General features: G+C 33.8%; 37 protein-coding genes and 3 tRNA genes (1 of these 40 running past the window's edge). 24 read left to right on the plus strand and 16 right to left on the minus strand.

Annotated elements, in window-relative coordinates; translation table 11 throughout:
- Positions 1 to 1,125: 1,125 nt before the first annotated feature.
- Entirely contained in the window at positions 1,126 to 1,686 is a 561-nt protein-coding gene (locus ACP6PL_RS13380) for a DUF3611 family protein (protein ID WP_426545758.1), read from the minus strand.
- Between the two features lie 146 nt (positions 1,687 to 1,832).
- Here ACP6PL_RS13380 and ACP6PL_RS13385 point away from each other — a divergent pair, with 146 nt between their 5' ends.
- From ACP6PL_RS13385 to ACP6PL_RS13395, 3 genes are all read left to right on the plus strand, one after another.
- Entirely contained in the window at positions 1,833 to 2,003 is a 171-nt protein-coding gene (locus tag ACP6PL_RS13385; protein WP_426545759.1) for a hypothetical protein, read from the plus strand.
- 890 nt (positions 2,004 to 2,893) lie between these two features.
- Positions 2,894 to 3,184 (plus strand): hypothetical protein, encoded by a 291-nt coding sequence (locus ACP6PL_RS13390; RefSeq protein ID WP_426545793.1) that lies wholly within the window; start codon positions 2,894 to 2,896, stop codon positions 3,182 to 3,184.
- A gap of 21 nt (positions 3,185 to 3,205) precedes the next feature.
- Entirely contained in the window at positions 3,206 to 3,670 is a 465-nt protein-coding gene (locus ACP6PL_RS13395) for a heavy metal-responsive transcriptional regulator (protein WP_426545760.1), read from the plus strand.
- A gap of 316 nt (positions 3,671 to 3,986) precedes the next feature.
- Here ACP6PL_RS13395 and ACP6PL_RS13400 read toward each other — a convergent pair.
- The 3 genes from ACP6PL_RS13400 to murA all read right to left on the minus strand — a co-directional run bounded on the left by ACP6PL_RS13400 (position 3,987) and on the right by murA (position 8,587).
- Positions 3,987 to 4,068, minus strand: a tRNA-Leu gene (locus ACP6PL_RS13400).
- Positions 4,047 to 4,919: a M48 family metallopeptidase gene (locus tag ACP6PL_RS13405; RefSeq protein WP_426545761.1), complete on the minus strand. Its 873-nt coding sequence runs from the start codon at positions 4,917 to 4,919 to the stop codon at positions 4,047 to 4,049. Before ACP6PL_RS13405 ends, ACP6PL_RS13400 begins: the two co-directional genes overlap by 22 nt.
- 2,309 nt (positions 4,920 to 7,228) lie before the next feature.
- A complete protein-coding gene (gene murA / locus ACP6PL_RS13410; protein WP_426545794.1) occupies positions 7,229 to 8,587 on the minus strand; it encodes a UDP-N-acetylglucosamine 1-carboxyvinyltransferase in 1,359 nt (452 codons plus the stop codon).
- A 402-nt stretch (positions 8,588 to 8,989) separates the two neighbouring features.
- Between murA and ald the strand changes: the two genes are divergently transcribed.
- From ald to ACP6PL_RS13430, 4 genes are all read left to right on the plus strand, one after another.
- The gene (ald, locus tag ACP6PL_RS13415; protein WP_426545762.1) at positions 8,990 to 10,090 is read left to right on the plus strand and encodes an alanine dehydrogenase; all 1,101 of its coding nucleotides are present in this window, start codon (positions 8,990 to 8,992) and stop codon (positions 10,088 to 10,090) included.
- Positions 10,091 to 11,616: 1,526 nt separating this feature from the next.
- Positions 11,617 to 11,700 (plus strand) — tRNA-Leu (locus tag ACP6PL_RS13420).
- A gap of 430 nt (positions 11,701 to 12,130) precedes the next feature.
- Positions 12,131 to 12,343 carry a helix-turn-helix domain-containing protein gene (locus ACP6PL_RS13425; protein ID WP_426545763.1) on the plus strand — a complete coding sequence of 71 codons (213 nt, stop codon included), beginning with the start codon at positions 12,131 to 12,133 and terminating at the stop codon, positions 12,341 to 12,343.
- 648 nt (positions 12,344 to 12,991) lie between these two features.
- Positions 12,992 to 13,768, plus strand: a complete 777-nt coding sequence (locus ACP6PL_RS13430) for a TrmH family RNA methyltransferase (RefSeq protein WP_426545764.1) — start codon at positions 12,992 to 12,994, stop codon at positions 13,766 to 13,768.
- A 24-nt stretch (positions 13,769 to 13,792) separates the two neighbouring features.
- On the opposite strand, the gene ACP6PL_RS13435 is transcribed toward ACP6PL_RS13430, so the two are convergent.
- On the minus strand, positions 13,793 to 14,044 hold the full coding sequence (locus ACP6PL_RS13435) for a hypothetical protein (protein ID WP_426545765.1): 252 nt from the start codon (positions 14,042 to 14,044) through the stop codon (positions 13,793 to 13,795).
- 902 nt (positions 14,045 to 14,946) lie between these two features.
- On the opposite strand from ACP6PL_RS13435, the gene lpdA reads away from it, so the two are divergent.
- The 4 genes from lpdA to ACP6PL_RS13455 all read left to right on the plus strand — a co-directional run bounded on the left by lpdA (position 14,947) and on the right by ACP6PL_RS13455 (position 21,512).
- Positions 14,947 to 16,374, plus strand: coding sequence for a dihydrolipoyl dehydrogenase (gene lpdA / locus ACP6PL_RS13440; protein ID WP_426545766.1), 1,428 nt, complete (start codon positions 14,947 to 14,949; stop codon positions 16,372 to 16,374).
- 908 nt (positions 16,375 to 17,282) lie between these two features.
- Positions 17,283 to 18,176, plus strand: coding sequence for an indole-3-glycerol phosphate synthase TrpC (trpC, locus tag ACP6PL_RS13445; RefSeq protein ID WP_426545767.1), 894 nt, complete (start codon positions 17,283 to 17,285; stop codon positions 18,174 to 18,176).
- A gap of 721 nt (positions 18,177 to 18,897) precedes the next feature.
- Positions 18,898 to 19,134 (plus strand): DUF5340 domain-containing protein, encoded by a 237-nt coding sequence (locus ACP6PL_RS13450; protein ID WP_426545768.1) that lies wholly within the window; start codon positions 18,898 to 18,900, stop codon positions 19,132 to 19,134.
- A 1,220-nt stretch (positions 19,135 to 20,354) separates the two neighbouring features.
- The gene (locus tag ACP6PL_RS13455; protein ID WP_426545769.1) at positions 20,355 to 21,512 is read left to right on the plus strand and encodes a pyridoxal-phosphate-dependent aminotransferase family protein; all 1,158 of its coding nucleotides are present in this window, start codon (positions 20,355 to 20,357) and stop codon (positions 21,510 to 21,512) included.
- Between the two features lie 183 nt (positions 21,513 to 21,695).
- On the opposite strand, the gene ACP6PL_RS13460 is transcribed toward ACP6PL_RS13455, so the two are convergent.
- From ACP6PL_RS13460 to petM, 7 genes are all read right to left on the minus strand, one after another.
- Positions 21,696 to 21,923, minus strand: coding sequence for a DUF2949 domain-containing protein (locus ACP6PL_RS13460; RefSeq protein ID WP_426545770.1), 228 nt, complete (start codon positions 21,921 to 21,923; stop codon positions 21,696 to 21,698).
- Between the two features lie 269 nt (positions 21,924 to 22,192).
- A complete protein-coding gene (locus ACP6PL_RS13465) occupies positions 22,193 to 22,384 on the minus strand; it encodes a hypothetical protein (protein ID WP_426545771.1) in 192 nt (63 codons plus the stop codon).
- A gap of 1,376 nt (positions 22,385 to 23,760) precedes the next feature.
- Positions 23,761 to 24,288, minus strand: coding sequence for a DUF192 domain-containing protein (locus tag ACP6PL_RS13470; protein ID WP_426545772.1), 528 nt, complete (start codon positions 24,286 to 24,288; stop codon positions 23,761 to 23,763).
- Between the two features lie 193 nt (positions 24,289 to 24,481).
- Positions 24,482 to 25,177 (minus strand): response regulator transcription factor NblR, encoded by a 696-nt coding sequence (gene nblR / locus ACP6PL_RS13475; RefSeq protein WP_426545773.1) that lies wholly within the window; start codon positions 25,175 to 25,177, stop codon positions 24,482 to 24,484.
- 312 nt (positions 25,178 to 25,489) lie between these two features.
- A complete protein-coding gene (locus ACP6PL_RS13480) occupies positions 25,490 to 26,407 on the minus strand; it encodes an NAD(+) kinase (protein ID WP_426545774.1) in 918 nt (305 codons plus the stop codon).
- A 586-nt stretch (positions 26,408 to 26,993) separates the two neighbouring features.
- The gene (locus ACP6PL_RS13485; RefSeq protein ID WP_426545775.1) at positions 26,994 to 27,971 is read right to left on the minus strand and encodes an SDR family oxidoreductase; all 978 of its coding nucleotides are present in this window, start codon (positions 27,969 to 27,971) and stop codon (positions 26,994 to 26,996) included.
- A gap of 456 nt (positions 27,972 to 28,427) precedes the next feature.
- Entirely contained in the window at positions 28,428 to 28,529 is a 102-nt protein-coding gene (petM, locus tag ACP6PL_RS13490) for a cytochrome b6-f complex subunit PetM (protein WP_063823346.1), read from the minus strand.
- A gap of 46 nt (positions 28,530 to 28,575) precedes the next feature.
- Between petM and pdxA the strand changes: the two genes are divergently transcribed.
- From pdxA to ACP6PL_RS13510, 4 genes are all read left to right on the plus strand, one after another.
- The gene (gene pdxA, locus ACP6PL_RS13495) at positions 28,576 to 29,634 is read left to right on the plus strand and encodes a 4-hydroxythreonine-4-phosphate dehydrogenase PdxA (RefSeq protein WP_426545795.1); all 1,059 of its coding nucleotides are present in this window, start codon (positions 28,576 to 28,578) and stop codon (positions 29,632 to 29,634) included.
- 1,059 nt (positions 29,635 to 30,693) lie between these two features.
- A complete protein-coding gene (locus ACP6PL_RS13500) occupies positions 30,694 to 31,464 on the plus strand; it encodes a hypothetical protein (RefSeq protein ID WP_426545776.1) in 771 nt (256 codons plus the stop codon).
- A gap of 466 nt (positions 31,465 to 31,930) precedes the next feature.
- Positions 31,931 to 32,947: a hypothetical protein gene (locus tag ACP6PL_RS13505; protein ID WP_426545777.1), complete on the plus strand. Its 1,017-nt coding sequence runs from the start codon at positions 31,931 to 31,933 to the stop codon at positions 32,945 to 32,947.
- Between the two features lie 60 nt (positions 32,948 to 33,007).
- Positions 33,008 to 35,119, plus strand: coding sequence for a prolyl oligopeptidase family serine peptidase (locus ACP6PL_RS13510; protein ID WP_426545778.1), 2,112 nt, complete (start codon positions 33,008 to 33,010; stop codon positions 35,117 to 35,119).
- Positions 35,120 to 36,381: 1,262 nt separating this feature from the next.
- Here ACP6PL_RS13510 and ACP6PL_RS13515 read toward each other — a convergent pair.
- Both ACP6PL_RS13515 and ACP6PL_RS13520 read right to left on the minus strand, forming a co-directional pair.
- Positions 36,382 to 36,825, minus strand: coding sequence for a hypothetical protein (locus ACP6PL_RS13515; RefSeq protein WP_426545779.1), 444 nt, complete (start codon positions 36,823 to 36,825; stop codon positions 36,382 to 36,384).
- A gap of 214 nt (positions 36,826 to 37,039) precedes the next feature.
- Positions 37,040 to 37,780, minus strand: a complete 741-nt coding sequence (locus ACP6PL_RS13520) for a GNAT family N-acetyltransferase (RefSeq protein WP_426545780.1) — start codon at positions 37,778 to 37,780, stop codon at positions 37,040 to 37,042.
- Between the two features lie 1,680 nt (positions 37,781 to 39,460).
- Here ACP6PL_RS13520 and ACP6PL_RS13525 point away from each other — a divergent pair.
- Together ACP6PL_RS13525 and ACP6PL_RS13530 are read left to right on the plus strand one after the other, a co-directional pair.
- On the plus strand, positions 39,461 to 42,973 hold the full coding sequence (locus tag ACP6PL_RS13525) for a response regulator (protein ID WP_426545781.1): 3,513 nt from the start codon (positions 39,461 to 39,463) through the stop codon (positions 42,971 to 42,973).
- 75 nt (positions 42,974 to 43,048) lie between these two features.
- Positions 43,049 to 43,119 (plus strand) — tRNA-Gly (locus tag ACP6PL_RS13530).
- Positions 43,120 to 43,640: 521 nt separating this feature from the next.
- Here the strand turns inward: ACP6PL_RS13530 and ACP6PL_RS13535 are convergent.
- Together ACP6PL_RS13535 and ACP6PL_RS13540 are read right to left on the minus strand one after the other, a co-directional pair.
- Positions 43,641 to 45,122 (minus strand): DASH family cryptochrome, encoded by a 1,482-nt coding sequence (locus ACP6PL_RS13535; RefSeq protein WP_426545782.1) that lies wholly within the window; start codon positions 45,120 to 45,122, stop codon positions 43,641 to 43,643.
- A gap of 619 nt (positions 45,123 to 45,741) precedes the next feature.
- Entirely contained in the window at positions 45,742 to 45,969 is a 228-nt protein-coding gene (locus ACP6PL_RS13540) for a hypothetical protein (RefSeq protein WP_426545783.1), read from the minus strand.
- A 1,227-nt stretch (positions 45,970 to 47,196) separates the two neighbouring features.
- Here ACP6PL_RS13540 and ACP6PL_RS13545 point away from each other — a divergent pair.
- From ACP6PL_RS13545 to ACP6PL_RS13575, 7 genes are all read left to right on the plus strand, one after another.
- Positions 47,197 to 49,275, plus strand: a complete 2,079-nt coding sequence (locus ACP6PL_RS13545) for an elongation factor G (protein ID WP_426545784.1) — start codon at positions 47,197 to 47,199, stop codon at positions 49,273 to 49,275.
- A 687-nt stretch (positions 49,276 to 49,962) separates the two neighbouring features.
- Positions 49,963 to 50,283, plus strand: a complete 321-nt coding sequence (locus tag ACP6PL_RS13550) for a 2Fe-2S iron-sulfur cluster-binding protein (protein ID WP_426545785.1) — start codon at positions 49,963 to 49,965, stop codon at positions 50,281 to 50,283.
- A 366-nt stretch (positions 50,284 to 50,649) separates the two neighbouring features.
- Positions 50,650 to 50,844 (plus strand): hypothetical protein, encoded by a 195-nt coding sequence (locus tag ACP6PL_RS13555; protein ID WP_426545786.1) that lies wholly within the window; start codon positions 50,650 to 50,652, stop codon positions 50,842 to 50,844.
- A 169-nt stretch (positions 50,845 to 51,013) separates the two neighbouring features.
- A complete protein-coding gene (locus ACP6PL_RS13560) occupies positions 51,014 to 52,087 on the plus strand; it encodes a DUF3326 domain-containing protein (RefSeq protein ID WP_426545787.1) in 1,074 nt (357 codons plus the stop codon).
- A gap of 237 nt (positions 52,088 to 52,324) precedes the next feature.
- Complete coding sequence (locus tag ACP6PL_RS13565) at positions 52,325 to 52,903, plus strand: CPBP family intramembrane glutamic endopeptidase (RefSeq protein ID WP_426545788.1); 579 nt, start codon at positions 52,325 to 52,327, stop codon at positions 52,901 to 52,903.
- A gap of 1,611 nt (positions 52,904 to 54,514) precedes the next feature.
- Complete coding sequence (locus ACP6PL_RS13570) at positions 54,515 to 56,620, plus strand: PAS domain-containing sensor histidine kinase (RefSeq protein WP_426545789.1); 2,106 nt, start codon at positions 54,515 to 54,517, stop codon at positions 56,618 to 56,620.
- Positions 56,621 to 57,121: 501 nt separating this feature from the next.
- Positions 57,122 to 57,671, plus strand: partial view of a hypothetical protein gene (locus tag ACP6PL_RS13575; RefSeq protein WP_426545790.1) — the 5' portion only. Its footprint extends 239 nt past the window's final position; the window shows 550 of its 789 coding nt (coding positions 1-550); it begins with the start codon at positions 57,122 to 57,124; the stop codon falls past the right edge of the window.

Raw genomic sequence — 57,671 nt, forward strand, 5'->3', positions numbered from 1 at the left:
GTTTTAACCAGAGGTAATTATCAATTATCCATTATCAATTATCAATTAATGAATAACCTACAGTTTTTTTATACTACTTTTAATGTTACGACTTGACGTGCGGAATGTGGGATAAAATACAACCTATTCCCAAACAAATACTTTAGGAACTTCACAAAGGGGTTATAGATTGTTTGCAGATATCTAACCCACATTCTGTATGTCAATTTGTAGGATTAAAAGTAGTACAAAAAACGAAAATATCTAGAACCTGCTAATTAACTCTCAAAAGATTTACATATAAAGGCTTTAGCCTTTTTAAAGGGAAAAACTAGGAATTTTTTCGCTTCCTTAAGCTCAAAATCACTACATTTTGAGGAAAAATCAAGGTGCAATTTTTCCTATTACCTGCTCTGTAATTCCTATTTATCCTGACTTGTGACTTTTGACTTAGAAACTCCCATCTCTACCAGTAAGACTTTTTCAGCAAACCCTATATAAAGTGTTTATACTCTGTAAATCATATTTATTGGCCTTGCTCAAAGTTAAATCATCAGGAAAACATGAATTATAAATACTTAATTGATTTCAACAATTGAGAACTAAAATTTCCTCGTGACTAGTAAGCTTTTTATACGACCCTTTGAAATACTGTTATCCTGATCATGTAATGGTTTTTCAGTAAAATGGGATGATGGAGTGATGGGGTTAAGGGGATAGGAATAATTTTTCGGATTTCCTTTATACTCTAGTTTGTTTAAGTCAAACAAGATATTAATACATCTAAGTACTTCTGGAGTTTTTTTCTACAAAGACTGTGAAAAAAATCCTCCTACTCCACCTCCTTCTACCATTACTATGCACCACCACCGAAATACTAAATGTAAGATCCTATTTTTTCTTAATATGTTGCGCAATAGTTTTACCTATAATTCGAGTTTAAAGCTCTTTCTTTCTAGAACAGCTTTTATGGAATATTTTTTTTCACTAATAGTTGTATCTACTAATTAGCAAAGCGGTAGTAGTGCATTTTCATTATTCTTACTTTATTGAGAATGGAAATTCATACCCAAGTGGTAGGCATTGCTAGTCCCCTTCTACCATTATTAAGTAAAACTAGCAAAACTTTTTGCACTGTCAAGTTGACTACTTGTGAACCCGGTCAAGCAAAAATAATCCTACTACAATTCCGACAAAATGAGCCACAATTATATGAGTATTGCCTAATACTATAAAAATATCTACTGTAAATTCTTCTAGTTCTGTAGGATTAAACATAAACGATCCACTAACCAATGATTTGCCTAATAAAATACCTCCAATTGCTTCTGCTGCTAATAAAGCTAGGGTCATCCCAACCAAGTTAGTAATTAAAGTCCTTTTCACTTGTTGAGTTGTATCTACCCTGCTTGGTCTCAAAGCAGGTGTTGGTGAGCCCAATTGCCTTGCCAAGCGAGTGTAACGAAATGACAAGAAGATGCTGAATCCTAGTACCAAAAGTCCACAAACTGCAAAAAATAATCCTCCTCCTGTACCTGCTTGAGTTTTCTGACCTAGTAAACCTACAGCAAAAAGAAAAATTATACCTGAAACTATCCCTAGCACAAGTTGTACCCAAAAGCAAATCCACCCGCCTAATCGGAGGGCTTTAGCTACCTGTTTAACTGTGGGTGGCAATGAAGAAGGCGAGTCTGATGAATTTGACATATTTCTTGCGCTTGTATATTGTCACTTGTATAAAATTTTTGCACAAATATGGTTGACGTTGAGTCAACTCCTTCTAGAATATATTTAAGAATTGTAAAGAAACAACTCTATCTAAAAAACACTATTAAATTTGAGGCCAATTTATTATGACACAACTACAACCTACTACTACACCTAATTTGGACGAGCCAAAGTTTGGATTCAACCAATACTCAGAACGTCTGAATGGTAGAGCTGCAATGATTGGCTTTGTCTTGACTTTAGCAATTGAATACTTTACTGGAGAAGGCTTATTATCTTGGTTGGGCCTCAATTAGAATTTGAGATATAATTACTTATTTGAGATAAATATTCTAATAGAATAGAGATTAAACCAAGAGTCTATCTCGAATATTTTAGAGAATTGTTGTTGGTCAGCCATAGTATTTTAATAAAGTCTACCAACAACTTTTATAGAACTTAACAAAATGTTAGTCATCATAATCCGCAATATTTATAACAATCAAGAATTAATTATTACAGATAATTTCGTGGCAGTCTGAAAGACCTTACATTTTAACAGAGAGACGAAACATAACATCAGGTTAGTTTAATTAAGTTTGACAATCTTATCAAGAGATAGACGTAAATTGCAATAATTAAAGTAGTTTCAATCCTTCCAATGGTCTTTAAGTAGGTTAGTTTAGTTATCAGTAAAATAGTGATAGAAATTTAAAAAGCTAAAAAAATCATAAAGTATGAGGATGAGGATATAGAGACAATGTTTAATACCTTGATAATTTAAGGATATTTTAGACTAAATTCCTATACTTATGAACCACTGCTAGTGAAGACATAGCCCATATTCTTGAGGAGCATTATCTCAATAATTCCATTATATGGACAAAAAAGTATTAATGTGAAGATAATAACTCATCCCGTTTAGTTAATAAATTAATGCTTTTTAAATTTAAAATATCTTCATGTCAAACCCTAGGATTGATTGATATTTGCAGATTATGCTACTTTTGCTAGAGAAGGCAGGTCTTAAAATAATCTTTAGATAAAATCAAAACTAATTTACGGATTTCAAGTTTAAGATTGCAGTATAGTTTATAAGTTAACATAATAAAAATTAAGGGAGTGAGATGCTTAACTTAGTTCCATTCCCTTGATTAGAGCTAAATATACTTAAAGTCTAAATGACATTAAATAAATTAAACTTATGATGAATGCTTTATGGCCAAGAATTCTGAAAACAGCTTATCGAAAAGATCCTGTAATAAGCTTTGTAGTCACAGTAGGAGCTGTTGATGCTGTAATTGGTGGTATTGGCTCAAGTTTGTCTTTATTTGGTCTAGGGATGGGAACAGTAGGAATAGGAATTATACTGCGCTTCTGCTTGCTCAAGCGTTCTCATTTTGAGCAAGCTACTTCTGTTCCAGAATACTATCTGCCTCCCAATTCATCTCGTCCACAACTACCAATTCTAAATAGAAATAAAAAGCATCTTCCATAACTGAGAAATAATTTATCCTTTATGAAAATAGGTCAAGTTGCTACTTTTAGTGGTTTGTCAATTAAGACTATCCGCTACTATGAGGATATTGGTTTACTGGAACCTTATGTAGAACGTTCTAAATCTGGTTATCGCTTGTTTGAAGAGTCGGTACTTAGCAGGCTGACCTTTATTAAGCGAGCTAAGTCTTTAGGCTTAAGTTTACGCGAAATTAGAGAAATTTTGTCAATCCGAGACCAAGGTGAACTGCCTTGTCGAGACGTTAAGCAGAAATTGAATAATAAAGTGCAAGAAATAACTTCTCAGATAGAAGCATTAGAAAACTTAAAGGTGGAGTTACAAGAAATTCTTCAGCATTGGCAGGAACACCCATCAATTAATCATATAAATCAGACTGTTTGTCCTAATATACAAAATCAGAAATATAACAGAAGATATAAAGACTATTCAGGAGTTACCTGCCCTGGATTGAAGGTTATAGTCTAATGTTGGAAAAATGGCTTGAAAAGTGAAGCACGAAATTGATTTTTTGTGGCTCCTTATGTCAAGTTTAACTTAAGATAAGTATATTATGGGCTTCTCAAAAAGTGCTATTGGAGAACATTAGTCAATATCAGACCAAATTAGTTAGTTCATGCATAAAAAAAAAGAATTAACAGTTCTTGTTTCTTGATCGCCTAATTCTTTTCTCAGCATTTTTTGTTGCTTTATTATCCGTCTTAATTTTGTAGATACCCCTATTCCTTGAATATTTCTCCCTTTTTGATGGGCAGATTCCTATATTTATCATAAATCATAACTATGGGCGGAGAGAGACTCGAACTCTCACGACCGAAGTCGCCACATTTTGAGTGTGGTGCGTCTACCAATTTCGCCACCCGCCCTTACTTTTATTATTGTACACATCTTTTGCAAAACTTTGCAAAAGATCCTGATATTTTTTGCTACTAGCCCATTTATCAATTTCTTTGGCCCTCAATACAGGCAACGGATGAGTAAGTTGGGCTGTTTGGACTTCCCTTAATACTTCACCCAATTCTGTATTAGCAAATTCATTGTAAGCTCTTGCCTGGGCTAAAAAAGCATCAACATTAAGTTGAGGTGATATGCTTGGAGAACCACCAGCCAACTTCATCAAAACTGATACAACTACTTTAGGATCTTGTGTAGCTAGTAGAGCTGCGCGATCGCAACTAAATTCGGCACACCTTAACCATTCTAGTATTTGACTTTGTAAGCTTTGAGTTATTATACCACCCCATGTCGAAATTTGTCCAGCAGCAAGTACAATTAAATTACCTAAGGTGAGATATACTCCATGATCACATTTTAGATGTCCTAATTCGTGACCTAATACTGCTTGGATTTCCTCTAAGTTGAGCAACTCTATCAAAGATGTATGAACAACAATAAAAGGTTGCTTCCCTCGCATAGCAAAAGTATAAGCATTAGGCACAGGATGTTGACGAATGTATAATTGGGGAGGTTCTAGGTCAAGTGCTTGACAAGCATCTAATAGTATTTTGTGTAAATTTGGCAGTTGTCTTTCACTAACTAAAACACTAGATGCTATATTTTCCATGTAGAAAAATTGTTCACCCAATGAACCTAATAACTGTCTAACTAATAAGTCTATACCAGGCAGTTGCCTCAAAGCATTTGTGGCCTCTAAATCCAAGGGATGCCGAAAATAATTTGCCTTTAAACCAATTAGTTGTGTTGTTGTCAAAGCCATATTTGTTTTAATTTAAGCTTATCAATAATATACTAGCATAATCAAATATAAAAATATTTTGCGTCTTATTGTTCAGCTCAAGTATTGTTGTTTCAGTTATTAATAAGTCCGGCTGAAGACAGATATTTGAAATACTGAAGTTAATTTTTTTCATATCTGTAAAAAGTGAGGCTATTGACCTGATTTTTTTTGTTAAGTATAGAGACACCAAAAATTATATTTAAAAAATTACATTTCAAAAATAATCTTGATTTTTGCTTTTATTATAGTCATTTCAAATAAGGATGAAACACTTTTTTGGCTGAAACCCTTTCAAGAAAAGAAACACTCGTCCCAGTCTTATTCAGACTGACTATAATTAACTATCCAGGTTCGGTTTTCTATTCAACGAATCAAAGAGACTATTTTTCAAGAATTTTTACTCTCTTAGGAAAATCTTTTAATGTGATTAACTTCTGGACAATAGGGAGGTTGAAATAGTAAAACAATATTATTAGGCATAGACAAATCATTCCCTGGATGTCCACGATCGTTATCCAGCTGAATAATGTGTATTTTACCAGCATAACTTTGAGAAAAAATTTTTGTAAATTTTTCAAAGCAAGCAGTATCTAAATGACTAAATCCATAGAAAAAATAAGAAACTGTTTGGGGTTAAACTAAACCATAAGCCGTAAATATTCAAATAACCATTGATATAAACTAATCGGTTTAACTCTACAAGCAGTAATAATTTTACTTCTGATAATTTTTAATTCAATTCTTGTTTTCCTACGAAATGTTTCACAAACATATTAAAAGCAATAGCGAAGTGAAAATTGCTTTTAATAATATTTATTAATCAATTTAAGTTGCTATTATATATAGCAATGAACGCTCAGGTATTTACAATTTCCAGCTCAAAGTGCAGTAAGCGAAAAGGTGTCAAAAAATAATGTGTAAATATGCGAGTGCACATTGCTATAATATATGAGATTTTTTTCAAATTTTCTCTAGTTTCTTTCTTTTATTTTATATAAAGAATAAGTTGGCAAGGTAAGTTTTTTCAAGTTACAGACAACAGCTATATGTATACTATTGAGTTATAAAAAATTGTCTATCAACGAATTAAACTCAATATTTAGAGTTAATATAAAAATTATATAGCAATCAGGAATCAGATGTGAGAATTGAGGTTTCCCTTAAAAGGATAGAATATAGCAGTTATCATATTCATTTTTTCCTTCTTCTGTGTTCCCTAAAAGTATCCAATATCTCAAAACTCAAATCATATTGCTATATATAATTGGTTAACTAGATAGGAAGAGCAACAAATAAAAGGAATCTACAATCAAAAATTTAGGGAAAGATTTAATTTTTACTTTTGCAAGAGATCCAATATTTACCTAACCATTTTTGTACTGTTACACGCAGATTATTCTAACATTATTGCAATTTATTTTACTGTTTCTATTGTTTTAGTCTTCAACCAGTAAATAGTTTGAAGTCTTTCCTTTTGTTGGGCAGTACTGGTATTTTTTAAAAGTTCATACCGATTCATTTATCTCAATTTTAACTACTCCTGAGATGTGGCGTCTTATATAATAGATTACTGATAAAAGTGTAGCTTAAGCTTATGAAATTGGTATGAAAATCACATTTTGGGAAAATTATTGCTTCAGTTATACGATCATCTACCTTGGTTGGAAACTTACTATAAATTCCTGATAGTTTGATTCAACCTTGTTTTCGTGAAATTTATGAAATTTACTTATAGCTCGAATAGATGAAGTTTTGATAACTATTTACATTTTCTCAAGACTGATTTTAATTAGGCTATAATTTTTTCCCTTTTTCTTATTGAATTTTTTATTTAATCTGTAAATTCGATAGTAAAAATAAGTAACAATAGTAATCAAGCCTACCATAAATTTATTTTTCTCTTAAACACTTATTTTAATTAACAATCTCAACTTTTTGATAACTACTTATTTTCAATCATCTATATCTATTACATATACGGATTTCTATAAGCATTCTTCGCTTAAGGTATATATTCAAAGGACATAAAAACCTAAGTATTGACCTACCATTTTGGCGCTTCGTTCTAGTATAGGATTATATTGACAACCGTCATAACCTGTGAAAATATATTTGAATCATTTACCTATCACACTGAAAAAGTGGTCTGACTAAGCAATAATATATGGGGTAGGAATAGATTCAGGAGGTACACAAGTATTAATCCCATTATGCCGAGTAAATATTTCCCACTAATTAAACGAAACGCCTAATGGTTTCAGTTTTTACTAGAGTATAATTAGATTTTTTTAGATAGAACTTGGGAAAGTATGATTTTCTTTAACTAGGTCTACCTTCTGTAATTTTGCTCCTAACTTTTGCAATTTAATGTCTAATTGTTCATAGCCTCGATTAAGGTGTTGTAGACCCTGAAATGTTGTTTCCCCTTCTGCTGCTAGCGCTGCTAATATTAGGGCAGCAGAAGCCCTCAGATCAGTACCAACTACTGGAGCAGCAGATAATTTAGGGACTCCTTGGACTATCGCATGATTTCCTTTGACCCTAATGTTAGCACCCATTCTATTTAATTCTGAAACATGACGCATACGATTCTCAAATACCGTTTCCGTCATAGAACTACTGCCGGAACAAACACTTAGCAAAGCCATAAATGGAGCTTGCATATCTGTAGGAAAACCAGGGTATGGTTGAGTGTCAATATCAGTAGATTTCAATGTTTCACCATGTAAAACGCGTAAGCTATCAGATGTTTCCTGTATAATTCTTACTCCTACTGACTTAAGTTTAGAAATAACTGCACTCAAATGTTTAGGCACTACTGGTGAAATAGTGATGTCTGAATTAGTAATTGCGCCAGCTATTAAAAATGTCCCAGCTTCTATTCGGTCAGGTATAATAGTATAGTCTACTGAGTGTAGCTTTGGTACTCCAGATATTACTATAGTTTTTGTACCTGCACCAAAAATATTAGCTCCCATAGCTATACATAGATTAGCAAGGTCTTCTACTTCTGGTTCTTGAGCTGCATTTTCAATGATGGTTTCTCCTTCAGCTAAGGTAGCTGCCATCATTAAAGTTTCAGTCGCTCCGACACTGGGATAGTCAAGGTAAATTTTTGCTCCTTGTAACTTTTTTTTACTACCACTGATATAAGCGTTAACCATACCATGTTCAATATGAACTTCTGCTCCTAGAGCTTGTAAACCTCTAACATGAAGGTCAACAGGTCTAGCACCAATAGCACATCCACCTGGAAGTGGGACACGAGCAACTCCCAGTCTTGCCAGAATAGGACCTATAGCAAAAAAGCTAGCACGCAACTTTCTCACTAATTCATAAGGAGCTTCAGGATTATCTAGATCCCTCGGATCTATATCTAAAGTATTACCATTTTGTTTGATTTTTGCTCCCAGCGCAGATAAAACTTTTCCCATTGTATTAATATCTGCTAGACATGGGATTTGATGTAAACGACAAACCTCTGAAGAAAGTAGTGTTGCTGCCATTGCAGGAAGTGCTGAATTTTTGGCACCACTAATATTAACATTTCCTTGTAAACGAGAAGATCCCCAAATTTTCAGTATTGACTTATCGGTGGCTAGCTTTTGCTTCTCAGTTTCTTCTATTGAATTTAATTGCTGATTGATAGCTCTATCCTCCTTCAATGATCTTAATTTTTTCTCTTGATTGTACTGGAAAGTAAACAAATGTCTAGGGGTTGACAAATTATTTTTCTTAATCTAGATTGCCAATAAAATTTAGATGGCTCCGGAAAAATTCTAGGTGTTGCTATTAGGAACTTTCAAATAAAAAAATATACAACTACCCTGAATTTAGGGAGTAGGTAGGGACATAGCATACAACATCTGTAGGGATTAGGGAAATTAGCCAGCGAAACTTTCTACATCTAATTCAAAAATTGGATAATTTATTTTTGACTATTTCCTTCGATACTTCTATCTATAGCCATAGCCATATAGCTTATTGATTTTAAGTTAGAGTAAAGTGGTGAAAAATACAATTCCCTAGTACAAAAATGGAGATGATGGATGAAAATAGGTATCCCAAAAGAAATTAAGGATCAAGAGTTCCGTGTAGGACTAACCCCTGCAAGTGTCAGGGTGTGTAGTGAAACTGGTCACCAGGTTTTTATAGAAACAGAAGCTGGGTTGGGTGCAGGCTTTAGTGATGATGATTATCTTCAAGCAGGGGGAAATATCTTATCAGATACTAGAGAAGTTTGGAATTGTGAAATGATAGTCAAGGTCAAAGAACCTTTATCATCAGAGTATGAATTTCTCAAACCAGGACAATTATTATTTACTTATTTACATTTAGCTGCGGATAGGAAATTAACTGAAAGGTTGATTGAAAGTGGCGTGATGGCAATAGCCTATGAAACGGTAGAGCTATCTGATCAAAGACTACCTTTGTTAACTCCTATGAGTATAATAGCTGGACGTTTGTCTGTGCAATTTGGATCAAGATTTTTGGAAAGGCAACAAGGTGGTAGAGGTGTTCTATTGGGTGGAGTTCCTGGTGTTACCCCTGGTAAGGTTGTAATTCTAGGAGGAGGGGTAGTTGGTACAGAGGCTGCTAAAATTGCTGTTGGCTTGGGCGCAAGAGTCCAAATATTAGATATTAGTTTGGAAAGGTTGGCTTATTTAGAGACTCTATTTGGTTCAAGGGTAGAGTTACTATATAGTAGTTCTTCTGCTATAGAAGTAGCAGTAGCAGATTGTGATTTACTTGTAGGGGCAGTTTTGGTTCCTGGTCGTCGTTCTCCAGTGTTGGTTCCTAAAAGTTTGGTAGGGGAGATGCGTTCTGGTTCTGTGATTATTGATGTGGCTGTGGATCAAGGTGGTTGTGTGGAAACTTTACATCCTACTTCTCATACAAATCCTACTTATGTGGAATTAGGTGTCGTACATTATGGAGTACCTAATATGCCAGGAGCAGTTCCCTGGACAGCTACTCAGGCTTTGAATAATAGCACTTTGCCTTATGTATTGCAGTTAGCTAACTATGGTAGTAAAGCTTTAGAAATGAATCCAGCGTTGGCTAAGGGATTGAATGTTAAAGACCATGTTTTGATTCATCCTGCTGTCCAAGAGGTATTTCCCGATTTAAGTAATAAAAACTCAGTTTAAAGACTACATTCAGTTTAAAGATTATATACTGATAATTTTTTATCAGAATAAATCTGTAATTGTAATTGACGACATCCACGATAATAATACTAATTACTAAAACTAATAGTACGCTTAGTTCAAGAGTTTAATTATTAAGTAATCAGTAATTGGTAGTGGTAAGTATGTAGCGATCATAAAAATTATTCAATTTTAAAATACTGAGTTTTCATTTGTTTTAAATTTTTATGGTTTAGTTAGATGAACAAGTAAAAGAAATATTTGTGTGAGCGATCGCTCTCTCAAAATAATTATTGAATTTTGCATGGTTAAGATTCTAATAATATAGATTAGAGCAATCTTTTATATAATCATCTTAACATGTGCATATCATTGACTTGTCCAAGACGACATTCCAAAATTATTTGAAGCTTATTCACAGCATCTAGCAAAGAATTTGATTGAACTAAGAAATTTCTTCATTAATTGATAATGGATAATTACCTCTGGTTAAAACGGTAACGGAATTGAATCTAAAGAAATCTTATTTCTTTTTTCCCTTGAAATAGAAGGCTTTAAACCGAATTGATTAATTATCAATGATCTATTGGTAATTTGTGGTTTGATAGACCTAAACTGTTTTTTGAGATGAGTATTTTAAATACATGATTAAAGCGATTTGCTTACTCAGCGGTAAAGCTTTTCATGTCTGCAGCCTTATCCTGACAGACTACAACTTCTTGCAGAGGAGCTGCCTCTTACAGAGGAGCTGTCTCTTGCAGAGGAGCTGCCTCTTGCAGAGGAGCTGCTTTTTGCAGAGGAGCTTCGCTAACGCTAACGTAAACGCAAACATGTTGGCTCTGAGTAGTTAGCTTTTGGGTTAGCATTCCGATAGGAAAGCTTTGTGCCAGCAAAAACGCACTATCAATGGCAACAAGAAGAAATGGCCACTGGTTTTACTTCTTTCATTTAACTTTCCCCAGCCATGAATTAACGTAAAATAGTTGTCAGGTATATGTCGTATTTTTTACTAAAGTGTCGTTAATACATAGTTTAATAGCCATCTACCTAAGTAAAATTTCTTCTCTAACAAACCAGGGCAGAAAAACTCAATCAAGTATTCTATGTTTCTGATCATCAAAGATTTATTTTGTCAAATACTGTGCAGAGAAGTATTAAGCTTGATTAACTAAAAAAAACTATTTATGACTTTTGAAATAGCTATTATGTACTTGAAGTTAACGGTATCAAGGGATTTATAGATGTCTAATTTTAGATAAAGTTAAAATGCTCTGCAAGATTTTACACTAATGTTCACTATTGTACCAAATCTGTCAGATAACGTAAATAGGTAAAAATAAATGATAATATTCTCAATAATCTTGATTTTCTTAAGTTATGTAACAATTAAAAATATTTAAAATTACAAATATAATCTATATTTACATCATTTTTACTTATCAAAAAAATATCATAGGAAAATGAAGTTAATTCAGAGTAATTGACAAATTTGAATAGATAGGTAACAATAAAAAGTTAGCCACTTAGCGGAACTGGCGGAATTGGTAGACGCGCTAGATTCAGGTTCTAGTGTTCGCAAGGACTTCCGGGTTCAAGTCCCGGGTTCCGCATTCTATAATTTAGACTATAGGCTAGTACCGCTACGCGGAAGTCAGAATTCAGAATTCAGAATTCAGAAGTTTTGATTGGTAAGGCTTTGAGTATTTTGTCACTGGTCACTTATTTCTGTCATCCTGCACTAGGTTATAATTTAAGTATTTACCTAAACAGATAGATCTAAAAGGATAAAAATAAATACCTAAACAAAGTTTAATTAAGGTACTTCAAAGCGAAATGATTTATAAAAACTGAATAGCTAGAAAAAAGAAAAATATAACAATAAATGAAGGAAAACTGTATGATACTAAGTAAATTGGCATAAATAAACCAAACTATGTAAAAATCAGTAAATACGGATAATATATCTAGTATGAGTGAGCAAATTTATACCTGGAGGCTCGTTTAAGGGTATCTCTCACAAGTTAGCAAGACCAAAGTCTGATGAACTTGAGGACTGCAGATGTACCACAGAAAGTCAAAGAGCGGGTAGAAGTGATTAAATTAAATCCACATGGGTGGTCTGTAGAAAAAATAGCTGCTCATTTTCATTGGGCTAAACAAACAGTTAAGAGAAGTGTTATACAAATGGTAAAAATTTGGCGTCAAAGGACTTTAGAACTCCCAATGTCGGGGTTTAAAATCGAGGTAGACTAAAGCTGATATGGGATTTTTGGAAGAATGCCTCACCCAGGAGCCATGCACAGACAACAGTCACCAGCTAGAAGAGAAATTAGAGAATCCTTTCAGAGGAGCTGCCTCGGCAGGAGGAGCTACGCTAACGCGCAATTAAATTGAGTCCTTATAGATTGAGTCCGGTACTCAAAAAAAGGGAGGTCATTTGGAAGTGGACTAGAAAAAGTCACAAACAGGAAACTTGCACCCAAATGTCAAACAAATAAAACAAGCTGACCTAAATATGCTGCAATTGCCTGCAGCCAAAGGAGAAATAGACCCCAAGTAGCTAGATGCATCTGGGTTTTGTATGCGGAGTAAGCCAAGTTATACCTACTACTTTAAAAGGGAGCAAAAACACTTAGAACAGACAAAGCGTCGTATTCGTAGACTAAGCATGATTGGCTTTCTGCAATCTTATAGGACTAAGTGAGTATTATTAAAGCTTGTTCACTTCAAATTAAGATTTATTGTACTATGCAAGCACTAAATGAATTTTTAGAAGATAAAAAAGTAATGAAATGCAGTTAACGAAATGAGAAAATTTTTGCCTGTTGCCCTTTATTTGTTCCCTACTATTAAACCTAATACTTTTTCAGCAGACCCTAAATAGGAGATAAAATATTAACAGTGCTGACCAGTATGCAAAATCCTTTAATAAAGAAAATTCGCCAACTTCACCAATCAAAAGGAAGGTGGCAACAACAATTATTTTTAGTTGAAGGAACTCATCTTGTAGAAGAAGCCTGTAGGAGAGATTATCCTCTTATAACAGTCTGTTATACACCTGAATGGCAAAAAAAACATAAATCTTTGTCTGAATTAGTATCTCAAAAAGCACAAAGGATAGAATTGGTCAGTGACAGGGTTATTCAATCCCTTGCGACTACAGTTAATCCTGATGGAGTAGTGGCTATAGCACCACAGAAACAAACAAATTTTTTCAAGATTACAACTTTGGGAATTGCTTTAGATAAAATACAAGACCCTGGTAATTTGGGTACTATAATCAGGACAGCTACAGCAACAAATATAGATGGCTTATTTCTGAGTAGAGATAGTGTAGACTTGTATCATCCCAAGGTAGTTCGGGCATCAGCCGGGGAATGGTTTCATTTACCTATGGCAATATCTGAAAACCTAAAGACTGAAGTATTACAATTACAAAGTCAAGGTCTACAAGTTCTAGCAACAGTTCCAAATTCAACTATCAATTATTGGCAGATAGACTTACGAAAACCTACATTAATAGTTTTGGGAAATGAAGGTTCTGGTATTTCAAAAGATTTAATTGATTTAGCTGATTATTCTGTTAATATTCCTTTGAGTAATGGGGTAGAATCTTTAAATGTTGCCATAAGTATGGCTATAATTTTGTATGAAGTTCAGCGTCAACGTCAATCTTAATTTAAGTAGTCTTGAATTATTTTTTTATTCAAAGGCAGATGATGGTGGCTCTTTTTTATTTGTCTGAATATATTCATCTATGTCAGCGATTGCTTCTTCTAACTCTGATAAATTAAATTGTTCATCAGGCCCATTTTCTTTGTTTTTTTTGTGGATATTTGTAAGTTCTGAATTATGCTCCTCTGTTTGATTTTCTTGGAGAGCGAGATTAAGCTGTTTCTCAAAATTATCCATAAATATTTTCGCTGCCGTACCACGAATATCTCTTTTATCCATATTAATTTTTTCCCTTACTGTATTTAAGTTAAGAGTTAAACTGACTCAATAAGTTTGTTTGGAGAGAGTAGTATAAATTAAATATAGCAATCCTATTTAAGTTGTAATATTTTGGTGTCACTCAGAAGTCATGAGTAGGAATTTACCTATGTTTTCAGTTAAGATTAACTGTTATAATAATTCTCACGACCAATGCACGAATTTCTATATATTTTATATGTTTATCTTCAGCCTGGAAATAAATTAAATTAACTCAGTTAATCAAGATTTACTATTTGCATAGATTTTTAGTTAGCACAAATTATTTTTTTTAAAACCTATATTTGATTTTGTTTTTAAGATTAAGATTAGTAGCTTTCCAGATTACATAACTACCCAAAAAAGTCCTTAGCTAAACCTATTGGACTATATCTTGACGAAAATTTTGTAATGCACTACTACCTCTGTATTGTAAAATATTAAATAGGTAAACAAAAATATTTTTATATTTATAATCAGGTATATTTTCTGTCTCTAGTTAGTTAAGCTTTTCGCTATTCTCTACCTCCACTAAACGTAAAATTAATTTTAGATAGACAATTATGATATTAGCATTATTTTGCTACTGAATATTAAACAGTAATAAACAGTTTTTAAGTATTTTTCTAAATTATTGAGTTTATATTTAACTTTTGTTCCACTATATTATATCATAATTATTGCGATTAGTTAAAGTTTGATGAATAATTCTGTCTGGAGAATTTATTGTAATTTATTAGACCAAGTTAATCTCCAGAGAGATAGGCGAAAGGAGTCAAAAAAATTCCTAATAATCATGTTTAGCTACATCCAACTTCATCCGGAAGAACTCTTACTCTATATATAGTTTTTGCAAACATACAGAGAAGTTTTAAAAAACAGAAATGACTCAAGAATTTGATTACGACTTAATAATTATTGGTGCTGGTGTCGGTGGACATGGAGCAGCATTACACGCTACGAGTTGTGGCCTCAAAACAGCTATTGTAGAAACAGGAGAAATGGGCGGTACTTGTGTTAACCGAGGTTGTATACCTTCTAAGGCACTCCTAGCAGCATCTGGTAAAGTTAGAGAATTACAGAATACTCACCACTTAAAAACTCTTGGTATTCAATTAGAGCGTGTGGCTTATGATAGACAAGTCATTTCTGATCATGCAAGTAAGATTGTTACTAAAATAAGAGGTGACATGACCAACAGCCTCAAACGTTTAGGTGTAGATCTGATTACAGGGTGGGGTCAGGTAGCAGGAAATCAAAAAGTTACAGTTAAGACGGAAAAAGGGGACGAAAACTTTACTGCTAAAGATATTATACTTGCTCCTGGCTCAGTGCCTTTTGTTCCTCCTGGAATAGAACTGGACGGTAAAACAGTCTTTACCAGTGATGATGCTCTTAAACTAGATTGGCTGCCACCTTGGGTCGCAATTATTGGTAGTGGTTATATCGGACTAGAATTTTCTGATATTTACACTGCCCTTGGGTCTGAAATTACAATGATTGAAGCATTAGATCAATTAATGCCTACTTTTGATCCGGATATAGCTAAGATTGCACAAAGAGTTCTAATTCAGTCAAGAGATATTGAAACCAAAGTTGGTAAGTTGGCTATGAAGGTAGTTCCTGGGTCTCCAGTAGTTATTGAACTTGCTGATGCTAAGACCAAAGAAATAGAAGAGGTTCTGGAAGTAGATGCTTGTCTAGTTGCTACAGGTCGCATTCCCTATACAAAAGATTTGGGACTGGATTCTGTAGGGGTAGAAACTGACCGTCGGGGGTTCATACCAGTAAATAGCAAAATGACAGTTTTGTCAAGTGGTGAACCAATACCTAATTTATGGGCGATCGGAGATGCAACAGGAAAAATGATGTTAGCCCATGCAGCATCTGCCCAAGGAATAACAGTGGTGGAAAATATCTGTGGTCGTTATCGGGAAGTGGATTATCAGAGTATCCCCGCGGCAGCTTTTACTCATCCAGAAATTAGTTATGTTGGTATGACAGAACCAGCAGCGAAAAATTTAGGCCAAGAAGAGGGGTTTGAAGTTGCAAGTGTCAGAACTTATTTTAAGGGTAACTCCAAAGCTATTGCTGAAGGCGAAACAGATGGTGTAGCTAAAGTAATTTATCGTAAGGATACAGGAGAATTATTAGGGGTACATATTATTGGTCTTCATGCCTCTGACTTAATTCAAGAGGCAGCAAATGCTATAGCTAAAAAGCAGTCTGTTAATGAGTTATCTTTTAATGTGCATACTCATCCTACGTTGTCAGAAGTTTTGGATGAAGCATTTAAACGAGCTGTTCACTAGCTATTAACCTTAAGGAAATTGGTGGATTTATATCAGTCCGGTTCAATACTGACACTTTCAAGGAATGAAGCTAGAGGATACCCCCTCTCCCCCTTTGAAATGGGGAGGGAGAAGGGAAGAAAAGGCTAGAAGGGAGAAAGTTTTTTATCATGCTTTTATCCGGTTTAATAATATTAAATAAATTAAATCTCCCAAAATAAGTAATTATCAAAAATTAATTACACACACTCTATATGCTGAATAGCCTATACTATAAAAATCACAGGGAATAAAATTAAGTAATTAATTTTGCCTAGACACCTATGAGGCTAAAATAAAAAATTATTCTAGATTATAAATTTAGAGTTTATTTGATATTAGTGAGGTAAACCCCTGGTGGGAAAGATGACCGCACTAGAAAATTAAACTGGTAGCCCTAAAGATGTAATGATATTGGTTGTTAGATCCCTTCAGTTTTCTGAAGGTAGACTAGGAAAATCATTACTTGTTTACCACTACTATATAAATAGAAAATTTACGCTATGAAGTTTCTGTACCATATTCAAACCTTCAACATATTTTATAACCAACACTGGTATAAAGAAAAAGAAATAGATTATCTTGGTGAAAAATGACCATAAAATAAGGTTTCAAGCTACTCCTTTAAATGAGATAAAAGTCGTTAAGGAATAGGAAAGTTTTCCGCTATTGCAAGGCAACTCCGCGACATAAAAAAACCATTTCCTTCCTTTGCCTAGCTTTCCCAGGAAAGGAGACTAACTGATAACTGAAATGACCTTTAATACAATTAAATACGTATTAATTTTTAGGAAATTGGTGAGTTGAATAATCTTAACATTGCCAAATTTTCAAAAAGCTGAATAGTATCAAGTAAACATCATCAAAACGTAGGAATTGATCTGAAATAAATGCAAATTCGTCGTCGTCCGCCAAACCCAGCAGTAGAAATGGGTAACTTACGTTATGAAGTCTCTGTACCAGAGTCAAATGCTCAAAATATTCTAGAGGAAATAGTTTGGTATAAAGAAAAAGAGGTAGATTATTGGCGCGACAAAAAACCTTTAATTGAGTTAAGAAAAAAAATTAACTTAATGCCTCCTCCTCTAGATTTTTTGACTACATTATCAATAGGAAAAACTCAACCTGCTGTAATAGCTGAAGTGAAAAAAGCTTCTCCTAGTAAAGGAGTAATTAGAGAAGATTTTGAACCAGTTACTATTGCTAACTCATATCAGGAAAACGGCGCAACTTGTATCTCTGTTTTAACAGATAAAAAGTTCTTTCAAGGTGGTTTTGATAATTTGGCAAATATTAGGGCAAATGTTAATTTACCACTACTCTGCAAAGATTTCCTAATTTATCCATACCAAATCTACTTTGCTCGTTTACATGGAGCTGATGCTGTACTATTAATAGCAGCAATTTTATCAGACCAAGACTTAAAGTATTTTATCAAAATAGTTAATTCTTTAGGAATGACAGCTTTAGTTGAGGTTCATACTCTGAAAGAATTAGATCGGGTATTAACAATAGAAGGAGTTAAGTTAATTGGTATAAATAATCGAAATTTAACAGATTTTTCAGTAGATTTACAAACAACTTGTCAACTGATGGAAGCTAGGAATAAAGAGTTAGAAAAACTAGGCGTTTTAGTGGTAAGTGAATCTGGAATACATACACCTGAAGATATTAAAATAGTTAGAAATTCAGGGGTGAATGCTGTTTTGATCGGTGAATCTTTAATCAAAAAAACAAATCCAGGTACAGCATTATTAGAACTATTTCCTGAAAAGCAAGGTTAAGATTAATTTCTATTTTTGACTAGGAAAAATAGTTTATATTCTGGGTATTTATAGCGCTACGCCCTAGAAAATAGGGAATAGTAAACTGTCAAAGGGTTTCAGAATTTAGAAATGTCAAATAGCTTAATACGTAGCGCTATACCTCTAACGTTAGATCGATATCTGATTGAGAGAAATGAAGTAATCTAATACCATTTTAATAAATTTTTACTACAAATAAGAAATATAAGATAAGTATTCAGCTATCAACAATTATTTTTATATTTTACAAGCATTCTTTTACTTAAGACTTACCTATACTATTTGTAATATTCTTTACCTTAAATTGGTATATAGCCCACATTCCTCACATCAAGTTCTAGTATTCAAAGTAGTAGAAAAAATTGGGAATTAATCAGCATTTATACTGTATATATCTTATTCATTTTCATTCACCTTTCTGTTGAGTCAAATCGAGTGCCAAATATTCAGCATAAATACTTGGGTGTTGCCAGATAATTAGCTAAAATCATTTCCTACTGACTACTTGCACTTAATACTACATTTTGAAGTGCGTAATGTATGATATAGCGTTTCTCAAGTTACTGAGGCAGGGTTAGTTTTCTTCTTTTCTATTCCTATTAAACCCCAATTACTACTCCCTACTGCCGAAAACAAACTAATTTTTTACCTTACTTTATAGATGGGAATTTCTATAATAAAAATCTCTAACATATATTTTATGATGCAACCAATACCAGTCCCCTCTCGTATTCATTATGAACTACTACTTCAGTTATTAGAAAAAAAGACAATCTTAGCAGTAGATTATCAGACAACAGAGTATCAAAAAGTTCAAGAACTTATTGTGACAGTTAGAAAAGCTTTAGCACTGCAAAAACAATTAGAAGAAAATTGCAAACAAGCAAATTTACTAATAGAATATCACTGGTCTCTTAATGAAGCTGAAAAATATTAACTGATATACCAATATTAGGCGTTAGTGAAGGGTGAGTATGATCCTGAAATTAGGGATAGACAGTAAGAAGAGGTTGTAATAAAATGCCTAGTAAATAAGTAGTTTCAAGAATTGAGAATTGAGAATTGAGAATTACATCTTCTTTTCAAGGAGACGATTGACGGACAGGAAAATTTTGATTTATTATCCCCTTAAAAGGGGAGGCTTTAAACCACAATATTTCGGTAAGGGGTGAATATTGATAACTCATAATAATACTTATGCAACACCCAATATTACATTAGTTTGACTTGATTTAGTAATGCTAAAATTGAAATCGAAGTGTTTTAAAATATGACTCCTGATTTGGTGATTTATACCAATTTTAAAAAAGAATGTTACCAATAGTAAGGGCAATAAAAATATTTTACAGGAGACTTAACCTTTGACAAAAAATATGATTTACCAGTAAAAAAAATGTTATATAAGCTATTAATTCTGACTCCTGACTCCTGACTCCTGACTCCTAAAAATTTCCCTAGCTATTTGTAGCAAACATTTATCAAATTGGTATTATGAGTATACTAACTAGGGTGTTCTGAATTTTTTTTACTTCCTAGAGCGAATAGGTAATATCATTTTTGAGGTTTAACTCTAAGCATTCAACTATTAACAGCCAGGAATAAAAATTAAAGATTAATTGGCTGTTAGTCATATCATTCTCTAAAATTTTCTCAGGAAAAATTGATAATTTGTTCAGTCGATAGAATACCCTAAACTGATGTGCTTTGACTAATGCTTTTACTAATATTTTTAATTATCTCTACAGTCTTTCAATATTGATTCATCTTTCATCTAGCCATAAGCTAAAACTTCAATTTCTGCACTTTATTTTCAATGCTTCAGTAAAATACTTACGAAAAGATAAATAAATCAATAATTTTTCTCAAAAATTTGACCATAACTAGACCTTAAAGACAGTATTTTATTAAGCTTTTAGACTTCATTCAAAGCCTTAAGTATAATCAAAAAATTAGGTAAAAATTACTGAAAAAATTAATAATTTTAAATTAAATAACTATGCAAGAATTAATCAAAAAATAAAATACTAAAATTTGCCAAATTTCCCAAATTTAAAAGTTCAGGAATCTTAAAGAAAAAGTAAGCTTTTTCTGTGACACACTTCTGTATAAATGAACATAGACATCGACGAAGTAAAACACAACAAAGGAACAAAAAAAATGGATGATAAACTGATGTTAATGATTCCTGGGCCAACTCCAGTGCCGGAGACAGCATTACTAGCTATGGCTAAACATCCAATAGGCCATAGAAGTGGTGACTTTTCCAAAATTATGGCAGAGGTAACAGAAAACCTTAAATGGCTGCATCAAACAAAAAATGATGTGCTGATTTTAGCATCTAGTGGGACTGGAGCTATGGAAGCAGGTATAATTAACTTCCTGAGTCCAGGTGATCGCGTATTATGTGGATGTAATGGTAAGTTTGGCGATCGCTGGGCAGAAGTAGCAACAGCTTATGGCCTCCAAGTTGAGAAAATCACAGCAGAGTGGGGCCAAGCTCTAGACACAGAAGAATTTCGTCAAAAGCTAGAAGCAGATAAAGACAAGCAAATTAAAGCGGTTATTTTTACCCATAGCGAAACTTCTACAGGTGTTTTAAATGATGTAGAAACTATTAATAGTTATGTCAAAGCTCATGGTGAGGCTTTAATTATAGTAGATGCTGTCACAAGTCTTGGGGCTGTCAACTTACCAATAGATGAGTTAGGTCTTGATATTGTTGGTTCTGGTTCTCAGAAAGGTTACATGATACCTCCTGGTTTAGCTTTTGTAAGTGTGAGCGCTAAAGCTTGGAAGGCTTATGAAACAGCTAAGTTACCACGTTACTATCTCGACTTAGGTAAGTATCGTAAAGATGCAGCTAAAAATACTACACCCTTTACCCCACCAGTAAATCTATTCTTTGCTTTGCAAGCTACACTTAGAATGATGCAAGCCGAAGGGTTAGAAAATATTTTTGCTCGACATGATCGTTTAAAGAGGGCAACTCGTGCAGCAATTAAAGCTTTAGGGTTACCCTTACTAGGTATAGATGCAGTAGCTAGTTCTGCTGTTACAGCAGTTGCTCCTCCACCAGAAGTAGACGCAGAAAAAGTGCGTGCTCTGATCAAAAAACGTTTTGATATTGCTTTAGCTGGTGGACAAGACCATCTGAAAGGAAAAATTTTCCGTATTGGACATTTAGGCTTTGTCTGTGAAAGAGACATTCTGAATGCGATCGCTGCCTTAGAAACTACTTTGGCAGAGTTGGGATATGAATCTTTTACTCCAGGGGCAGGTATAACTGCTGCTTCTAAAGTTTTAACCGAATCATAATTAAATTGGCAATTTAGTAGTTAGTAGTAAATTGTGAAGATGAAGATATTAATCGTCAGATTGAGTGTTTACTACTAGCTACGTCTTCAAAAACCAAATTTCACTATTTTATTTTTATCGGGTTGAAATTTAGTTTTTAATTAGACTTACATTTACTATTTGGAGTAGTTGTGCTCTTTATATTTAGTTGAAATCATAAGTGTCTTGTAGCCAATCAAATATTTTATCTAATTGTTCTAGAGTAACCAAACCGTATTGCCACAAAATCATCGAAAAAGCATTAGAGTCTGGTTGAGTACATGATAATTCTGAAGTAACACTAGCTCGTTCAGCAACTGCTATGGAAGCTGAAGAGATAGATAATTCATTTTGCAAAAAATTGATAAAGCGAGCATAGTTTGTTGATGTCATATTTCTGTTCACCTCCTTTTTTAAGAGACCATTTCCTGTGTAACTTTTATTTTTAATAAAATATGTACGTTACATCTTTGAGAGAATTTTCCAGTCAATGGAATTAATATTTTTTACCTTGACTAAGCAATTGTTGACTATCATAAAGTCAATATTTTTATGTATAAAGCTAGTATCAGCCAGTTTTTGATCTGTTCTATAGCTAGAAATTTTTTATACCATTTTTCCATTAAGTTGCACTTAATAAAAGATGAGAGTAGTCAGTATAATCAGGTCTGAGCAATAATTAGGGCTGGCTGATTAACTCTCAAAGTTTTTACAAATAAAGGCTTTGGTCTTTTTGGATCTAAAAAAGTACAAACTTTTCGATCGCTAAAGGTCAAAAAGTTAGAAGTTTGAGCAAACAAGGGTGGAAAAATCAAAGGACAAATATATCCAACTACCTCCTCTATAATTCCCATTTCTCTTGACTGCTGTACGTCGCTAATTCGACGGCTTCCCTACCTGACTCCTACCCTCACTCATAAGATTTTTTCAGTTAGGTATATTGTTACAAAAATGGTATTTAGAACCAAATTCAAAAACTTTTTTGATGAACTAAACAAAAGATGGAAGTTACCTATCAAAACAACAAGATAGCCTTAGCTTCCTTCGGTTTGGATCTACATAAGTCTCCGTTGCCATTCCGCAAAATAAGATAGATTTTAGTTAAATTAGAATTACTCAAAATATATACTGCTAGACTGAAGGTACTTATGCACTTAATACAGTTATGTCAAAGTCTACTACAATTAGATTGTCAATTTGTACAAGTATCAAACACCTTAATAGATTAGTGCTATTATATAGAAGCTAAAAAAGCAGTCAGCTTTTCAATTATTTGAAAGGATATGTTTTAACCTTCTCAAAAAGTTTGATTTCGCTGAAACCAGATGTTTTTGAATAGTAGTCAGTAATTACGGTTCATCAATCCAGAAATACTTAACTTTAACTCAGAGCTAGTTAAAACTAACTTACTATTACTATCAGTCACAATTAGAGAAAACTTGCTATTGAATTCTAACTACTTAAGTTAAAAAACATAACTAGTTATAGTATAGGGTTTAAGTAGTGATGTTTAATTAAAACTATTACCACTTATGAGGCGAACCTTGCTCAAGTCATTTGATTATACAATAACTTTACCTGGATGCTTGTATATTATATTTGACTCACAATACAAACATTCTTTGTAGTTATTTTTGTGCATAAAAACATATTACTAAGTTTTTAGGCCAGCACAAAATTCGATCTCTCTCACACCAATTAAATCAACCCAAGGACATAGACTATCAACAAGGCAAGCTTTCCATTGAATCAACAGAAAATTAGGTTAATCAATGTAATTTGGTATTATAGTATAGCAAATTATAATCTTACTGTATATAGCTAGTAAGTAAAATAATAAAAAGTTTTCTTAAATTTTGTCAACATAATTTAGAATTTCGTTCTTCTAGGAGTTGCAGTTATAGATTTAGAATATAAGTAGTTAGGGACGATTAAAGCAATGTATATTTAGTTTTGTAAAAAAACTGAAAGAAGGTATTTATAAGCTGTTCATTGGTTTTCAATTTTGTTATTTATGTTGATTTTTTAATTTTGATCTACTTAGGGGTTGTCATTATAAGTGAAATACAATATTTTTTCTCTTACCTATTTCCTATTCGATAAAATCCAAAACCTTTATCTCTCACTAAATTAATAAATGCTATTTTAGACAAAATTTTAGTTTGCTGGTATTTTTCTTGTCTTTACTACTGATTTGCCTTACCTATTTAACATCAATTCCTCAAAGCATCTAATTTTTAGTAATTATTATTCGATTTCCAACCTTCAAACCTAATTCCGTGACACGTCCTCCCCGTACTTCAATAACTCGATCTACTGGTACACCAGATCCATATACAGGGCAAGGATCGGTTAAACAAGGAGGAACATCAACAGTAATCGCCTTAACTACACCAGACCGAATAAATATCATATCAAGAGATATTTTGCAATTTTTCATCCAGAAGTTAACTTTCCGAGGTGGGTCAAAAGAGAATAGCATTCCCCGATCATCAGCTAATTCAGTTCTATACATCAGACCCATTGCTTGCTCTTTAGGAGTTTTCGCCACCTCCAAATTAATTATTTGACCAGATATTTGAGCTTGAGCTGTAATTGGCAATACCTGGCCTTGCTGAGATACCTGAAAATTTGATGGGTGTTGAGCTTGTTCTTGAATACTAATAGCCTGTGAAATTTGAACAAATGTTATTTGTAGCGAAAAGCCAAGCAAAAACAGAATTATTCCAGACTTAAATAAACCAAACTTACTACCCATAACAGAATCTCAAATTTTCTAATAACTTGTAGTTACCCAATTATTAATTATTAATAATTAAATAATTCGGGTTTAAAGCCTCCCCTTGGATAGGGGAAAAAAAGTGCTAGGATATTTCCTTATCTTCAATTCCCGAACGGTTTTAACCAGAGGTAATTATCAATTATCCATTATCAATTAATGAAATATCATTCTAAGTTTCTCTCAGAACATACCCAATACCACGGACAGTCTGAATTAATCTCTTCTCACCTTCTCCCTCAATTTTCAGGCGCAAATATCTAATATACACCTCAATTACATTAGACTCACCTAAGAAATTATAACCCCAAACATTTTCTAAAATCTGTTCACGACTCAATACTTCGCGAGGATGCTCCATTAAAAACTTTAACAGCTCAAATTCTTTCATAGTCAATTCAATACTACGACCATGACAAAAGACCCGCCGACCACCCAAGTCCAAAATTAAATTCCCAAATCTCAACTGATCTTTGTCTAATGTACTAGGTTGCAAATAAAAGCTAATTAATTGTAAAAAGTCATCACTCCGATAAGGCTTGAGAAAATAATCATCAGCTCCAGACTCTAGACAAGCAACACGATCTTCGACTTGGTCGCGAGCCATCAAAAGTAACATGGGCATTTTATTACCCATTTTCCTCAGATTACTACACAAAGATAGTCCAGATTCCCCCGCCAACATTCTATCAATCACAATTAGAGCAGGTTTAAGCTCCATAGCTCTATGAATACCTAAACTAGAGTTATTAGCAACAATTGGATGATAGCCTGACTCTTTTAAGTCCAAGCTCACATATTGGGCTAGAATTTCATCAGTCTCTATTATTAAGACAGAACGATTTTGGTCAACAGTTAGTGTACTCATACTAAGACTCACTTATAATGTAGACTACTTGAATATAATCCTGATTTTTTTAACATATTTGAGTTAGTCTAGCACTGAGAATTGTTACAAAAAATGAGAGAAAGGTATTGTGTGTTATCCTCAAAAAAGTGCAAAAGTATTCAACTTCCTTCAAAACTTAGCTATTTAAGTGATAGATTTATTCTGAAGACTAGAGCTATGAGTTTTTCCACACCAATGCTAGTACACATAAAAACTCTGAGCATTAAGTACGAAATACAAGAAAAAACAAGTTTTTTGAAGGTTTTTAACTTTACCGAGAAGTATATTAATTTAAGGCAGTTCTACAGAAGCTGGCTTGGCAATATGTGGTAGTCCCCATCCCAGTTTCTCCCGGAGAATGTGAAAAAACTCCGGTGGTTTAAGTCTAATAAAACGTGCTTTATACTGTGATTGTTTGACTCGTACCCTATCTTCAGGCAGAACATAACATCCACCATTACCATCTACAACCATCATCAGACGATTTGGACTTGCTGGAAAAACAGTTACAGCTTCAGTATCAGCAAAAACTAAAGCACGGGATGCAAGAGAATGAGGACAAATAGGTGAGAGCTGTAAGACTGAAACTCCTGGAGTAACAACAGGACCTCCTGCGGATAAAGAATAAGCAGTAGAACCAGTAGGAGTAGAAATAATAATACCGTCAGCAGCAATATCTATAGGAGCGTGCCTACCAATTTTAACTTCAAAATGGCACATACAAGTCATCGGTTCCCGATGCAAAACCATTTCATTTAAACAGAGAGCTTCCCACAATAACTCATCATTTCGGAACAGACGTACTTCTAGCATAGTCCGTTCTTCTATTTCATAATTTCCTGCTAGAATCTGTTCAATAGCTGGGTATAACTGATTGACAAAAGTTTCAGTCAAGAAACCCATGTGACCTGTATTAACGGTTAAGAGTGGGATACAAGAAGGTGCTGCTTGACGAAATGCGGACAGAACTGTACCATCTCCTCCTAAGACAATGGCAAATTTCATATCCTTTGTAAAGCCAGAAGGAACTAGCTGGTCTATCGGAGTATGACATACAGGACGTTCTAGATGAGGAGAACCTAAAATTCCCTCTGCACCATTGGTGACTTGAACATCATAGCCATCAGCTTTTAGCTTGTCTTTTAAGTCATTAGTTATGCGACAAGCTATGGGTTTAGCATCGTTATAAATTATTCCTATTTTTGACACTCGAAAAAATCTAGTTCAGGGTGGTTATAGTTCATAAAAATATAGTCACATAAGACATATCCTTATTTTGCCAGTTTTACCCTGACTGGGTGAACTACAACACCCCGCCAGTTGCTTCAAGTCGGGGAACCCGCCCAACGCACTGGCTCCTCTATCCCATGGCCAAAGACATTTGGGACTGCTTTTTGTATTCCTCTTTTTATGATTATCTCCCTGATTCAATTTCTGCTTGGTCATAATACAGAGGCTTGGACGTAGGTTCTTATGTGTCTAGAGGTAGCGTGTAAGTCCAGGAATTTCACCCTATTGAACTCAGATCGGTGACTCTTGAGGCTATTTGATTTTCTATTATTACTAACAAAGTTAGATTATCTCAATATTTGCCCAAATTTCTGGAGACAAAAGACTATATTTAACTGTGTATGACTATATTTCTGTTAAATGTTTATGATACCGTTTCACAGAAGTCAAAAGTCAGATTTTATAGAATCAGAACTTTGACGCTCCAGTAATTTCAGGAAATTATTTCACATATTATAGTTTGTATACTTTGAAACTATTTGTGACATCCTTACAGTTAGAAGCTTTAGAAGAAGAAAGGTTTGTTTTTAGAGGTTGTTTTTCCTGATTTTGCTTGCTCGTATTCTATTTCCTTCAACTTTTTCATAATCCGACTATAGTATTCTTGTAGATAAGACTCTAGGGTGGTTATTTCTTCAGGATTAATGCCAAATACAGGATAAACATCATCCATAGAAGCTGTTAAAGGCTGACCACTGGCTAATACTTCTGCAAAAGCTAGTCTATCTGCCACATTCCAACCCCATTGAAATGACCTGGTAAACTGACGGAATATACGCAATAAGTTAATGTTAGTGCGCGTTACTTTGGCCTTTTCACCAGAAAGTCGTTCACACATCCTAATAATTTCGTTGGCATCCCAAGCCCGAGGTCCTACAACTGGAAAACTTTTATTTTCTGTTTCGGGAACTGAAAGAGCGCGGATAGCAAATTTAGCAATATCTTGAGTATCCATATATGCAATAGCTGTTCCTTGACCAGGTACCCAAACTGCTTCCTTATCTAAAATTGGCACTGCATATTGACCTATTAAGCCTTGTAAAAAGCCACAGGGTTTTAATATTGTGTATTTTAATCCAGATTCAGCAATAAAAAGTTCTGTACATCGCTTAATTTCTAGAAGAGGAACTTGGGGATATTTTTCTGCATTTAAAAATGAGAAAAATATGAAACGTTCAACACCTTGAGCTACTAGAGCTTGAATTAGTGATACTTTTCCTTCCCAGTCTACCTGTTTAATACTCAGAGAGTCTGTTGGTCTAGAAGTTGAAGCATCTATTACTGCATCAATTCCTTCCAAAGCAGGTATCAGACTTTTAGGCTTACAGAGATTTCCTCCTATTAGTTCGGCTCCCCACTCTTTCAAGAAGGATGCTCTACTATAACTTCTGATTAAACAGCGTACTTCATAACCTTCATCTAGGGCACGACGTACTATTTGCCTACCAAGAGTACCAGTAGCCCCTATAACCAATAGTTTCATAAAAGTTTTGTTATTTATATTAAAGAGTCATTAATCACTTTACCAAGTTTATCTCATTTTTTTACAAAACTTAACATTTTGAGTAATATTTTTATTCTTCACTTTAATTCCTTAAAAGATATCATACTACCATGATTAGCATTCCTCACTTAATAAAAATAAGGGAATACTGCTAAGTGCTTATATAGCAATGAGCATTCAGCAAAGTTTGTATTGTTGTGACACACCTAAAATGTTCCAATAGTAGGGGCGGGTTCCCGTTAACTTAAAATTGCTCAATATTTAATCAGATGAACCCGCCCCAACAATTTAATGCACAAAATTAGCTGTGTCAGTCCAGTCTGGTGCGTATTTACGGCTAAAATTTAGACTGTGAAAGGCATGTAGCAATCCGTCGCAGAGAACCATTTTAGTTGTGTCAGTCTAGTAGTGGTATACCTTAAACTTGGAAGGTAATTATTCGCCTCCTTGTAATTTAAGTAAGAGGAAGCCTCCTGCTAAACCAATCAAGATTACAGAAAAAGACAAAATTGCTGCATTGAAAATCTCACCACTCATGTTCTTAGATACTCCTATACAAAGTGTATATGTATTTTAAGCTATGATGAAGACACCTGTAAGTGAAATAAAAAAGACAATTCCTCGTTTAGCACTAACTATTGGAGACCCTGGAGGTATAGGGCCAGAAATAGTTCTCAAGGCTTTAGTAGATATGAGGCTGACAGAAAATTGTGATTTGACAATAGTTGGCAGTCGTCAAATTTTGCAAGAAACCTATCAAAAATTATCTCTCGAAAAACTTGTCAATTGGGAAAATTTGAAAATTTTAGATGTAGAGTTTGATGGAAAGTTAGAAAATATTTGTCTAGGTAAAGGTAATGCTGTGAGTGGGGAAGCTAGTTTTTGTTATATGGAAAAGGCGATCGCCCAGACTTTAGCTGGAGAGTTCCAGGGTATTGTGACTGCTCCTATTTCCAAGACTTGCTGGCAGATGGCTGGTCATAAATATCCTGGACAAACGGAACTTTTAGCAGAAAAAGCAGGAGTCAAAAAATTTGGAATGTTATTTGTTGCTCGTTCACCCCACAATAATTTTGTACTTCGCTCCCTTTTAGCCACCACACATATACCATTAAGTCAAGTACCACTTGTTTTAACACCAGAGTTAATGAGTTGGAAATTAGAATTACTGGTGGAAAGTTTACAAAAGGATTTTGGCATTTCCAGGCCCAAAATTGCTATTGCTGGCCTAAATCCTCATAGTGGAGAAAATGGGCAATTAGGAACAGAAGAACAAGATTGGTTGATTCCCTGGTTGGATAAAGAAAGTGATCGCCGACCAAATATACAGCTTTATGGGCCAGTGCCACCGGATACGATGTGGGTTAAACCTGGTCAAGCTTGGTTAGGTTTAAAAGCAAATACTTACGATGCTTATTTGGCACTTTACCATGACCAAGGTTTAATTCCGGTAAAACTCATGGCTTTTGATTTAGCTGTTAATACTACGATTGGTCTACCATTTGTTAGGACTTCTCCCGATCATGGTACAGCATTTGATATAGCAGGTCAAGGTATTGCTGATGCTACAAGTATGAAAGCAGCAATACGGTTAGCTAAAGAGTTTATTCTACAGAGAATTTCAGTAGCTAGGTGTAATTAAATGTTGAAAAAAATTGTAGGGGCAGTTCGCAGTTTCAATTAATACATCAATATTCAATCAAATAAACCCGCTGTAATGCTAATGCACAAAATTAGCTCTGTCAGTCCAAAATATCTAATTATGATAATTTTGAAAAAAATGTAAGAGGGTGGTTTAACAGAAAGGCTTGACATAAGGTCAGTTTAGTTGAGTTTATTAAATCCGCTCTACACTCGTTACATTTACTTATTATCAGCTCTTAGGAGTCAGGAGTAGGAAGTTAAGAATTATCAAGGGGAGGTTTAAGCGACCTAAATGAAGAGAGCAAATATTAATAATGGTTTTCCAGGGAATTTGAATGTAATACCAACTCTAAACAGTAGCGCTATAGTTGAAAATTAACTCAACTACCTTAGTGTTAAGAATTTTTTCTCTAGTTTATACCCTCTAATAACTTAGAATATCAAATTCAGTAGCATTAGTGTAATTACATATAAAGATGTGAGAAGAGTGGGGAGGTAAGGGAAAGATTTGGCAATAGCGCTCAGATGGAACATTTTTTTATACCGAATTCAGCTGATTTGATATAACACCTATACATTTTTTAACTGAAAATTTTCCTTGTATAGATTGACAGCTATTTGACGACTCTCTTTGATCTAAGTCCCATCAATTGAAATAATTAATAACTTACCTTTTTTGAACTTTGGGTCAAATGTCCGAGATAATATAGCAGTCACCACTACTATTTAGGACATTCTCAAATATAGGCCGTGCTGCGAATTTGGCTTCTGACTTCTAACTTCTGGCTTCTGCGATACTTATGCCCAGAGTAGTTGACTTAGTGAATCTATAATCTAAAATAGAAAATATACAAATAGCTAGTATAAAGAAGCCGACAAATTTTATTGTTAGGTAAAAATACTTGCTAATAAAATTTTGTTTTATCTCAATCTTCTAGGAAAAAATTAGGGAATATAGGAAAAAATCAATACCTAAAAATATACCTATTAAAGTATGAGCCAGCAAAAAATTAAATGCTTAAAAACTCAAAAATTATCTTAGATAACCTAGAAGAAAATGTCCTTTTCTATGCAGGGAAAAATGGATTATGAAACTTTAGGGAAAACAGGAGGAATTAGCACAACTCCTGGAACACCACAATGGGCACTTGCGATTAAGTTAAAACTACAATCTGTTCTAAAGAAAAGTATAGTTGCTAATGCAGAACAATTAAAGGCATGGCGTGAATTAATGAAACAACCAGCAGCTTATCAACAATTACTTGATGAGCAAGGAAAACCATTTAATAGCTATGAAGAATTATGTCGTGCTCAACCACCTTATGGATTAGGTTGTGAACCGAAAGAAATTGAAGAATTAATTAGCGGACTAGAATCAACTGAAACAACAAAAGTTGACATCCCAGAAGATCCACTTAAAGATTTAGGAAATCCATCAAATTATTTTCATAAATTCGCAAAACTTGTGGAAGCTTGCCCAGATAATCAAGTTTTAAACGCATCTAAAATAGGAGAAATATTAGATTATGCTCATAGCACTGCTCAACTATGGAGAAAACGATGGGAACATTTGGGATGGTTGGAACAATCAAAAAAAAGTGGGAGAGGTTTTTACCAAATTACTGAATCAGGAAGAATTGCGGTAAAAAATTGGTTGGAACAACAACCAGAAGGTAAGTTAAATAAAGAATTATGGGTAGTAGTTCCTAAGAATTCTCAAAAGGCAGCAGAAAAGTTAATTAAGTCATTTGAAGCTGAAGATTTGAGAGAGATTTACAAACTAATTGGAGAATCTTTGATGAATGTAGAATTGAAAATTGAGAATTGAGAATTGAGAAATTTAATGATTCTGAATCATCAATTATAAACTTTAATAGTCTATGTCACATTTATAAATCCATCTTGTTTCATTTATCAGGATGACTATTTTAGGATTTTTAACTATAGAATTTTTGTAAGTGTTAAATATATTGATTAGTAAAGTTAATGATAGGAAGTAATGACAGAAATTTCAACTGAACAAATGCTTTATTTGCTTTATACGTTTGCCTACTCAACAGTTTCTCAAAGACTTTGATGCAGAACCAGGATTATTAGATAAACTGAATTGAGACAGAATTAATCAAGACACTTTAGAATCAAAGTTCTTTAAATTTTTTGTAAATCTTGGTGTAGATTTAGCTAAATTGTTTCTTAACTTGATATTCAGAATAAATAAAGTTTCTCCAGGATTTGCCTTTGCGTATCTTATAGATGAGTTAGATTCATTGATAAAAGATAATAACAACAATGAAATGGAAGAAGCTCACCTGATTTTTGAAAATCTATTACAGCGGATATCCGATGAATATAAATCGAAGATACCTGTACTAATCTACTTGGTAGGAACAAAAGAAACATTCCAGTTATTTATTAAGGAGCAAAACTCTGTATTGGAAACTTTAATCACAAACAAAATCATCAGCCTTGGTCCAGGTTCAGAAAAAGAAGACAAAATGATTAAAGAAAAAATAGACGAAAAGTTTATAGGAGCATATAAGGGATATAAGGATTTTGACTTTGCTTGGCAAGAAATTCAGAACATACCATTGAAAAAAACTGAAAATTTCAGAGCATTTTGTCAAGATTATGCTGGGGAAGTCTTAAAAGTACACGAAAAGTATTTTCCTGAAACGCCAGAACAAAAATTTGAAGGTTATGCTAGTGGAATAGTTGAGGCAAAATGTCGAGAAGAATGGGGAAAATATTTAAAACAGAAAGCATATACATTATCAACAGTTGAAACGACAAAAGAACTTCAAGGCAAAAAAGGAGAAAAACACGCTTTAGATTGTTATGTAGAATTACTTCACAATGGTACACAAGTAGCTAGAGGTTTTGGTGAGGCAAAAAATTATGAATTGTTGAGTTCTCACTTAGAAATATTTAGTGATTGGTTGAAAGATTTTGAATTTAATTCACATCCTTCAGATAATACTCCTCCAGATTTAGCTTTTATGATTGCCCCTTCATGTCCGTCACTCTTAGAAAAAAAGTTAAAATCGAAAAATATTGAATTTATTCAAGCAGATAAATCACCTCCAATACCTAAACCATCTCCAACACCTCCACCATCTGGAATTAACATTAATACAGCAAGTGAATCAAAATTAATAGCTGCATTTAGAGGTTCAGGTGTCTATAAAAAATCTATTCAACAACTAATAATAAATAGAGAAAATAATCCCTACAAAAATTTAACTCATTTGGTCTCTGACCTCAAAACTACCAAAAACAAAATCAGCAAAAAACAAGAAGCAAAACTTCAATAAAAACTTGATAAGGGTGGAATTTACTTCTAAAATTAAATTTACTATTCACAAATCAAAAATATGAAATACCCAAAACAACCTCTAACATATCCCATCACTGACAAAACAGACATAGTAGAAAATTATCATGGTATTCAAGTTCCCGATCCTTATCGATGGTTAGAAGACCCAGACTCAGAAAGAACTCAAGAGTGGGTAAAATCTCAAAATGAAATTACCTTTAATTATCTGGCAGAAATTTCCGAACGAGAAACTATCAAAAAACGACTAACTCAAATCTGGGATTATGAAAAATATAGCGTTCCTTTTAAAGAAGGCGATCTCTACTTCTATTTCAAAAATGATGGTTTACAAAATCAAAGTGTTTTATATACTTTACCGACTCTAGATGCTGAACCAAAAGTTTTGATAGACCCTAATAAATTATCAGAAGATGGAACAGTTGCTCTTTCAGGAATTGCTATTAGTAAAGATGGCAAATTAATCGCTTATGGTATTTCTAAAGCGGGTTCAGACTGGCAAGAATGGCGAATTAAAAATATTGAAACTGGAGAAGATTTACCAGATTTTTTGCAATGGATAAAATTCTATCGACCAACTTGGAAAAATGATAATCAGGGTCTGTTTTATAGTCGTTATGAACAACCAAAAGAAGGGGAGTTAAAAGAGACTAATTATTTACATAAGGTTTACTATCATAGTTTAGGTACTTCTCAAGATGATGATGTACTAATTTATGAAAAACCTGACAAAAAAGAATGGAGTTTTAATTGTTATGTCACAGAAGATAACAAATATTTAATTTTGACAATTTGGCAAAGCACAGACCGCAAAAATTTGGTTTTTTATCAGGATTTAACTATCCCAGATGCGCCAATAGTAGAACTAATTAGTGAGTTTGAAGCTGAATACCGTCTGATAGATAATGATGATAATATCTTTTGGTTTTTCACAGATTTTGATGCTCCGAAAAAACGAGTTATTGCCATTGATATTAATAATCCCCCATCTCCTTCTTTAGTAAAAGGAGAAAATCAAGATAAATGGCAAGAGATTATTCCCGAAACAACAGATACATTGCAAGGAGTAGGCACACTGAATAATCAGTTTGTTGCTTTCTATTTAAAGGATGCTCATACTCAGATAAAAATATTTAATCTTGATGGTTCCGGAGTCAGAAATATAGATTTACCTGGCATTGGTTCGGTAGGTGGTTTTTATGGCAAACGTTACGACACAACCACATTTTATAGTTATGTTAGTTTCACAACTCCGTCAACTATTTATCATTATGATATGGTGACTGGAGAAAGTGAAATTTATCGCCAATCAAATGTAGATTTTAATCCCGATAAATTTGAAACAAAGCAAATTTTTTATAGTAGTAAGGATGGGACAAAAATTCCCATGTTTATTATTCACAAAAAAGGCATAAATCTGGATAGCAATAATCCAACTATTCTGTATGGATATGGAGGATTTAATATTTCTATCACTCCCAACTTTTCTATTAGTAGATTAGTCTGGTTAGAGATGGGAGGTGTTTATGCAATAGCCAATATTCGTGGAGGTGGAGAATATGGTGAAGAGTGGCATCAAGCAGGAATAAAACAACAGAAACAAAATGTATTTGATGACTTTATTAGTGCTGCTCAATGGTTAATAGAAAATAATTGGACTTGTTCTAAAAAATTAGCTATTACTGGTGCAAGTAATGGTGGTTTATTAGTAGGTGCTTGTATAACTCAAAGACCAGAATTATTTGGTGCAGCTTTACCTGCAGTAGGAGTAATGGATATGTTACGTTTCCATAAATTTACCATTGGTTGGGCGTGGGTTGGTGATTATGGTTCCCCAGATAATCCAGAAGAATTTAAAGCTTTATATGCTTATTCTCCTCTACATAATTTAAAGCCAAAAATATCTTATCCTCCAACTTTAGTTATTACTGCTGACCATGACGATAGAGTTGTTCCAGCTCATAGTTTTAAGTTTATTTCTGCTTTACAAGAAGTTCATATAGGAGATAATCCAGTATTAATTAGAATTGAAACTAAAGCCGGACATGGAGCCGGAAAACCTACTACGAAAATAATTGAAGAAATTACAGATGAATTTGCTTTTCTGTTGAGAAACTTTGAGATGGAATTGCCTGAAAATTTTGGTAATTAATTTAAGTAAAGTTAAGTCTAAGTAGAAATGTTTGATTTAATTTTACCTGGGTTATTTTTAGCAAAAATAAAGAGCTGATTCATAAACAAAATATCAAACCAGCTCTCATTATAGCTCATCAACATCTATATCAATAAGGATCTTAGTAGAATATGAATTATTCTAATAATTCATTTTGCTCTATTTTGAAATACAAGCAGGTCTACTACTTTCCTGAATCATTTGCCACCGTGCAACGCCTAATTGTTTTTATTTTGATACTCTAACACACCAAGATACATAAAATTAAAATTTAGGGTTAATTTTTATCTGGTTTAAATATAACTACTATAAATTTAATTACAGTTTCTACAAAAACAATAATACTTTTCAAGGGATCGTTAATGTACCTCACGCCCGGTGAAAACCTCTATATAGACTTTCTCAAGCTTATGAGGTAAACCTCTATCTTTAGTTTCTTTTATATTCCCTATTCCCTATTCCCTGTTGCCTAAAACCTAGAATTTTGTACCTCACCAGGATGAGAATTGCTATATTTAAACCTCTTCTGATCAAGTACCTAAATCTCATTATTGTGATAATATTCCACAAGAAAATCTCTATTTTTCCATAAAGACGATTTTTATCTACAGTGGGAAATACGCCGACTTTCTTTTTTTTAACTTTAAAAATTATCCGATAATTGGTTAGATAAATTTTCCCATCAATGTATATAAATTTATTCTTCCTACCTCTAACATTAATAACTCTAACCCATAATTGGTTTAGGGTGTTTAGAGGCTTACTGATTTTATATTCTTCAGTGTTAATATAGCAATGAGCGCTGGTGTGTTTACATGATACAAATAATTACTAATGTAGTAAATTCAAAGTATTGGTAATATTAGTAGAGCTTTGTATTACACTTGATGATAATAGTAGTATGTAAATATGTGAGCGCTCATTGCTATATATATTGAAGCACCATAGATCAAAATAATTGTTTAATTATTAAGCAGTTCTTAATCAAATAACTTGTTTTCACTAAGTAATGTTTCTTGATTGAAAGTCATAAACTTAATTTATTATCTCTTGGGATATTTGAAAAATATTCATTAGCATAAATATTTATTACGCTAATGAATATTCCTTTTTGCAATGGTGATAATCTACAAGTAGACTGTTCCTTTTTATCAATGAGTTTTTATTGATTTCCCTTCTGAAACACCCTTTTATTTAACTTGATGTGAGTTATTACTTTTGATAACCCTAAAATCTACTTACTATACTCCACAAATACCCCTTTCTTGGTTCCAATTGTTATCAACTGATACTGATACTTCCGAACCAGGTTTGACATTACCTCCTGATAGATCAATAAGAACTACATCTGCTGCTGCCAAGTAACCACCTCGGTAAATTGGTTGACCTTCCTCATTTACAATATCGTAGGTTAATTCCGAGACTACAGGGGGTAAATCTGGAGAACGATCAAACCGGACTTTAGTAAACAATCCATCTACATAGGTTGCTGTATAAGGGTTGCCAACACCATCCAATCCATCACAAGATAAGGAATATGCTGCATGGGCAAAAGGTAGTGGTATAAAAAGTGTAGTAATAGAAAGTAAGGTAAACGTTATTACTAATGTAGCTACTAACTTAGATATTTGTTGTGGGAACTTATGCCACATACTACTGAAAAACTCAGTTATAAAACTTTTCATGTTTTTTCTTCATTCAAGGACTCAATAAATAGTGAATGTTGATAAAAATACTAGAAAATTACTCTTCCTCAGCAAAATAACAAAATAATTTATCTATATTTATAGTCAGTCAATTAAGCCCAAATTTTATTTGGTAAAAAACTGACTTTAAAAAATACTCAAATTCCATTTTTTTCATCTAATTTTCAAAAGCTAAATAACTTATTCTTGAGACTTAAACTTTGCCTGAAAAAGATTTACGCAAAAGTAACCTTCGGGGTTGGCCAAATAGTATAGAGCTGAAAGTCCATTCAACTTCTTGTAATCTGTAACCAGCTTTATAATAAAGTCTCCGAGCACTATGATTATTTTCTAAGACATGAAGGTATAAGTCACAAAATCCCCATTCCAAGACCTTATGTTCACAAAAATTTAACAACTGTTGAGCAATTCCTAATCTTCTATAATCAGCATCAATAGCCAAATTTGATAAATAAGCATACTCAAAATCATCTAACTGCCAAGGATCTAGGGGTAGAAGTCCATTCTGCTGAAGCGATAAAACTACGTTTTGCTGGCGCGACCGTACACTAATTTCCACAGTTCCCACCAAATCCTGGCCTTCAATCGCAGATAAATCCTCAGTAGACTTAGTATCTTTGACAACCATAGCAACAATACATGAATAATGCTCATCTTTAGAGCGGATACGATTTCGTAAATCTTCGTAAATACTTAGTCGTAAAAAAGGATAAACATAGCTCATAATTCCTTCACGAGAATGAAAACTATTAGTCAAGATTTCGGAAATACTCTTGAGATCCTGTGGTTTAGCAATGCGGATTGAAAATTCAAATTGATGAGATTTTCCGACTTGAGGTTTAACAGACTTTGAGAAAAAAAAGAAAGGATTCACAATACACTCACAAGCTATATCTATATAAACGTCTATAATGAAGTACCCAATTCCATTCATTTTGGGAGATTTCAAAAAATATTATTGCTCAATGGTTTGACTTCCTAATTTATTATAAATTAATTGTCTATACTAAGTTATATCATGTCTGCTTAATTAATGATAAAAAACTTTCTTCTCCTCCTGATATATTGTTGTTTCCCTCTTTTTTACCTACTGAATCCTAACTAATCCCTAATTATTTATAAGTGTTCATCCAAACATGATATTTAGACCTTATTTTAGTATTAGATTTTATTCTGATACTCTGACAGAATTTTCTGAAACAAAATGACTTAAATTTACCTTCAATTATATCTGTGAATTTTAGTAATTATTTTACCTAATATTAAAAAAAATAATTAATGCATCGCAGACTTGAAAATTATTCGTTTTTTTTTATTTATTCTTAAATTTACACTTCAATTTGAGAGAGATATATACTCCTTGAAAAAAGTCATGAAAAGTGGTATGTAGATTTTTTAAAATAATGGCTATCACTTTTGACGATATACTTTATAGTTTCAGCATTTTGCTATTAAGAGCTACTAATAAAAATGAAAGATTAATTAGTCTAATTTATATCATTATCTAAGGTTTTTCCTGAAAAAATGTAGATTTTTTTTTGGTAGATAGAGTGTAGTAAAATGATGTGCTTTCACTAATATTTTTAATTCTCACTAATTCTCTCGAAATTAATTTATATTTCATCTAGCCATAAGCTAGTAGATGACAACTGAAAGCTGAATAGTTGCCTTTTATTATTTGATCAATTAGTTAGTGCATTTTGTCTAAATTAACTTTTTACCAATCTGTTGATATATTGGATTATAAAGATTTCAAAAATCCTTATATTCAAATCTTGAATAGCTAAAATATTTTCTTAGCAGGATGCGTTATTCTGTATTTGGGTATAATCTCATTTTTAAAAATCTGAATATTTTTCTGATCTCATATATTCCCTATTAGGGGTTGCATATTAAGGAATACCCTATTAGGGGTTGCACATTAAGGAATAATAATAGATTTTAAACTGTAAATTTTATTGAAGAAACAGTTATCTAAAAATATCTACTTTTGGATTTAATCATTCCTGATTGTGCAACGCCCCTAATTGTGAAACACCAAAAATCAACCTGACAATGCAGATATTCTGCTAAAATTTAAGATTAAAGCCTAAACAAAGATAAATCTTAAATTTTTGTACGGAAACTGGTTAAGATTAACAGATAACCTTGAGAAGTTTTTCGACAGGTTTTAGTATAATCAATCAAGGGGGTAGTTGAGAACAAAAAAAGGCCACTGATAATTGACTATATGTAGTAAGACTAATATATCGATAAAGATTAAAAATTCATAAAAGATAGACAATTTCGGTGAATTTTGTTCTAAATGTAAACAGTTTTTGTTCTAAATTAAAAAAAATATTAGAAAATCTTCAAGAATTGAATCTTGGGAATAAATACTCATGTATAGATATTATGAACTTAATAGACTGAAGTTTTAATAACAACTATTACCATTGAAGTATCCTTTTTCACTGAAGCAAATACCAAAGTGAAGAAATAGCTTATTGGTTGATTAAATTAGGTAGAAAAGGCCCTCTTTAATCGGTATCTGAAGTGGAATGGAGTTATATCCATACTGTGCCCGAATCAGCACAATTCATCATAACTGCCCTGAAAGCACGGAGAGCGGTGCATGAGTTTGAGACAAAGAAAACTTAAACCGAAAATTTTGGTTGTCGATGACGAACCAGATAATTTAGACCTTCTTTACCGCACCTTTTTCCGAGACTACAACGTGCTGCGAGCCGAAAGTGGGCCAGAAGCGCTGGAAATTCTCGAAAAATCTGGGGTAGTCGCTGTAATTATTTCAGACCAGCGAATGCCCAAAATGAGTGGGACAGAATTCTTAAGTCTTACTGCTGACCAATATCCTGATACTATTAGAATTATTTTAACTGGCTATACAGATGTAGAAGACTTAGTAGAAGCCATCAACTCTGGTAAAGTCTTTAAATATCTGACTAAACCTTGGAATGCTGAGGAACTCAAAGCATTAGTCAAACAAGCAGTTGACACCCATAATGTCCTTAAATCACACACTGACGAACTACGTCGTGCTCTTCAGCAAGAATCTCTCCTATACGCAGTTACCAATACTATTCGCTCTGCCCCCAACTATCGGGAGATGCTCCAGAGGATAGTAGAATGTATTGGCCAAATGTTTGAAGTGAGTTTGGCGATCTGTTGTCCTTTTCAAGATAGTCATGGAGGAGACGAATGGTTTGTTGTTTACCAGAATCAAGAACATAATTCTGAACAAGCAGTAAATAACGATTTGCCTAAAATACCAGAAGAAATTTTCCCTCATATTATCTGGGAAACAACTGATGTAGAAATCATTTCAGATATCCAAAATCACGAAAGGCTAAAAGGAGAGACTGTAGAACTTCAACAACGCCGACAAGCTTACCTAGCAGTGGATATCTGTTCTAGTCTAATTGTGCCTCTATTTTCCCGATTAGACTTAATTGCAGTTTTAGCACTGCACCAGTGTGGGGAATATCGGAACTGGGAAGATCATGAAGTTCAACTCTTAATTACAGTTGCCGATCAAGCTGCTCTAGCTCTATCTCAAGCTCGTGCTTATGAACAACTCAGAAGTCTTGCCCAACGAGAAAGTCTAGTCAATACTATCACTACTGTTATTCGCTCTAGTCTAAACCCTAAAGATATTTTTGCTGCCATCACTCAGCAGTTAGGACAAGCATTGCAAGTAGATGGTTGCGTTCTCTCATTGTGGACGGAAGTCGATGAATATGTTCACTGTGTTGGATTATATGATGCTCAAGCTCAATCCTCACTTAGTGCTACTGAAGCAGATCCTCTACCAGATGAATCTGTAGTTGAGGCAGAAATTTCTAATGATGACGATTTATTGAATTTAATGAATTTACCTCAGTCAGTTGTTCCCATTAGTAGTAATCCTATTTTAATAGAATTGCTAAAAACAAAAAAAACGGTTGCAGTTAGTGATATAAATAAACATCAAGAATTTAACGAAGATCAATTACCTTTACGCTTTAATGCTCGTGCTTTGATGGTAGTACCGCTCACTGTTGATGGAAAAATTATTGGTAGTATTTCTCTGCGCCACAACTCTTCTGAACGCCAATGGGAAACTTCAGAAATTGAACTAGCTGAAGCAGTAGCTTCTCAAGCAGCGATCGCTGTTCAACAATCTCGTCTTTATCAAACCACTAGAGAACAAGCAGAAAGATTACTCGAAGCAGATCGCCTCAAAACAGAATTTTTCCAGAATATCTCCCATGAGTTTCGTACTCCTCTAACTCTAATGATTGGATTATTAGACGAAGCAGTGAACTCCAAACAAGATTTAACTCTAGAATCTGGTGTGATAGCACTGCGTAATTCTCGTCGTCTTTTGAGATTAGTTAATCAATTACTAGATTTGCAAAGACTTGATGCAGGAAGAATGCAGCCTTGTTTTCGCCCCTGTAGTCTTGTCGATCTTTGTCATAATATTGTCGAATCTTTTGCCCTCTACTGCCAGAAAAAAGAAATCAATCTAGTTACAAACTTTAGTGATGATTGGCAACCAGTATATTTAGATATAGAAAAATTTGATAAAGTTATTTACAATTTGCTCTCAAATGCTATGAAATTCACCCCTGCTGGAGGTAGAATTAGGATTTCAATTGAGTCTACTGAAGAACATTTTTTATTACAGGTAGAAGACACTGGTATTGGCATTCGTCAAGAACAAATTCCCTTTTTGTTTGAAAGATTTCGGCAAGCAGAAGGTTCAGCAAATCGTTCTTATGAAGGAAGTGGTTTAGGTTTAGCTTTAGTCAAAGAATTAGTAGAACTTCATGGTGGTCAAATAACTGTAGAATCAGTTTATAGTCAAGGTACTACTTTTAAAGTTTTGCTGCCAATAGGAAGTACGCATTTACCTGTGGCGCAAGTATCAGAAATACCTGCGGAATTTGATGCTACTAAGTTAGCTGTTGAGTTGGCGGATATAGAAGCAGAGTTAGAAGAAGCAGAGGAGTTACAAGCTGTAGACCAACAAGAAAATATTGCTACAGTTAATTCTGGTGATATGGGAGTAGCGACTATTTTGGTGGTAGATGATAATCCAGATTTGAGAAGCTATGTGTCAAGAATTCTGAGAAAATCTAACTTTAATGTGGTGTTAGCTAAGGATGGATCTGAAGGATTTGAAGTTGCACAAATTTATCATCCTCATGTAATCATAACTGATTTAATGATGCCAGTAGTATCTGGTTTAGATTTAATCAAAATGATTAGAGAAGAACAACAATTGCGAGGTACGCCGATTATTTTGTTAACCGCTAAAGCAGATGAAGATACTAGAATTGAAGGGGTAGAAAGAGGGGCAGATGCTTATTTGTCAAAACCTTTTAATGATAGAGAATTGTTAGCAGAAGTCAGAAATTTTTTGGTTTTGAAAGAGAATGAGCGACAGGTGCAAAGGTTGAATTCTTACTTGACAGAATCAGTGTTACGGCGGTTCTTACCACCGGAAATGGTGCAACGAGCAGCACAAGGAGAATTGGCTTTGGATTTAACACCAGAACCAAGGTTGGTCACAGTTTTATTTAGTGATATTGTAGGTTTTACTCGGATGTCAAATATTTTGCAGTCGTCTCGTATCGCAGAATTATTAAATGAATATTTGGCAGAAATGACAAGAGCTATTTTTGCTAATGGTGGTACTGTAGATAAGTTTGTGGGGGATGCTGTGATGGCAATTTATGGCTCACCTGAAGAGTTGACTGCACAAGAGCAAGTGCGACGGGCGGTAGCATCAGCTCAGGCAATGTTGAAAGCTTTAGATCAGTTGAATGAGCGCTGGCAAAGTCTGGGGTTGATTGGAGACAATGGGGTGCCTCCAGTGAGGTTTCGTTGTGGAATTCATCAGGGGAATGCTGTAGTGGGTATGTTTGGTGGTCTAGAGCGGTCTGATTATACAGCTATTGGTCCATCAGTAAATATTGCAGCTCGTTTACAGGAAGCCGCAGAGCCAAATACAATTTTGGCATCAGAAACAGTGGCCCAATATTTGGATAGTCCGATGGTGAAGAAATATGGATATTTGAAGCTAAAAGGCATAGATGAGGATATTTTGGGCTTTGTGGTGAGTCGAAGTCCCATAAGTTAACCTTGATAAGGCCAAAATATTTTTTTCTGATGTAGTTGCAATTTTGAGAAACTGTGCTATATTAATTAAATGACTGCGGGTATAGTTTAGTGGTAAAACCTTAGCCTTCCAAGCTAATGATGGGGGTTCGATTCCCCCTACCCGCTTTGAAAATACTTAACTCTTGGTATTTAATACCACATAATTTTCTTTGTTGTGTTTTTGGTTCCTACAGATATAAAAATAATAGAGTTTTGCTTTTTTTTGAATTTAGCTATTTAAAGCTAATTGGCTAATAACTGATATATATCTGAGTAATTACGGCTTGCTGATTAACTCTCAAAGCCTTTATGTGTAAATGCTTTAGCCTTTTTTGCTCTAAAAAATTGCTAGCTTGTTGATTTATTAAGTTCAAAAACTTAACATTTTGAGCAGACAAGGGCAGAAAAATTAAGGGACAACTCTTCAGACTACCTCCTTTAAATTCCTCTAACTCCTGACTCAGTTCTCCTGACTCCTACCCTCACCTATAAGATTGATTCAGCAAAACCTAATTAGTTATCCTATTGCACTCGCAGTCAGGAGTCAACAGAAATATTTGATTTGAACTCTTGAATTTTTAAATTCATATTCAATATAACATCTCTATTAAGAGGAAGTAATTTTGCAATTACTGTATAACCGGATTTTATATTACGTCTGAATTCTTACCTTTTAATGCTGTATTATAAATTTTTTCATTCTGCTTAACCGACTGCCATAAATCAACAATTGGTTGTGGATAATCTACACCTATTTTAACACTAAATCTATTTTGTTCAACAGGTAATAATTTCCAAGGTTCATGTACTTTAGCAGCAGGAACTTTTCCTAATTCTGGCAACCAATGTTTAACATATTTGCCTTCTGGATCATAATCTTTTGCCTGTTTAGGGATATTAAAATAGCGAAAACCTCGCGCATCATTTCCTACTCCAGCAGTGTAATTCCAATTTCCCCAATTACTACAAACATCATAATCTATTAGTAAAGACTCAAACCATTCAGCTCCCATTTGCCAATTAATTCTTAAATTTTTAGTTAGAAAACTAGCAACATTTTGTCTACCACGATTTGACATAAAACCTGTAGCCAAAAGTTCACGCATATTAGCATCTACTAGGGGAAATCCTGTTTTACCTGCTTGCCACTTTTTAAATTTCCCCCAATCTTCTTGCCAAGGAATAGCTACACCTTGTAAACCAGATTTATGAAATATTTTATTCCTATGTTTTTGACAAATAAATCGGAAATAATCTCGCCAGAGTAACTCAAAAACCAACCAATAAGTTGATTGATTTTTAACTCTTTGATATTCATATTCTTTAACTTGTTCATAAATATAACGAGGTGACAAACATCCTAATGCTAACCAAGGAGAAAATTTAGAAGAATAATTTGCTCCTAGCATTCCATTTCTTGTTTCCTTATAAACTTTTAAACAGTCTTGCTGCCAAAAGTAATTTTTTACTCTTTGCTTCCCAGCAGTTTCTCCGCCTCTAAATTCTAAAACTCTCCGTGAATCTGGTGCTGGTATTTCTAGGTTTAAATCAGATAATTTGGGTAATTCTCCCATATCAATTTCTGGTAAAGATGGTAATTTATTAGGAGTTGAGAATGTAGGATTTACACTAGAATTTTTCTCTACGTCTTTGCGAAAATTGGTAAATAATTCTGGTAATTGTTGAATCTCAAAAGGTAAATCATCTGGATGGTAAAGTGTATGACACCAAAATGATTTTAACTTAACTCCAATTTGTTTTAGTGCTTGATTTACTGCTCTTTCTACTTTAATTTCTTCAGCAGTAACTTCTTGATGAAAAAATACTGATTTAGCAGATAACTGTTGAGCTAGTCTAGGAATTACTATTTCTGGTTTATCTTGAAAAATAACTAAATTACTACCTAATTTTTGCAGACTGTTACGCAAATCAACAATACTTTCTAGTAAAAACTTTGCTCTAAATACGCCTGTTTTAGGAAAGCCAAAATTTGTTTTACTAAATTTCCTTGGATCTAAGCAATAAATGGGAATAATTTGAGCATTAGCTTTTAGTGCTTTATATAGTGGTTGATGATCATGGATGCGTAAATCGTTACGATACCATAATATAATTACGTTCTGACTCATATTAATTTTTGAGGGAATAGGGAATAGGAAAGACCAGAATTTTTGAATAATGCTGATATTCTTGCTCCTTGCTATTATAGTAGGATTATATCAAGTGTGAAAAAATAATTTTACCAATACCCTACCTTTAACACCTAGGCTTTAATGCTATACCTCACAAAAGAATGTTAAAAATAATTTAATTAACAAAAATGGTTAAAATAAAATCTATATTTATACCAAATATCACGCATTGTTCCTATATATTTTTGAAAAGAGATTCGAGGGATTAGAGGGCAAGTATATAAGGTGTATCTTCACTCTTTTCAAACAAATGCTTAAAAATATTGCTCTTAGGTATTGATTACTTAATAACTAAATTATTGAATAATTTATTGCATAATTTTTTAGAATTGGTATTACTCGAATAGAATTGTTTCAGGGTAGAAAATGATAATGATAGCTGCTTCTACTGACTATTGAATACTAAATTTATCACGCCTGGTACTAGCCAATTTTTTTGTTTTTATTTAAAAGTTTTTTATGCAACAAGTTTTTTATAAATAAGATAACCCAGTTTTAAATTTAAACTGGGTTATAATAATAGATGTTTTGTAGAACTAATGACCAATAAAATTTACTATTGTCCATGCTTTGAATGATAAGAACCATAAGAATTAGATAATACTGTCTGATTATTGTCTTGATTTTCTAAGTCATCTGCTAATTTTTCTGCTTTATCTTTGGCTGTTTTGAGAACTTGACGAAGTACCCATGGCGAAATTTCGGGATTGTGTTCTATCTCCCTAATTAAAGTATTTAAGTATTTAGCAATGATTTTTGCTTGTTGATGAGAGTTTTGGGACATAAGTTATATTTTTCCTATATTTGATGATTTATTTTTACTTTAATTTTACTCAAAAAATTTTACATATCCTGAGATAAATGTGCAACTTGGGAAATTTGAACACTATAAAAATCTTAAACTCAGGTGTGATGAAGATTATATATTAACTTTTTTTATGCCAACAACCATAGCATTTAGATTTGAGATATTAACAGAGAATTAAATGGTTGAAGAACGGGTGAAGGAGGAACAGAAACCGATGGGAGATAATTAGGGAGTTTTTAGCAGGATAAAAAATTATCATCTAGTTTGACAAATCATTGAGAAAGGCTATATATAGTCATCCATTGATCAAAATCAACAGTTTAACTTTTTGGATATTATTAATAATTTTTTTCTCAATAAATTAAACTAATCTTTATATATTTTAGGTCAGCTTTTAGCTATTTTATAAATAATGAATATATATTCTCGCTCATCAAGGTCAGTTTTTTCCAATACTTTTAATTCCTCCTTAAATCTCTCAATTGCTTTTTCCTACTGATCAAACAATGAATCATAGCTGATAGCTAATAACGAAATTCCTTTGTAAAAGGCTAGTTTTCCGCCATAACCCAACAAAACAAGATTAATTCTTCTGTCAGTCTTAATATTTGTTTCATCGACAGTCTCTTAATCAAAAAAACAAAACATATTTTTATAGTAATAGTTTTTACTTAAAATTCTGCTCAATTTTTCCAAATCCGGGAAAAAACTCTTTTAATTATTGGGGCATAAGCTACAATATAATAACCACAGCAATTATATTTGAAGTGGTTTCATCAAGTATGGGGAATGAGGGGATTACGTCTAGGAGTCTTTCAGCTTCAATACCAATAATTAACAATTAATTAAGAATCATAGATTTGTTGCTAATTCACTAAAGATAGCTATAAAATCGCATATTTTTTCCTTACTTTGTTAACTATTACCAATTAAATTTATACAAATAATTAGTTTAATCTTTTATAGACATATCAGGGAGAGATAAGTAACAAAAATTAAAAATATTTGATATTAATTTATCAAACTTAAGTTAAATTGAACTGAAATTTAAGATACATGAATTTTTTTTTTCATAGTAGCAAAAATAAGTTAATCTGAAAATATAGCTGGAGAATATATAAAAGACATAGATAAAGTCTAGCAAAAAAGCTATGAATGTTAATCATCAATGCTGAATTATAAAGCATTATGAGGAGGATAATTATGTCAGAAAAAGTCGCTTCAAATGTTAGGAACATTGCCATAGTCGGACCATATTTAAGTGGAAAAACAACACTACTAGAAAGTCTATTATCAACCACAGGAGCAATATCGCGTAAAGGCAGTGTCAAAGATGGCAACACCATTGGCGATGCTAGTACAGAAGCTCGCGATCGCTCCATGACAGTAGAAATAAATGCCGCCAGTACCAAGTACGGCGGCATTCATTTTACCTTCCTTGACTGCCCTGGTTCCATAGAATTTGCTCAAGAAACTAATAATGCTCTCATCGGAGCAGGTGCAGCAATAGTTGTGTGCGAACCAGAACCAGCGCGCGTTCTCACCCTCGCCCCACTATTAAAATTTCTTGATGACTGGGAAATTCCCCATATAGTTTTCATCAACAAAATGGATCGGGTATGCACGGACGAAACCCACTGCAAATCTAACTTTACTCAAGTATTAGAAGCACTCAAAACAGTCTCCAACCGCCCTATTGTTCCCCATCAATACCCCATTGCTAAAAATAATCAATTAATTGGATTTATTGACTTAGTAACTGAACAAGCTTATCATTATCATCCAGGAGCGCCATCAGATCCTGTAGCAATTCCTGAATCTCTGAAAGCAGAGGAACAGGCTGCCAGAGAAAAAATGCTGGAAGAGTTAGCTAATTTTGACGATCATTTATTAGAAGAGTTGGTGGAAAATATTGAACCACCTAAAGAAGAAATAGTTGCTGACTTAAAAATGGAATTAGGTGCAGATTTAATTGTACCTGTATTTGTAGGAGTAGCAGAAAAAGATTCTGGTGTGCGTTCTCTCTTAGACGCTCTAGTACGAGAAACTCCAGCACCAGTAGAAACGGCAAAACGTCGAGGTTTAAAATCAAATTCTGAAACACCTATTGCCCAAGTCTTGAAAACCTACTACACTCCTCAAGGCGGCAAACTTTCTTTAGTTCGGGTGTGGGAAGGGGAAATTACTGATGGCATGACTTTAAATGGAGTTCGCATCGGTGGAATGTATCAGTTGATGGGTGAACAAACAAAAACTTTACAGTTCGCTCAAACTGGAGAAATAGTTGCCCTCAGTCGGATGGAAGGTATCGACACAGGCGAGACTTTAACTACAGATGCAAGTCTGAAAACTCAGTTGCCCAAAGCAGCAGTATTACCTCCTGTTTTTGCCATGGCGATCGCTCCTGAAGACCGCAAAGATGAGGTGAAAATGAGCAGTGCTTTAACAAAGTTGCTGGAAGAAGACCCCGCATTAAAATGGGAACAACATGGCGATACTCACGAAGTCATCTTTTGGGGTCAAGGAGAAATTCATCTACAGGTAAGTTTAGACCGTTTGCGCCGGAAATATAATGTTTCGATGAAAACTCACTTACCCCAAGTTCCCTATAAAGAAACTATTCGCAAAAATACTACTTCTCATGGTCGTTACAAACATCAAAGTGGCGGTCATGGGCAATTTGGGGATGTGTATTTAGATATTCAACCGTTGCCAAGAGGGTCAGGTTTTAATTTTAGTCAAACCATTGTCGGTGGAGTAGTGCCGAAGCAATATATTCCTGGTGTGGAAACAGGAGTGCGGGAATATCTCGAACATGGTCCTCTTGGTTTTCCAGTGGTAGATGTGGCGGTCACATTGACGAATGGTTCGTATCATTCAGTGGATAGTTCGGAGCAAGCATTCAAGCAAGCAGCCCGGGTAGCAATGCAGCAGGGAATGAGTGACTGCCAACCAGTATTGTTAGAACCTATTGCTTTAGTGGAAATTTTTGCACCCAGTGAGTTTACCTCAAAAGTTTTGCAGTTAATTAGTATCCGTCGCGGTCAGATATTGGGTTATGAAGGTATGACTGACTGGAAAGGGTGGGATAAGACTTCTGCTTATTTAGCTTTTTCAGAAATGCAAGATTTAATTGTGGAGTTGCGATCGCAAACAATGGGAGTCGGTTGTTTTAATTGGCAGTTCGATCATTTACAAGAAATGCCAGATAAGTTAGCTGAAAAAGTCTTAACAAAGAATGGTAATACGAATGGTAATGGTAATGGTAATGGTAATCGTTAAACTGTTTATATAGGTAACTCAAAACTAAAACAGCTTGATTATTAAAACTAATTAACTAGACTATCACTAGTATTACAGCACTTTTGAGGATGGTGAGGTACACTTGAAGAGTAATCTCTCTTCACCCCGTGAGCTAAAGTGATCAAACTTTGTACCTCACTAACTCCGAAACTGCTGTAAGTGCGGTTAATTAGTTATTTAAAAAGTAAAATTGAATTGATACTTTCAGAATTTTTACTGATATAAATAGCCAAGTTTTTTGACTTTTCAACGATCTATATAGAAACAAATATTATTCTCGATTGAATGATTTTTGACAATAGCTAAAAAAATCCAAATAATCAGAATATTTTAAATATAAAAATTAGGTCTCTCAGAAAAAGCTAATTTTTCAGCCATATCATATCCAGATAATTAGTTATAACAAAAACTTTGTTTGTAGTTTTGCTCTAGCCCGAACATAAATATTTGAGGGGCTAGAGCAAAACTATGATCCTAATTACTAAGTGTTTTAGTGAACATGATATTAATTAATAGAAAATTTTTTCAAGTATATAGATTGTAAAATTTTGTTTCATTTCCAATCATTAGGGTTGCCCTCAATTTATAAAGGGGTTAGCATACATAATGCTTCATAAATAAGAGGACTCGGAATTCCGGTTAGGAATTAAATCCAAAAATTACAATATGTCTAAGACTTATACTGTTGAAATCCACCACCAAGGACAAACTCACACTATAGAAGTGCCAGAGGATAAGAAAATTCTAGAGGTTGCTGAGGAGGCTAAACTAGATTTGCCTAACTCATGCAATGCTGGGGTTTGTACTACTTGTGCAGCTCAGATTATTGGAGAGGGTACTGTAGACCAAAGTGATGGTATGGGAGTTAGTCCAGAACTCCAAGATGAAGGTTATGTATTATTATGTGTTGCTTATCCTCGGTCTAATTTAAAGATAGAAACTGGCAAGGAAGATGAGGTTTATAAGCGTCAATTTGGTTCTCCATAAATAGCTTTGCAGAAGGAAAGCACGACACGAATTTTTCACAGGGATGTTATAGATGGGAAAAGTTGGTAAAACTAATCAATAAATACTTAATATTTATACTTGATTATTCCCCAGTCAGCATCCTTGTTATCCTGAAAATTTGCTTCTTTTTTTGTGATTAAACAGTTAAGTATGCTATATATTTTTTTATAGCTTTAATTTTAAATATAAGCAAGTATTAACTAATTAATTATATAGTTGCTATAACCAAAAAATAAGGTCTCAAGCCTCTCCTGTTAAGGGTATAAAAAAATAAACTTCAGTATTTTAAGCCTCTGGATTTAGTGGCCTATACTGATAATTGATAACTGATAATTGATAACTGATATGACTACTCATTTTATTAATGCTGAAATTGACCTACAAGAATCACCAGCAAAACTCAATCAAGAAATTGAAAAAGAGTTAGAAAAACGCGGAACTCCTTTACGTTGGGCAGTCACAAAAGTAGACACAGAAAAACAAAAAGCTCATGTAGAAGCTGTAGTAGTTGAGGAAAGAAATCTAACAACTAATTCCTAATTATTTGTTAATATTTTTGGATAATTCCTCGCTCTCAAGAGCGGGGTCTAAATTTAGGTATCTCTACAAAAGAATAGAGGTACGTTCCTACAAAGGTTATAGTTTTAATTTTGTGGTTCATCTACTTAAAAACTGCTATAACAATTAAAATAGAAATTACTTTTAACCTTTGACTTTTGACTTCACACCACGTCCTTATACAGCAGTATTAATTATTCCCACTGGTATTGGTGCATCTATTGGTGGTTATGCTGGTGATGGTTTGCCAGTAGCACGGGCGATCGCGCAAACCTGTGATATTCTGATAACCCACCCCAATGTGCTGAATGGGGCACAACTTTATTGGTCATTACCTAATGCTCTCTATGTAGAAGGATATGCTCTTGATAAATTTGCTCAAGGATGGTATGGATTACAACCAGTACATCAAAATCGAGTAGGTTTAATTCTTGACCAGGCCATTGAGCCAGAATTACAACTGCGCCATTTACAAGCTGCCGATGCTACAAGAGCAACTTTAGGTCTCAATCTCACAGATTACATTGTGACTGACTCCCCATTAGAAGTACAACTACGAAAGTCTGAGTCTGGCGCATCCTGGGGCACAATAGCTAATCCTGATAGCTTGCTACGAGCAGCACATACCCTAATTCACAAAGCAAAGGCAGAGGCGATCGCTGTTGTTGCCAGATTTCCTGATGATGAAGGTAGTACAGCATTACAAGAATATCGTCATGGTCAAGGAGTTGATCCCCTGGCAGGAGCAGAGGCAGTTATTAGTCATTTAATTGTCAAAACTTTTCAAATTCCTTGCGCCCATGCTCCTGCTTTGTTGCCTCTACCCCTAGACCCTAACTTATCACCTCGGTCTGCCGCAGAAGAAATTGGTTATACATTTTTGCCTTGTGTTTTGGTTGGTTTGAGTCGTGCGCCACAGTTAGTGAAATTAAAGGAGAGTTTGCCACTTCCTAATAGTATCTGGGCACAACAAGTTGATGCGGTGATTGTACCTGCCACAGCTTGTGGGGGTAGTGCGGTGATGAGTTTCAGTCAAACTAAAGCACAAATTATTGCGGTGAGAGAAAATAAAACCCAGATGCAGGTATCACCCGAAAAGTTAGGTATCAAGGCATTGGAAGTAAATTCATATTTAGAAGCGTTAGGAGTTTTGGTTGCTGATAAGGCAGGTATTAACCCGAAGGTTTTAAAACCAGAAATATTATCAATTCCTAGAGTTCAGTAATATAACACTACGCGCAAGTCAAAAGTCAAAAATAAAAAGTCAAAAGCTTTACATAACTGAATTTGAGTATTTATAAATGTCCTAACCTATCTGTCTGGTGCTAATAGCTTTAAGCTTTTCCGTTCCGGAATGCTTCACAAACAGCTATTAACTTAAGCAAAAACTTCTGACTTCACTATGAGAATTACTATACAATAGTTAGAGTAGAGAACCTAAAGTCTATTTGATAGCTGACAAGTGACAGAAAAAATTCCTGAAAACCCGGAGATAGAACCACTAACTCGCATACAAGTGTTAGTAGCAATGGGAGTAACAGCATTAGTATTACTGGCAATCTCTAAAATATGCCTGCTATTTGGTGTAAATTTATTGCCTGTAAGTTGGAATCTGAAGGCGTTGTTTTGGGGAATAGCGATCGCCCTAGGTATTACTACTGCCAGTGCTATAATTTACCGCATTTGGCCAGCTTATCGTCGTAGTGCAGATACATATTTAATGTTAGTTCTATCTCCGCTATTATGGCCTGATTTAGTCTGGTTGGGTCTACTGCCAGGATTAAGTGAAGAATTACTATTTCGAGGTGTGGTCTTATCTGCCTTGGGATTGGATACAGTAGCATTAGTTGCCTCAAGTGTTTTCTTTGGTGTTTTACATCTGAGTGGTAGGCAACAATGGCCTTATATGATTTGGGCAACAATAGTTGGTCTTGTGTTGGGATATAGTGCTTTGGTAACAGGTAATTTATTGATACCAATTATTGCCCATATTTTGACAAATTTGATTTCCAGTAGTGTGTGGAAGTGGGAACATAATTAACAGAAGATAAGAAAAAGGTTAATAATGTAAGTATGTCCGTGCCACAATACTCCCCAAACAGCTGGCTCGCGGTCAGCTTTTAGCTGTTTCATAAATAATTAATATACACTCTCCCTCGTCAAGGTCAGTTTTTTTCAATAGTTTTAATTCTCTTTAAATCTATCAATACTAATCAGGCAATAAATTAATAAGTACTAGCACGTCAAGCTTAAAGTGGTGGAATAGATTTTTGATGTCAAGCTTTGAAAAATAAGCATTCTACCAATTTCCTAAAGTAACATTTAAGGCTTGACACGGCAGTAAGGCTTACTGATTAAATCTAAAAGAATTGGCAGATAAATGCTTTAGCCTTTGCATATTCTCTAAAAGTACAAAGTTTTTGCGAACCATAGCTGAAAATACTTAGATTTTGAGCAGACAAGGGCGGAAAAATTGAGGGACAAAATATCCGACTACATCCTCTGTAATTCCTATCTCTCATAACTCATAACTCCTGACTCATGGCTCCTGGCTCCTGGCTCCTACCCTCACCCATAAAACTTTTTCAGCAAACCCTAAGTAATAGCTGAAGTTTGTAGTTCCTTTGTAAGAAGCTAACTGAGGGCTAAATTATTACATTAGTTTGTTTTGTTAGGTTGATCTTACGGATAAGCTGGGCTAACCCTTTTGCTCTATCCAAACTACTCAGTAGTGCTATAACTATTAGAGGATAATACAAGATTGGATATCACTGCAGAATTGTTACGTAATAATTAATAATAATTATTAATTAAAGTTTAAATTTTCTCCTTGAAAGGAGAAATAAAGAAAATTTTTCCTTTTATACCAGTTTCAAAAAATACTCCTACATGAAGTTTTTGTTAGTAGTTACAGGCAACCTTAGTTTAGTAAGACCATAAAATTAGATATCTCCAGAAAATAAACTTGCCCTTTATTTAACATAAGCTAGAGTTGTAAAAGTCGCTCACAAAATAATTTTTTGTACCTTTTCAAAAGATATTCCCTGTTGCCTGTTGCCTACTATACGGAAAAAATCTATATTTTATTCAGAGATATATATTAAATATCGATGGTTTCTCCTGTTCCCTACTCCCTATTTCCACACCGTAAATATTTATCTCATGAATGTGGTATTAGTCATACCAATACTTTAAAAATTATAAGCTTGGCGGAGATTCACCCTTACTAAAAAAGATCAGTTAAGGAGTATTTATTTATATCATAAAGTAGTAGTTATAATTACACTTTGCCTGTTTTCTTGAATTAGAAAATACTATACTTTATCCAAATTTAACTATATCTAAATAATTACACTTAATCTGGCTACTTGGTGTACAAGCTATGTTGCAAATAGGAAATAATTTTAGTTATGATTATTTCCTGATTCTTATTTCTTTAGGTAGCATAACTAAATTCTTCATCCGAAATATCCCTAGTATTAAAAATTAATCTAAATAAAGGTTTTACTATTGGCATTTATAGACAAGTTAATGTTAGAAATGTGATAGTCGAGGGAATAGTAATTATTTTTGAACCCCCCTTATTTGCCATTATGAGATTATGCACCACTTAATACGACAAACAGCAAACCAGAGGGAGGAAATCCCAAAAATGAAACAGAGGCCAATTAACACAAACACCTATGATAGTTCAACTCTCCCCCTAGGCCATCAAGATTCAGAAAAACATGGAACTTACAATCAACTTTGCCAATTCATCAAACATATACCTGCTGCTATGGCAATGTTAGACCAAGAAATGTGCTATCTAGCTGCTTCTGGTATGTGGTTACAATATTGGCAACTAGAGTCTAGTGAAATTATTGGGAATCTGCATTACCAGGTATTTCCTAATCTCCCATCATCTTGGCAGGGACAAGCTGAAAAATGTTTGGTAGGAACTATTGGCCAATTTGAGTTAGAACATCCAATGACTGCTACCAATGGATCAATACTATGGGTAAAATGGAAAGTCAAACCTTGGCATACAGATGAAGGTATAATTGGTGGTCTAATTATCTTTACAGAAGAAATAACTCCTGAGAAACAACTAGAACAACAACTAGAATTAACTAAGTTAGCAACTGACAATGCTGCTGATGCTATTTTCTGGATAACTGTTAATGGAGAACTATACTATGTAAATAAACAGAGTTGTAATTTCCTGGGATATTCTGAATCTGAATTACTTCAGCTAACAATTTTTGACATTGACCTAGGATTATCCAGGGAAGTTTTGCCGACCTATTGGCAACAAGTTAAAAATCAAAATTCTCTGAGGTTTGAGTCTGATTTTCGTACTAAAACAGGTCATATTTTTCCTGTAGAAATCAATGTCAATTATTTAGAATTTAATGGTAATGAATATCAATGTGCCATTGTGCGTGATATTTCTCCGCAAAAGAAAATTAATCTAGATTTACGAGAAGCTAAGGAACAATTCCAAGCTGTTTTAAATGCTGTACCAGGATTAGTTTCATGGATAAGTGCAGATTTACGATATTTAGGAGTTAATCAACATTTAGCTAATGCCTACAATTTACCTATTGAAAGTTTTATTAATCAAGAAGTAGGATTTTTACAGACTAGCCCAGAATTTAACGATTTTGTTTATGACTTTTTTGCTAAGGCAGATTTAACTAATGTTAGAGAAGTGAAAGCAAACGTTAGGGGAAAAACTAGAATTTATTTAATAGTTGCTCAAAAATATTATCGGGATAAAGCATCATTACCAGCGGCAGTTTTTGTCGGTTTAGACATTACAGAACGTTTGGCAATGGAAGATTCACTACGCCATGGTCAGGAAAAATTCCGCCAACAAACTGAACAACTAGAGGAAACTTTACAGAAGTTAAACTCGGCTACTACTCAATTAATTCAAAAGCATAAAACTTCTATATTGGGGCAAGTTGTGGCAGGTGTTACTCATGAAGTTAATAATCCTGTTAATTTTATTTCTGGTAATATTGGTTTGGCGATAAATTATGTTCAAGATTTGTTGTACTTGATAGATATGTATCAGCAAAATTATCCTCATCCTCTACCAGAAATTGAGTCGGAAATTGAAGATATAGAACTAGATTTTATTCAAGAAGATTTGCCAAAATTATTGGGTTCGATGATGATAGGGGCAGAACGAATTAGAGATGTAGTTAGATCGCTACGACAGTTTTCTGGATTAGAAGCAGAATCTATAAAAACAATAGATATTCATAAAGGATTAGAAAGTACACTCTTAATTTTGCAAAATCAGTTTCAAGGAAAAGGAAATTGCCCTGATATTAAGGTGGTTAAAAATTATGGGAGTTTACCCTATGTCGAATGTTATCCTGGAGAGCTGAATCAAGTATTTATGCACATTTTTACTAATGCTATTGATGCAGTGGAGGAAAAATACCGAAATTTAAATACAAAAAAAATTAACTCTCAACCATTTGAACCAGAAATTTTAATTACTACAGAAGTTAAAGATAATTATATAGCTATTGCTATTGCTGATAATGGAATAGGCGTGGTTGAAGAAGTATATAGCCGGATATTTGAACCTCTATTTACTACGAAAAAATCAGAAAATAGTATGGGTTTGGGTTTGTCAATTTCCGAAGAATTAATTGTTGATAAACATCAGGGTAAGTTGTCTTGTAAGTCCCTGATTGGAGAAGGAACAGAATTTATGATTGAAATTCCGATTAAGCTTTCTCTCTCTGATCGGCAATGAAAATGAAAATTTATTTGTCAGGATTTTAGTAGAATCATAATTAATCACTATCTAATATGTTTAAATAGTGACATAAAAAATTACTGAGAATAATTTTAAGATAAATTTTTGACTATAGCTAGGACAAAATTAACTGTTAAAAATGCAACTCCTAGGAGAAGGATAAAAAACAATGTCACACTAAAAATAGACTTAATTTGTTTCATTGGATTAACCTGATTTTTCGGATATAATAGGGTGATTTAAAACCATAATTGGAGAAAATTGTAGGTTGTAGGTTTTAGGTTAATAGTTTAATTCTGGAAATGTCAATGATATAATATTAATCATATTCACAAAAAATTATGAAAATAATTGGGTCTCCCAACCCCGCCTTGATTGGCGAAATATTTTTGTCGGGTGGCTCACTCATCCCCGTGACAAAAACAACTTATGACTTCTGACTTCGTTTAAAGATAGTGCCGATACTTCTAGAATGAAACAGAAAATGCTTGTGAGCAAATGTTACTAAATATGGAACGGAATCAAGATTCATTGCTAAGGAGAGCTGTGAAGCAAACTTTTTACAAAAAGCATTGGCTCAATTTGGCAGAGTATGCTTGTATAATTGGTTCGGCATTGGGTGCTTTTGGGGTGGCAGCTTCGGGACAAGCATTTTACGCAGTAGCCCCTATGACATTGGCCTTATCTCTGAATGTGGCTAATAGATACCGATTTGAACAGCAAATGCTATTATCTCAAAAGTCTGAGATAGGAGAAATTCAAAGCTCAGTAGAAAAGCTAGAAAAAAATGCTGTCAAGGTGATAGTAAAACTTCGTCAACAGCTTTCTACAGAAATTGAATCAGTTCGTGAAAAATTCTCTACTGAATCAATACAAGCTGTGGACTCAGAAATACAACAGCAACTAACTGCGCTAGAACACTCAGCTTCTTCTGTACAAAAAAGTTTAGCATCTGTAGATAAAAAAGCTATGACTACAGATGATTGGGAAATAGTAAATGGCCGTCTTTTGGTAATTGAGGAAGCGATCGCCAATCTTCAAAAGGATA

It is taken from the genome of Dapis purpurea BLCC-M126 (assembly GCF_050015975.1).
Classification (GTDB): domain Bacteria; phylum Cyanobacteriota; class Cyanobacteriia; order Cyanobacteriales; family Microcoleaceae; genus Trichodesmium.

Excerpts from the sequence above, each read along its gene's own strand:
- ACP6PL_RS13380 (WP_426545758.1), bottom strand. The coding sequence starts at position 1,686 with ATGTCAAATTCATCAGACTCGCCTTCTTCATTGCCACCCACAGTTAAA.
- ACP6PL_RS13385 (WP_426545759.1), top strand. The coding sequence starts at position 1,833 with ATGACACAACTACAACCTACTACTACACCTAATTTGGACGAGCCAAAG.
- ACP6PL_RS13390 (WP_426545793.1), top strand. The coding sequence starts at position 2,894 with ATGAATGCTTTATGGCCAAGAATTCTGAAAACAGCTTATCGAAAAGAT.
- ACP6PL_RS13395 (WP_426545760.1), top strand. The coding sequence starts at position 3,206 with ATGAAAATAGGTCAAGTTGCTACTTTTAGTGGTTTGTCAATTAAGACT.
- ACP6PL_RS13405 (WP_426545761.1), bottom strand. The coding sequence starts at position 4,919 with ATGGCTTTGACAACAACACAACTAATTGGTTTAAAGGCAAATTATTTT.
- ald (WP_426545762.1), top strand. The coding sequence starts at position 8,990 with ATGAAAATAGGTATCCCAAAAGAAATTAAGGATCAAGAGTTCCGTGTA.
- ACP6PL_RS13425 (WP_426545763.1), top strand. The coding sequence starts at position 12,131 with ATGAACTTGAGGACTGCAGATGTACCACAGAAAGTCAAAGAGCGGGTA.
- ACP6PL_RS13435 (WP_426545765.1), bottom strand. The coding sequence starts at position 14,044 with ATGGATAAAAGAGATATTCGTGGTACGGCAGCGAAAATATTTATGGAT.
- lpdA (WP_426545766.1), top strand. The coding sequence starts at position 14,947 with ATGACTCAAGAATTTGATTACGACTTAATAATTATTGGTGCTGGTGTC.
- trpC (WP_426545767.1), top strand. The coding sequence starts at position 17,283 with ATGCAAATTCGTCGTCGTCCGCCAAACCCAGCAGTAGAAATGGGTAAC.
- ACP6PL_RS13450 (WP_426545768.1), top strand. The coding sequence starts at position 18,898 with ATGATGCAACCAATACCAGTCCCCTCTCGTATTCATTATGAACTACTA.
- ACP6PL_RS13455 (WP_426545769.1), top strand. The coding sequence starts at position 20,355 with ATGGATGATAAACTGATGTTAATGATTCCTGGGCCAACTCCAGTGCCG.
- ACP6PL_RS13460 (WP_426545770.1), bottom strand. The coding sequence starts at position 21,923 with ATGACATCAACAAACTATGCTCGCTTTATCAATTTTTTGCAAAATGAA.
- ACP6PL_RS13465 (WP_426545771.1), bottom strand. The coding sequence starts at position 22,384 with ATGGGAATTATAGAGGAGGTAGTTGGATATATTTGTCCTTTGATTTTT.
- ACP6PL_RS13470 (WP_426545772.1), bottom strand. The coding sequence starts at position 24,288 with ATGGGTAGTAAGTTTGGTTTATTTAAGTCTGGAATAATTCTGTTTTTG.
- nblR (WP_426545773.1), bottom strand. The coding sequence starts at position 25,177 with ATGAGTACACTAACTGTTGACCAAAATCGTTCTGTCTTAATAATAGAG.
- ACP6PL_RS13485 (WP_426545775.1), bottom strand. The coding sequence starts at position 27,971 with ATGAAACTATTGGTTATAGGGGCTACTGGTACTCTTGGTAGGCAAATA.
- petM (WP_063823346.1), bottom strand. The coding sequence starts at position 28,529 with ATGAGTGGTGAGATTTTCAATGCAGCAATTTTGTCTTTTTCTGTAATC.
- pdxA (WP_426545795.1), top strand. The coding sequence starts at position 28,576 with ATGAAGACACCTGTAAGTGAAATAAAAAAGACAATTCCTCGTTTAGCA.
- ACP6PL_RS13500 (WP_426545776.1), top strand. The coding sequence starts at position 30,694 with ATGTCCTTTTCTATGCAGGGAAAAATGGATTATGAAACTTTAGGGAAA.
- ACP6PL_RS13505 (WP_426545777.1), top strand. The coding sequence starts at position 31,931 with ATGGAAGAAGCTCACCTGATTTTTGAAAATCTATTACAGCGGATATCC.
- ACP6PL_RS13510 (WP_426545778.1), top strand. The coding sequence starts at position 33,008 with ATGAAATACCCAAAACAACCTCTAACATATCCCATCACTGACAAAACA.
- ACP6PL_RS13515 (WP_426545779.1), bottom strand. The coding sequence starts at position 36,825 with ATGAAAAGTTTTATAACTGAGTTTTTCAGTAGTATGTGGCATAAGTTC.
- ACP6PL_RS13520 (WP_426545780.1), bottom strand. The coding sequence starts at position 37,780 with ATGAATGGAATTGGGTACTTCATTATAGACGTTTATATAGATATAGCT.
- ACP6PL_RS13525 (WP_426545781.1), top strand. The coding sequence starts at position 39,461 with ATGAGTTTGAGACAAAGAAAACTTAAACCGAAAATTTTGGTTGTCGAT.
- ACP6PL_RS13535 (WP_426545782.1), bottom strand. The coding sequence starts at position 45,122 with ATGAGTCAGAACGTAATTATATTATGGTATCGTAACGATTTACGCATC.
- ACP6PL_RS13540 (WP_426545783.1), bottom strand. The coding sequence starts at position 45,969 with ATGTCCCAAAACTCTCATCAACAAGCAAAAATCATTGCTAAATACTTA.
- ACP6PL_RS13545 (WP_426545784.1), top strand. The coding sequence starts at position 47,197 with ATGTCAGAAAAAGTCGCTTCAAATGTTAGGAACATTGCCATAGTCGGA.
- ACP6PL_RS13550 (WP_426545785.1), top strand. The coding sequence starts at position 49,963 with ATGTCTAAGACTTATACTGTTGAAATCCACCACCAAGGACAAACTCAC.
- ACP6PL_RS13555 (WP_426545786.1), top strand. The coding sequence starts at position 50,650 with ATGACTACTCATTTTATTAATGCTGAAATTGACCTACAAGAATCACCA.
- ACP6PL_RS13570 (WP_426545789.1), top strand. The coding sequence starts at position 54,515 with ATGAAACAGAGGCCAATTAACACAAACACCTATGATAGTTCAACTCTC.